Source organism: Kaistella sp. SH40-3, assembly GCF_030686865.1.
Taxonomy (GTDB): Bacteria; Bacteroidota; Bacteroidia; order Flavobacteriales; family Weeksellaceae; genus Kaistella.
On the sequence record NZ_JAQYUS010000011.1, the window covers coordinates 1 to 57671 of the forward strand.

At 36.2% G+C, this 57671-nt stretch carries 51 protein-coding genes (1 of these 51 running past the window's edge); 37 read left to right on the forward strand and 14 right to left on the reverse strand.

Going from position 1 to position 57671, the window contains the following annotated elements:
• Positions 1 to 161: 161 nt before the first annotated feature.
• The 3 genes from PUH65_RS13965 to PUH65_RS14955 all read right to left on the reverse strand — a co-directional run bounded on the left by PUH65_RS13965 (position 162) and on the right by PUH65_RS14955 (position 1947).
• A complete protein-coding gene (locus tag PUH65_RS13965; protein ID WP_305520645.1) occupies positions 162 to 1388 on the reverse strand; it encodes a site-specific integrase in 1227 nt (408 codons plus the stop codon).
• A 265-nt stretch (positions 1389 to 1653) separates the two neighbouring features.
• Entirely contained in the window at positions 1654 to 1794 is a 141-nt protein-coding gene (locus PUH65_RS14950; RefSeq protein ID WP_370692049.1) for a winged helix-turn-helix transcriptional regulator, read from the reverse strand.
• A gap of 9 nt (positions 1795 to 1803) precedes the next feature.
• Positions 1804 to 1947: a winged helix-turn-helix transcriptional regulator gene (locus tag PUH65_RS14955; RefSeq protein ID WP_370692050.1), complete on the reverse strand. Its 144-nt coding sequence runs from the start codon at positions 1945 to 1947 to the stop codon at positions 1804 to 1806.
• A gap of 166 nt (positions 1948 to 2113) precedes the next feature.
• Between PUH65_RS14955 and PUH65_RS14960 the strand changes: the two genes are divergently transcribed.
• From PUH65_RS14960 to PUH65_RS14020, 11 genes are all read left to right on the forward strand, one after another.
• Positions 2114 to 2299 (forward strand): hypothetical protein, encoded by a 186-nt coding sequence (locus tag PUH65_RS14960; protein ID WP_370692051.1) that lies wholly within the window; start codon positions 2114 to 2116, stop codon positions 2297 to 2299.
• Positions 2266 to 3039 carry a DsbA family protein gene (locus PUH65_RS13975; protein WP_370692052.1) on the forward strand — a complete coding sequence of 258 codons (774 nt, stop codon included), beginning with the start codon at positions 2266 to 2268 and terminating at the stop codon, positions 3037 to 3039. Before PUH65_RS14960 ends, PUH65_RS13975 begins: the two co-directional genes overlap by 34 nt.
• A 300-nt stretch (positions 3040 to 3339) precedes the next feature.
• Positions 3340 to 3924, forward strand: a complete 585-nt coding sequence (locus PUH65_RS13980) for an MliC family protein (RefSeq protein WP_305520646.1) — start codon at positions 3340 to 3342, stop codon at positions 3922 to 3924.
• A 331-nt stretch (positions 3925 to 4255) separates the two neighbouring features.
• Positions 4256 to 5098: a hypothetical protein gene (locus tag PUH65_RS13985; protein ID WP_305520647.1), complete on the forward strand. Its 843-nt coding sequence runs from the start codon at positions 4256 to 4258 to the stop codon at positions 5096 to 5098.
• Between the two features lie 54 nt (positions 5099 to 5152).
• Positions 5153 to 6583 carry a M17 family metallopeptidase gene (locus PUH65_RS13990; RefSeq protein ID WP_305520648.1) on the forward strand — a complete coding sequence of 477 codons (1431 nt, stop codon included), beginning with the start codon at positions 5153 to 5155 and terminating at the stop codon, positions 6581 to 6583.
• A gap of 302 nt (positions 6584 to 6885) precedes the next feature.
• Complete coding sequence (locus tag PUH65_RS13995; RefSeq protein ID WP_305520649.1) at positions 6886 to 7599, forward strand: 3-ketoacyl-ACP reductase; 714 nt, start codon at positions 6886 to 6888, stop codon at positions 7597 to 7599.
• Between the two features lie 96 nt (positions 7600 to 7695).
• Positions 7696 to 8394 carry a glycerophosphodiester phosphodiesterase family protein gene (locus PUH65_RS14000; protein ID WP_305520650.1) on the forward strand — a complete coding sequence of 233 codons (699 nt, stop codon included), beginning with the start codon at positions 7696 to 7698 and terminating at the stop codon, positions 8392 to 8394.
• A gap of 238 nt (positions 8395 to 8632) precedes the next feature.
• Positions 8633 to 9235: a TetR/AcrR family transcriptional regulator gene (locus PUH65_RS14005; protein ID WP_305520651.1), complete on the forward strand. Its 603-nt coding sequence runs from the start codon at positions 8633 to 8635 to the stop codon at positions 9233 to 9235.
• A 94-nt stretch (positions 9236 to 9329) separates the two neighbouring features.
• On the forward strand, positions 9330 to 10676 hold the full coding sequence (locus tag PUH65_RS14010; protein ID WP_370692053.1) for a TolC family protein: 1347 nt from the start codon (positions 9330 to 9332) through the stop codon (positions 10674 to 10676).
• Between the two features lie 144 nt (positions 10677 to 10820).
• Positions 10821 to 11882: an efflux RND transporter periplasmic adaptor subunit gene (locus PUH65_RS14015; RefSeq protein ID WP_125023157.1), complete on the forward strand. Its 1062-nt coding sequence runs from the start codon at positions 10821 to 10823 to the stop codon at positions 11880 to 11882.
• Positions 11883 to 11886: 4 nt separating this feature from the next.
• Positions 11887 to 15075 (forward strand): efflux RND transporter permease subunit, encoded by a 3189-nt coding sequence (locus PUH65_RS14020; protein WP_305520652.1) that lies wholly within the window; start codon positions 11887 to 11889, stop codon positions 15073 to 15075.
• A 407-nt stretch (positions 15076 to 15482) separates the two neighbouring features.
• Here the strand turns inward: PUH65_RS14020 and PUH65_RS14025 are convergent, their stop codons facing one another.
• The gene (locus PUH65_RS14025) at positions 15483 to 17606 is read right to left on the reverse strand and encodes a Tex family protein (RefSeq protein ID WP_305520653.1); all 2124 of its coding nucleotides are present in this window, start codon (positions 17604 to 17606) and stop codon (positions 15483 to 15485) included.
• A 201-nt stretch (positions 17607 to 17807) separates the two neighbouring features.
• Between PUH65_RS14025 and PUH65_RS14030 the strand changes: the two genes are divergently transcribed.
• From PUH65_RS14030 to PUH65_RS14050, 5 genes are all read left to right on the forward strand, one after another.
• Positions 17808 to 18197 carry a DoxX family protein gene (locus tag PUH65_RS14030; protein WP_305520654.1) on the forward strand — a complete coding sequence of 130 codons (390 nt, stop codon included), beginning with the start codon at positions 17808 to 17810 and terminating at the stop codon, positions 18195 to 18197.
• A gap of 2 nt (positions 18198 to 18199) precedes the next feature.
• On the forward strand, positions 18200 to 18778 hold the full coding sequence (locus tag PUH65_RS14035; RefSeq protein ID WP_305520655.1) for a TetR/AcrR family transcriptional regulator: 579 nt from the start codon (positions 18200 to 18202) through the stop codon (positions 18776 to 18778).
• A 74-nt stretch (positions 18779 to 18852) separates the two neighbouring features.
• Positions 18853 to 19848 (forward strand): NADP-dependent oxidoreductase, encoded by a 996-nt coding sequence (locus PUH65_RS14040; protein WP_305520656.1) that lies wholly within the window; start codon positions 18853 to 18855, stop codon positions 19846 to 19848.
• Between the two features lie 18 nt (positions 19849 to 19866).
• Complete coding sequence (locus PUH65_RS14045; RefSeq protein ID WP_305520657.1) at positions 19867 to 21027, forward strand: iron-containing alcohol dehydrogenase; 1161 nt, start codon at positions 19867 to 19869, stop codon at positions 21025 to 21027.
• A gap of 53 nt (positions 21028 to 21080) precedes the next feature.
• Positions 21081 to 21761 (forward strand): type 1 glutamine amidotransferase domain-containing protein, encoded by a 681-nt coding sequence (locus tag PUH65_RS14050; protein WP_305520658.1) that lies wholly within the window; start codon positions 21081 to 21083, stop codon positions 21759 to 21761.
• Between the two features lie 93 nt (positions 21762 to 21854).
• Here the strand turns inward: PUH65_RS14050 and PUH65_RS14055 are convergent, their stop codons facing one another.
• The 4 genes from PUH65_RS14055 to PUH65_RS14070 all read right to left on the reverse strand — a co-directional run bounded on the left by PUH65_RS14055 (position 21855) and on the right by PUH65_RS14070 (position 26755).
• A complete protein-coding gene (locus tag PUH65_RS14055) occupies positions 21855 to 22679 on the reverse strand; it encodes an alpha/beta hydrolase (protein WP_305520659.1) in 825 nt (274 codons plus the stop codon).
• Between the two features lie 130 nt (positions 22680 to 22809).
• A complete protein-coding gene (locus tag PUH65_RS14060) occupies positions 22810 to 23310 on the reverse strand; it encodes a peptidylprolyl isomerase (protein WP_305520660.1) in 501 nt (166 codons plus the stop codon).
• A gap of 209 nt (positions 23311 to 23519) precedes the next feature.
• Entirely contained in the window at positions 23520 to 25637 is a 2118-nt protein-coding gene (locus tag PUH65_RS14065) for a type IA DNA topoisomerase (protein ID WP_305520661.1), read from the reverse strand.
• Positions 25638 to 25864: 227 nt separating this feature from the next.
• Positions 25865 to 26755: a M23 family metallopeptidase gene (locus PUH65_RS14070; RefSeq protein ID WP_305520662.1), complete on the reverse strand. Its 891-nt coding sequence runs from the start codon at positions 26753 to 26755 to the stop codon at positions 25865 to 25867.
• Positions 26756 to 26987: 232 nt separating this feature from the next.
• Here PUH65_RS14070 and PUH65_RS14075 point away from each other — a divergent pair, with 232 nt between their 5' ends.
• From PUH65_RS14075 to PUH65_RS14110, 8 genes are all read left to right on the forward strand, one after another.
• A complete protein-coding gene (locus PUH65_RS14075) occupies positions 26988 to 28010 on the forward strand; it encodes an NAD(P)H-dependent glycerol-3-phosphate dehydrogenase (protein ID WP_305520663.1) in 1023 nt (340 codons plus the stop codon).
• Positions 28010 to 28678 carry a hemolysin III family protein gene (locus tag PUH65_RS14080; protein ID WP_305520664.1) on the forward strand — a complete coding sequence of 223 codons (669 nt, stop codon included), beginning with the start codon at positions 28010 to 28012 and terminating at the stop codon, positions 28676 to 28678. Before PUH65_RS14075 ends, PUH65_RS14080 begins: the two co-directional genes overlap by 1 nt.
• A 252-nt stretch (positions 28679 to 28930) precedes the next feature.
• Entirely contained in the window at positions 28931 to 30436 is a 1506-nt protein-coding gene (gene mqo / locus PUH65_RS14085; RefSeq protein ID WP_305520665.1) for a malate dehydrogenase (quinone), read from the forward strand.
• 31 nt (positions 30437 to 30467) lie between these two features.
• Positions 30468 to 30857: a hypothetical protein gene (locus tag PUH65_RS14090; protein WP_305520666.1), complete on the forward strand. Its 390-nt coding sequence runs from the start codon at positions 30468 to 30470 to the stop codon at positions 30855 to 30857.
• 1 nt (position 30858) lies between these two features.
• On the forward strand, positions 30859 to 31335 hold the full coding sequence (locus PUH65_RS14095; RefSeq protein WP_305520667.1) for a hypothetical protein: 477 nt from the start codon (positions 30859 to 30861) through the stop codon (positions 31333 to 31335).
• Positions 31332 to 31949, forward strand: a complete 618-nt coding sequence (locus PUH65_RS14100; RefSeq protein WP_305520668.1) for a DUF1684 domain-containing protein — start codon at positions 31332 to 31334, stop codon at positions 31947 to 31949. Before PUH65_RS14095 ends, PUH65_RS14100 begins: the two co-directional genes overlap by 4 nt.
• A gap of 68 nt (positions 31950 to 32017) precedes the next feature.
• Positions 32018 to 32827, forward strand: coding sequence for a glucose 1-dehydrogenase (locus PUH65_RS14105; RefSeq protein WP_305520669.1), 810 nt, complete (start codon positions 32018 to 32020; stop codon positions 32825 to 32827).
• A gap of 165 nt (positions 32828 to 32992) precedes the next feature.
• Positions 32993 to 35641 carry a glucosidase gene (locus PUH65_RS14110; RefSeq protein WP_305520670.1) on the forward strand — a complete coding sequence of 883 codons (2649 nt, stop codon included), beginning with the start codon at positions 32993 to 32995 and terminating at the stop codon, positions 35639 to 35641.
• Between the two features lie 148 nt (positions 35642 to 35789).
• Here the strand turns inward: PUH65_RS14110 and mtaB are convergent, their stop codons facing one another.
• The 3 genes from mtaB to PUH65_RS14125 form a co-directional block, all read right to left on the reverse strand.
• Entirely contained in the window at positions 35790 to 37139 is a 1350-nt protein-coding gene (gene mtaB / locus PUH65_RS14115; protein WP_305520671.1) for a tRNA (N(6)-L-threonylcarbamoyladenosine(37)-C(2))-methylthiotransferase MtaB, read from the reverse strand.
• Between the two features lie 126 nt (positions 37140 to 37265).
• Entirely contained in the window at positions 37266 to 37847 is a 582-nt protein-coding gene (locus PUH65_RS14120) for a hypothetical protein (protein WP_305520672.1), read from the reverse strand.
• A gap of 95 nt (positions 37848 to 37942) precedes the next feature.
• Positions 37943 to 38533: a DinB family protein gene (locus PUH65_RS14125; RefSeq protein WP_305520673.1), complete on the reverse strand. Its 591-nt coding sequence runs from the start codon at positions 38531 to 38533 to the stop codon at positions 37943 to 37945.
• 215 nt (positions 38534 to 38748) lie between these two features.
• On the opposite strand from PUH65_RS14125, the gene PUH65_RS14130 reads away from it, so the two are divergent.
• The 3 genes from PUH65_RS14130 to PUH65_RS14140 all read left to right on the forward strand — a co-directional run bounded on the left by PUH65_RS14130 (position 38749) and on the right by PUH65_RS14140 (position 42524).
• A complete protein-coding gene (locus PUH65_RS14130) occupies positions 38749 to 39582 on the forward strand; it encodes a DUF3667 domain-containing protein (protein WP_305520674.1) in 834 nt (277 codons plus the stop codon).
• A gap of 93 nt (positions 39583 to 39675) precedes the next feature.
• Complete coding sequence (glgP, locus tag PUH65_RS14135) at positions 39676 to 41334, forward strand: alpha-glucan family phosphorylase (RefSeq protein WP_305520703.1); 1659 nt, start codon at positions 39676 to 39678, stop codon at positions 41332 to 41334.
• 83 nt (positions 41335 to 41417) lie between these two features.
• The gene (locus PUH65_RS14140; protein WP_305520675.1) at positions 41418 to 42524 is read left to right on the forward strand and encodes an FAD-binding oxidoreductase; all 1107 of its coding nucleotides are present in this window, start codon (positions 41418 to 41420) and stop codon (positions 42522 to 42524) included.
• A gap of 60 nt (positions 42525 to 42584) precedes the next feature.
• Here PUH65_RS14140 and PUH65_RS14145 read toward each other — a convergent pair whose 3' ends face one another.
• Positions 42585 to 43607, reverse strand: coding sequence for a T9SS type A sorting domain-containing protein (locus PUH65_RS14145; RefSeq protein ID WP_305520676.1), 1023 nt, complete (start codon positions 43605 to 43607; stop codon positions 42585 to 42587).
• A gap of 231 nt (positions 43608 to 43838) precedes the next feature.
• Here PUH65_RS14145 and prfB point away from each other — a divergent pair, with 231 nt between their 5' ends.
• From prfB to PUH65_RS14160, 3 genes are all read left to right on the forward strand, one after another.
• Positions 43839 to 44951, forward strand: a complete 1113-nt coding sequence (gene prfB / locus PUH65_RS14150) for a peptide chain release factor 2 (protein ID WP_305520677.1) — start codon at positions 43839 to 43841, stop codon at positions 44949 to 44951.
• Positions 44952 to 44992: 41 nt separating this feature from the next.
• Positions 44993 to 45961: a sterol desaturase family protein gene (locus PUH65_RS14155; protein ID WP_305520678.1), complete on the forward strand. Its 969-nt coding sequence runs from the start codon at positions 44993 to 44995 to the stop codon at positions 45959 to 45961.
• A 74-nt stretch (positions 45962 to 46035) separates the two neighbouring features.
• Positions 46036 to 46731 (forward strand): DedA family protein, encoded by a 696-nt coding sequence (locus PUH65_RS14160; protein WP_305520679.1) that lies wholly within the window; start codon positions 46036 to 46038, stop codon positions 46729 to 46731.
• Between the two features lie 100 nt (positions 46732 to 46831).
• Here PUH65_RS14160 and PUH65_RS14165 read toward each other — a convergent pair whose 3' ends face one another.
• Complete coding sequence (locus tag PUH65_RS14165) at positions 46832 to 47200, reverse strand: glyoxalase (protein WP_305520680.1); 369 nt, start codon at positions 47198 to 47200, stop codon at positions 46832 to 46834.
• A gap of 166 nt (positions 47201 to 47366) precedes the next feature.
• Here PUH65_RS14165 and PUH65_RS14170 point away from each other — a divergent pair, with 166 nt between their 5' ends.
• Together PUH65_RS14170 and PUH65_RS14175 are read left to right on the forward strand one after the other, a co-directional pair.
• Positions 47367 to 47696, forward strand: coding sequence for a helix-turn-helix transcriptional regulator (locus PUH65_RS14170; RefSeq protein ID WP_305520681.1), 330 nt, complete (start codon positions 47367 to 47369; stop codon positions 47694 to 47696).
• A gap of 46 nt (positions 47697 to 47742) precedes the next feature.
• On the forward strand, positions 47743 to 48576 hold the full coding sequence (locus PUH65_RS14175; protein WP_305520682.1) for an arsenite methyltransferase: 834 nt from the start codon (positions 47743 to 47745) through the stop codon (positions 48574 to 48576).
• Positions 48577 to 48664: 88 nt separating this feature from the next.
• Here PUH65_RS14175 and PUH65_RS14180 read toward each other — a convergent pair whose 3' ends face one another.
• A complete protein-coding gene (locus PUH65_RS14180; protein WP_305520683.1) occupies positions 48665 to 49651 on the reverse strand; it encodes an SDR family oxidoreductase in 987 nt (328 codons plus the stop codon).
• 245 nt (positions 49652 to 49896) lie between these two features.
• On the opposite strand from PUH65_RS14180, the gene secD reads away from it, so the two are divergent.
• From secD to polA, 5 genes are all read left to right on the forward strand, one after another.
• A complete protein-coding gene (gene secD, locus PUH65_RS14185) occupies positions 49897 to 52824 on the forward strand; it encodes a protein translocase subunit SecD (protein ID WP_305520684.1) in 2928 nt (975 codons plus the stop codon).
• 669 nt (positions 52825 to 53493) lie between these two features.
• Positions 53494 to 54717 carry a TCR/Tet family MFS transporter gene (locus tag PUH65_RS14190; protein WP_305520685.1) on the forward strand — a complete coding sequence of 408 codons (1224 nt, stop codon included), beginning with the start codon at positions 53494 to 53496 and terminating at the stop codon, positions 54715 to 54717.
• A gap of 87 nt (positions 54718 to 54804) precedes the next feature.
• Positions 54805 to 55128: a twin-arginine translocase TatA/TatE family subunit gene (locus PUH65_RS14195; RefSeq protein ID WP_305520686.1), complete on the forward strand. Its 324-nt coding sequence runs from the start codon at positions 54805 to 54807 to the stop codon at positions 55126 to 55128.
• Between the two features lies 1 nt (position 55129).
• On the forward strand, positions 55130 to 55714 hold the full coding sequence (locus PUH65_RS14200; RefSeq protein ID WP_305520687.1) for a phosphatase PAP2 family protein: 585 nt from the start codon (positions 55130 to 55132) through the stop codon (positions 55712 to 55714).
• 148 nt (positions 55715 to 55862) lie between these two features.
• On the forward strand, positions 55863 to 57671 hold the 5' portion of the coding sequence (polA, locus tag PUH65_RS14205; RefSeq protein ID WP_305520688.1) for a DNA polymerase I. 1023 nt of this gene lie beyond the right edge of the window; 1809 of the gene's 2832 nt are visible here — the first part of the coding sequence; it begins with the start codon at positions 55863 to 55865; the stop codon falls past the right edge of the window.

The window sequence follows — 57671 nt, forward strand, 5'->3', positions numbered from 1 at the left end:
AGCATAAAACCCTAATTTTAACATATGAAACGAGAGAGAAAAATCTATGACCAACAATAAAAATAAAGGTATTAATTTAATAGAGTACAATTATTCTAATCTTATAACTGGATTACTTTTTGAAGAAACATATAAATTGGTATTAAAATTAGAAGAGTATCTTAAAACATATTCGTTATCACTTGATCCACTTCACTATCTAGAAAATCATCAAGATAACTTTCTGTCGTGCTAATTCTTTTATGACCAAGAGATTGTTTGATTATGTTAATATTTACATCCTTTCTCAGTGCAGTTGTAGCAAAAGTATGACGTGCAGTATAAAACGTTATATTCTTCTCAATACCACACGATTTAAGCATTTTTTTTAGTTGTATGTTGTAATAGCAACGAACGCTATCTTTACGAGCGATTAATTCTTCTGCAGTATATAAATCTAGATTTTTTTTAAGAATTGGGAAAATATAAGGAGTTTCAAAAGGTCGATAGAGCTTATAGAATTTTAATATCTCTTCAATGATTGGCAAATTTGGTAGTTTTATTTTTAAAAATACCTCTGTTTTATTTCTTACATAATTGAAATGATTGCTGTCTAAATCAGACCACTTTAATTCTGCTAAATCTGTAAAATTCATTCCTCTTGCGTAGAATGAAAAAATGTAAAGAAATCTTGCATTTTTCGCAGCTGGTATAGTACTAATGTCAAAGTCTAACAAACTTTTAAATTCTACTTCTGTCAAGGCTTTCCGTATATTTCTCTTTTTGAATTTGGAAATTTTAAATTCGCGAAAAGGATAAAATTGAGGTTGTACAATTTTGTAATTAATCGCCTTGTTGTAAATCGTTCTTATATTTCTCATATAAACCCCAATTCCTCCGTCGTTTGCTCCTCGCTTTCTTAAGAAATTTTCAAAATCTGTTAAAAATTGAAAATCAATGTTTTCAAAAGCATATTGATCTAAATCTGTTTTAAATTTCCTTAGTGCCGATATTGAATTGCCCATAGACGAGGCATAATTTACTTGATCATTATCTTTGAAAATTTGTATTTCCTTTTCGAAAAGTTCAATAAATGAAAATCCTTTTTTTTCTTTTAAGGAAAAATATTTATCAAAATGGATAAGGTTATACTGTCCGTATTTTTTTTCTAATAGATCGACAGTATCAGAAGCATCATCTTTTAATTTTCTTAAAGATTTATTAAAACTGAGATGATTTCTAAATTTTATTGTAAATTCACTTTGTGCACTGTTCCACTCGGATAATTTGCAAGAATATGGAGTAGAGTAGAACGTTGATTTACGGTCAATAGTTACACGGAGATAGATTGGAAATAATCCTGTTTTTAAAACTTTCTTTTTACATACAATTTTGATACTTGCGCTCATTTTTTTTGGTTTTAGGTACAACATAGGTACAACATGTGGTATCTTTTTGAGAAATTAGATGAAACCAAAAGTAAGAAGCAATATCCGTAACTGCAATATAATCAACGACTTTGAATGTAAATGAAAGCATATGAAAGGCTTCGGGTCGTTTCTCATAATCAGCAAGTCCCTGGTTCGAGCCCAGGTGGGGCCACAATATTGGAATAGAAGCACTTACAGCGATGTAGGTGCTTTTTTTGTGGCTAAAATCATTATTAATAAACCGCTATGACAACATTTCCAACTGGCGGAAAACCGGAATTAATGATTTACCCTTTTCAGATAAATTGTATTCGATATGCAAAGGTTTTAGTTGAACGGTAATTTTTTCTAATAAACCTTGCTCTTCCAGTTCTTTTAAAGCCACTGCAATCGACTATTTGTTAGAACCTTCAATATCGCGCAATAGCGAACTGAATCGGACAGAATCATCAAGTGCAAGTTTAAAAATTTGTGGTTTCCATTTACCGGAAAGTAATTTTAATAATCCTTCTGCAGGACAGGACTTTTCGTTTTCCATTCTTTTGAGTAGTCATATTTTTCTGACTTATTGTGAAGTCAGGTTAATTGGCAGACCTTTGCTTCAAAGTTAATCAATATATTAAGTACGACGAAAGCAATCCCTTTGTTTTGATTTATATATTTTATTAAAAAGTGATTGTGACAGTCAACAAAAAAATTCTGTTATGGAAAATACATTTAATAATCCACTCTTATGTAACCCTGAAACTGGGGTTTGTGAAATACCAACCGAAGAAAAATCCGCAGAAGCCGAATTCATTTCGAGCCAAACAAAACCTGTAAAAATCATTTACTTCACCGATCCTATTTGTTCTTCATGTGGGGAATTGAACCTCAACTGCGAAAATTAAAACTGGAATATGGCGATCAGATTGAAATCGATTACCGCATGGGCGGACTTTTACCGGACTGGAAGTACAATAGTGGCGGAATCAGCAAACCTTCCGATGTGGCGCATCACTGGGACGAAGTAAGCGAATATTACGATATGCCGATTGATGGCGATTTGTGGCTTGAAGATCCGTTGAATTCTTCCTATCCGCCTTCTATTGCATTTAAAGCAGCACAAATGCAGGATGATGACAAAGCGATTGCCTTTATGCGAACTTTAAAAGAAATGGTCTTTTTGGAAAAGAAAAATATCACGAAGTGGGAATATATGAGTCAGGCTGCGACGGAAAATGACCTAGATCCCGCAAAACTTAAAAAAGATTACGAAAGCCGGGCGAAAGATTTATTTCAGGCCGACTTAAGTTTGGCGCAGAACATGCGTGTGCGAGGTTTTCCTACGTTGTTTTTTATAGACGGTGAAAATAATCAGGAAATCGTTTACGGTTTCAGGCCTTATCAAGACTATGAAAATGCCGTTTTAAAAACTTTTCCTAAAGCAGTAAAAAAAGAATACGATCATTCATGGAGCGGCTTATTTGCAAAATATCCCACTTTGACGAAAACAGAATTTGCCGAATTATCAGGTTTATCAAAATCGGAAAGCGAAACGCTTTTAGAACAGTTAACCGATGAAGGAAAACTAATTAAAACGACGACTAAGAATGGAAATAGGTGGACTCTTAAAAATGCCACTAATTAATTACTTCTTTTCCGTCAAAATATGCAAAAGAGAATTTCCAAAATTAGGGAGTTCTCTTTTTTGTTGGGTCATAAAATCGATACATTGGGTGTAAATTAAAATGTTTGATATCGTGCAAATTTTTACTTTAAGAATATGTAATGAATTACACATTGAACTGCGATCAAAACGGTTTTTCTATTAAATTTTGAACCATTATATAATGTTTCTAATTATCTATTTTGGCAATGTTCTTGTATTGTATGGTCCTGAATTTTAAGTTTAAAATTTATAGGAACTTTAAAAAAAATAATATTACAAATGAACAAGACTATTTTAACACTTGCAATGACTTCTGCTTTATTTCTAACTTCTTGCAACGATACTGCAAAGAAGGAGAGTAAGGATGTTACAACCACTACAGAATCAGTAGATCAGACCAATTCAGATCAAATTATAAAAACAACTTCAACAGATAAAAACGGCAAAACACTCGAGTTGGCGGTGGATCCTATAAAAGGTCTTGCAACCGTTAATTTTAATGGCGAAACAATCGAATTGGTGCAGGAGAAATCGGCGTCAGGAGTATGGTTTAAAAATGATACGTACGAATTAACAGGAAAAGGCAACGATATTGAATTGAAAAAAGACGGTAAAGTAGTTTTTGAACATACCGATGATAAAGTTAATCTGGAAGCGAAAAATGATAAAGGCGATGTTTTGACCATGAATTTTAACAATTCAGACGGAACTGTAAAAGCCTATTTAAACGGCGGTGATCAAATCGATCTTAAAGAAGAAAAAGCAGCCTCAGGAATCTGGTACAAAAATGACCACTACGAATTACGTGGTAAAGGTGATCAGTATGAGTTGACTAAGGACGGAAAAACGGTATTTAAAAACTAAAAATTACATTTCTGCCATTAGCACAATACTAATTGAAATATCATAAAAAGTCCTGTTGAAAAACAGGACTTTTTTGGTTTCAAAAATGGTCGGTTTAATTTTTATAGCAAAGTCTAGTGCAGATAGATTTACTTTTCAGAAGTAATGCTAAATAAAGCAACCTCACAAATTCAAATTTTAAAAACTTAAGAGGTAAATGATTTCGATTAAACTTAAAAAAATCGTAAATTTCGGCGCCTTAGAGAGGGAGTTTTTGACCAGTCATGAAGAACATCTCTCAGTACTTTCAAATGGAATCTCTCATCAATTTAAATAAAAAAAACCGTTTACTATGATCGATAAAAATTTTTACCTTGAAAACCTTTCTGCTTTTGATATTCTGATAGAAGATGAAGACCGTAAAGAAGCGGAAAAAGTTATTTTCAGGGTTTTCAGTATGCTGCAACGGGATAAAATTTGGCTTCGGGACATTGCAACTGAAGAGGAAATCTTTGAAGAGGACGTAGAACTTTTGGAGGAGGTTGAAGAAGAGTTGAAAGAACTCGATGAAAAATATGAATTTCGCTTTGATGAATTTTACAAATTGGTTCAGCAGGAGATGAAGAAAATGCAATCGAAATCAAATATAAATCCTGCGGATGAAGAAATTTTCGATGGCGAAGAAGATACTTTTGAGGACGAAGACGGAGAAAAACTTGACGACCTTAACGAAGATTTTGAAATAGGAGATGAAGATTTTTTAGAGGAGGACGAAGACTTTTATGATGAAGACGAAGATGATGATAACGACGCCTTAAGTCATTTATCTGATGAAGAAATCGATTTGGTGCCCGAGTATATTTTGGAAAGCGCAAAAACAAGATTTAACTATCCTGAGTTTTTAGAATCATTTCCTGTGGCTGATGAAGAATTTGTAGAAGAGCAGTTTCTTTTTCCTGTCATTGTCGGAAAAGCATTCGGAGAAACCGATATTGAAATTGCTGAAAAAATGCACTCAAACTTCATGATGATCGGATATCAAATTGAAATGAACGACCTTATGAAAATGATTGAGCAGAAAGGAAAAGAACTCGGACTTGAGATTTTAGCCTTTAAAGTAGCCTCCGATTCTTTACATCAAGGTGCACATCCAACAGCGGTGGTTGAGCAGATTTCGCAATTATTAAAGCCATAATTGGTTCATAATAGCAATTTAGTAATAAATAAAATTTAAAATAAAGAATTAAAAATGATAGATAATTATTTAAACGCAGAGTTAATATTGAACTCTCAAAACGATAATAAGAATGGTAATGAATTAGAACTGCTTATCAATTCTGCAGATGAGGTTTCAAACCAATATCCAAAATCGGTTGTTGAATCGATTAAGGAAGCCTTTGAAAAAAAGAAGAACAAAGTAATCATCACCAATGGTGATATTCAGAAGTTTTTAATCGCTCTTCCAAAAACAGATCTAGAAAGTTTAAGACTTGCCGGTGCTTCGGTTTTTCAGGCTTTGAAAAATGAGAATTGTAAAGAGGTTAACATTAATGGCGTACAGGATTTAGATGAAAATCAAAGAATCGCTTTTCTTGAAGGTTTGCTTTTGAGCAGTTACAGTTTTTCTAGATATAAAAAAGAGAAATCAGGCGTTCAGATTAAAGTTTCTTGTACTTCAAATTTCATTGATGAAAAGTCTTTGACTGAATTAAAAAAACTTGCCGAAGCAGTCTCATTAACCAAAACCATGGTCAATGAACCGCCTCAATTTATGGATGCGCTGAAATTCGCAGAATACGCCGTAGATGCTGGAAAGAAATTCGGATTTGAAACTCAAATATTAGGTAAAGCACAAATTGAAGAATTGCGAATGGGCGGAATTCTTGCCGTCAACAGAGGATCTTCTATACCACCAACATTTAATATTTTCAATTATAAACCTGAAAATGCGGTCAATGAGAAACCTTTAGTTTTGGTTGGTAAAGGAGTTACGTTTGATACAGGCGGTTATTCAATAAAAGTAGGAGGGAATATGACTTCTATGAAATCCGATATGGCCGGTGGAGCCGCAGTTTTAGGAATTGTTTCCGCCGCTGCCGCAAATAAACTGCCCTACCATATTATCGGTTTGGTTTCAGCAACAGATAACAAAATTTCTTCTGATGCTTTGGTAGTCGATGATATCATTACCATGATGGATGGAACGACTGTAGAAGTTCAAAATACCGATGCCGAAGGACGTTTGGTTTTAGCTGATGCTTTGACTTATGCAGAACGTTTTAATCCTGAATTAGTGGTTGATATGGCAACATTGACAGGCGCTTCTGTAGCAATCACAGGATCGTTCGGAATTGCAATGGCCGGAAATGATCAAAGTGCTATGGACTTATTGAAGGTGTCTGGAGAAGAGACTTATGAAAGATTGATCCAACTGCCATTCTGGACAGAATTTGAAGATTTACTAAAATCTGATATTGCAGATTTAAAAAATATCGGTGGACCAATTGGTGGCGCAACAACCGCCGGAAAATTCCTGGAACATTTCACCGATTACCCATGGATCCATTTGGATATCGCCGGAGCCTCATTTGTAAATGATGCAAAAGGATACCGACAAAGTGGGGGTACCGGAGTTGCCGTCAGATTATTATATCAGTTTATTAAAACAAAATGTAAATGAAAATTTATTGAAAACATTATAAATTGCTAGTTAATTATCTGAATTTTTTAAACCACAAAAGGCACAAAAGTTTTGTTCTTTATAGTATTCCAAAAGTGCTAAAAAGGATAGCATCGTGTAGTGTAAACTTTATACTTTTTCCTCTTTGCTAAGTGAAACGCCTTTGCGCTCGTAATTTTAGGTAGCATTTTGGTAGAAACGTTTGCGTATTTGCGTTAAAAGAATGGGTTTAGAAAAATTAATCACGATCAGAGAGTAAGCAATATTGTATTCAGTAAATTTGTACTATAAAAATAAATCAAATGAATTTAAAAGGAAAAAACGCCATCGTTACAGGTGGAGGTAGAGGTCTTGGAAAAGCAGTGGCTTTAATTTTGGCTAAAGAAGGTGTCAATATCGGCATCACAGGACGTAATGAAGAAAACTTAAAAACAACCGTTGAAGAATTGAAGGGTTTAGGAGTTCAGGCTTCTTACGCCATTTTCAGTGTGGATGATGAATCTGCGGTTCAAAAAGGAATTTCAGATCTGGCAAAGGATTTAGGTGGAGTAGATATTCTCATCAACAACGCTGGAATTGGTGATTTTGGAAGTATTGAAGAAATGCCGTCTGAAACTTGGGAACAGGTAATTAAGACCAATTTGTTCGGCGTTTATTATGCTGCAAAGGCAGTCTATCCATTTTTAAAAGAAAAAGGAGCGGGCGATATCGTCAACGTTGCTTCAACAGCAGGTTTAAAAGGTGGGCCAAATATGTCGGCTTATGCTGCTTCGAAAGCGGCCGTAGTTTCGTTATCACAGTCGATGATGGCAGAATGGCGTAAACAGAATATCCGCGTCATTACTTTAACGCCAAGTACGATCGCTTCTGATTTGTCGATTCAAGGTGGTTTGACCGATGGAAATCCAGAAACTGTACTTCAACCTGAAGATTTTGCTGAATGGGTAAGAGATATTTTGAAAATGAACAGAAGAGCATTAATTGCTAATGGTTCTATTTTTTCAACCAATCCTTAATCGTCATTCTTTAAAAATTAATAAAGAGTTTAAATACTTATATCAAAAGCGGGTTTTTGCCCGCTTTTGTTTTTTTTAGTTTTAAATTTGTAAATCATGCAAACTCAAATTATTGCGCATCGCGGCTTTTGGAAAACGAATCCTGCAACTGCTGAAAATTCTATTCAAAGTTTAAAAAATGCTCAGAATTTAACTATTTATGGGACAGAGTTTGATGTTCGAATCTCAAAAGACGGTGTGCTGATTGTCTATCATGATGAGTATTACGGGAAATTGGAAATTTCAGAAACAAATTTTTCTGATTTGGAAAAACTGAAATTACAAAACGGGGAGAATATTCCAACTTTAAAGGATTATTTAGAAAAAGGAAAAGAGAATCAATCATTAAAACTGATGATTGAATTGAAACCCATTAATTCTAAAATTAAAGAAAATGACTTGGTTCAAAAAGCGATTCAATTGGTTGAAGAACTTCACCTGAAATCCCAAACCGAATTTATTTCCTTCAGCCTAAATATTTGTGAGCAAATTAAAAAAGCCGAATCTTCTTTCAAAGTCTATTATTTGAACGGAGATCTTTCGCCTTTAGAAATAAAAGAAAAAGGACTTGATGGAATTGATTATCATCATTCTGTTCTCCTGAAAAATCTTTCCTGGATTTCAGAAGCCAAAACTTTAGGTTTAACTACAAATTCCTGGACAGTCAATCATATTGAGATATTTCAACAGTTAAAAAAACAGGGAATTGATTTTGTCACCACCGATATTCCTAATGTATTAAGTGAGATTGAATAAGAGTTTTTTATTACGCTAAACCTGCTCTTTCAAATAAAAATGGTTTTTTCAAATCATTTTCGACACACGTGCAACCTTACTCATTTCCAGATTAATACGTTTGAAAAGCTTTTAAATAATTGAAAAGGTTACGCTTCTATCTATCATTATTACTTTTATCTATCGAACGTATTAACTCTGAAAACTTGGAAACTAATTTTGTTTTTTTAGTTTTCTTTTGTATCTTTGCCCCCGAATTATGGACGAAAAAACAATTTTTTTAAGTAAAGCCTCAGAACTTTTCATCAATAACGGCGCGAAATCCGTGACGATGGATGAGATTGCAAAAGAGTTTGGAATTTCTAAGAAAACCCTTTATCAGAAATATAAAAATAAAGAGGAATTATTGGAAGAAGTTTTGGAATACAAACTTCAAGAAGTGATCGACCGACTTCAGTATCTGGATGACAATGTTGAAAATGCCATTGAAAGAATGTTTTGTCGGGACGAAGAAATCGACAAGGTTTCGAACTCTAACAATAATATTCTGATTCGCCAACTGTTAAAATATTACCCTGCTATTTTTCACAAACACATGTTGAATTTCTCAACAAAATTCGCAGAAGTATTGGTTCACAATATTGAAAAAGGAAGACAGCAAGGGCTTTACCGAGAAGATTTCAACGCAGAACTTTATGCGAAGATTTTTTTTCAACTCGTAATGTCTTATGACAGTTCTCCATTTTTTGATACGGAAGCAATCGAACGTGAATTTTTTATGCAGGAGTCTTTGATGCTTTACATGAACGCGATTACGAACGAAAAGGGAAAAGAAGTACTAAAAAGTCTTCACCAAAAATAATATCTTGTAGTTCTCCTGTAAGTTTGATACCTAATATTTCAACTTAATGGAGGTGAACTTAATTATAATCTGTAATAAATAACAATAACATAAAATGACCAATTGGAGAAAAATGGCTTTCGTCGCCCTCTTTGCCGGCTCAATCACAGGATTGAAAGCGCAGCAGACGGTTACCTTAAAACAAGCCATAGAGTACGCGCTTCAAAATAAAGCAGAAGCGCTAAAAGCAAAACTGGATGTTCGGAATGCCGATTATCAAATTATGGAAGCGAAATCGAATGCATTGCCCCATCTTTCGGGTGTTGCGAATCTTACCTATAATCCGCTTTTGCAGAAATCTGCCTTAGATGTGGGTGCATTTAGTGGTGGGCCAAGCAATATACAGTTGATTTCTTTCGGACAGAAATGGAATGCCGGTGCAGGTTTGCAGTTGTCTCAGGCGATTTTTAACCAAAAAGTATTCATCGGACTGAAAGCGGCAAAATCAACCAAAGAATTTTATCAAATCAACGAACAGTTAACTGAAGAGCAGATTATAGAAAGAGTTTCAGATGCTTACTTTCAGGTCTTTACGATTCAGCAGAAAAAGGAAACTTTAGAAAGCAGTTATGCAAGTACTGAAAAAGCCAGAAATGTAATCAAAAGTTTGTTCGATAATGGGTTGGCGAAAAAAGTGGATTTGGATCGAACCAATGTAAATTTGACGAATATCAGCACCATTTTGAAGCAGCAGGAAAACGGCATTAACCAAGCGGAAAATGCGTTGAAGTTTTACATGGGAATGCCAATTGAAACAGAAATTGAATTGGTGAAAGCCGATATGGAAGTCACTCCACATTTGTTAGATGATGTTATAGAAACAGATAACAGAGCGGAAGTCCAACTTTTAGCCAAACAAAAAGAATTGTTACAGTATAATAAAAAAGCAGTTGAAGCGGATTACTATCCGACGGTGAACTTAAATGCGAATTACAGTTACCAAGGATTGGGAGATAAATTTCCTTTAACCCACGGCGAAAAAAGCGGCGTTTTCTGGTCAGATTATTCTGCGATTACTTTGGGCGTAAATATTCCTATTTTTAATGGTTTTGCCACGAAAGCGAGAGTAGCAATGGCGCAAATAGAACTGGAGAAATTGGAAGTTGATATTAAAGACACCAAACTTGGTTTAGATTTGTCGTATCAAAACGCGAAATCTCAAATTGAGAACAGTCTTGCTTCTTTAGAAAGTCAAAAAGCCAACGTAAGTCTTGCGGAAACCGTAGCGGCCAATACCAAAAGCAATTACCAATATGGTTTAGCAACGCTTACGGATTTGTTAGAGGCCGAAAATGCTCTGGTAGAAGCGAAAAACAATTACAGCAATGCGATCCTGGATTATAAAATTGCAGAAATTCAATATTATAAATCGAAAGGCGAACTTAAAACCTATTTAAAATAAACTAAAAATAAAATCGTGTTGAAAGTTTCCTTTTGACATTAAAAAAAATAATAATTAAGATGAAATCGCCAAGATTGATTAACCCAAATACCCTTAAAAATACAGCGATTGCATAAGTCCTTAAAAAAAAATAAATATATTCTTATGAAAAAAACTTTAATATATATTATCGTCGCAGTCGTACTCATCGGTTTAGGAGCGTACAAAATTGCCAGTAATAAAGCGAATCAAAAGAAAGAAGTGGCCGAAGTTGCCAAGCAAGTTGACAAAATCAATGTGAATGTTGTGACGGCAAGCAGAGAAAATATCAATACTGATTATTCTGCCAACGGAACATTTATCCCGAAACAGGAAACGAATCAGTCTTCAGAAATCTCCGGACGTATTGTGAATGTCTTGGTGAGAGAAGGTTCCAGAGTAGGAGCAGGTCAGGTTTTAGCAACTATCAAAAGAGATGCGATCGAAGTAGATCTAAGCCAGGCACAGAATAATTTACAAAACGCCATCATCGATAACCAGCGTTATGAGAACGCATATAAAACCGGCGGAGTTACGAAACAACAGTTGGATAATTCCAGATTACAGTTGAAAAATATGCAGTCTGCTGTTCGTGCACAAAGCGTAAGAGTAAATGATACCAGCGTAAGAGCCGGAATCAGCGGAATTATTAATAAAAAAATGGTTGAACCGGGAATGGTCGTTGCACCGGGAACTCCTTTGTTCGAAATCGTTAATATCAACAGTTTAAAATTATCTGTTTTGGTGGACGAAAGTCAGATTGGCAGAATTCAAATTGGACAAACTGTTCCAATTACTGTGAACGTTTTACCTGATGAATCTTTCGCCGGAAGAATTACCTTCATCGCTCCCAAAAGTGATGCCTCTTTAAATTTCCCGGTAGAAATTGAAGTGGCCAACAACGGAAGTTTAAAAGCCGGTATGTACGGAACCGCTTTATTCAAAACCAATTACGGTGCTGAAAATCAAAATATGTTAACCGTTCCAGCAGAAGCATTTGTAAATGGCGTAAGTTCAGGACAGTTATTCATCGTTGAAAACGGAACAGCGAAAATGATCAACGTGAAAACCGGAAAAGTGTATGGTAACAAAGTACAGATCGTGAGCGGATTAAATGGAGGAGAGCAGGTAATTACCAGCGGACAGATCAACCTGGACAACGGTTCAAAAATAAACATCGTAAAGTAGAAAGATGAAATTAGCAGAAATATCAATTAAAAGACCCTCGTTAGTCATCGTTTTATTTACGATACTTACTTTAGGTGGTTTACTGAGTTACTCTATGATGGGGTACGAACTGATCCCGAAATTTGAAACCAATGTGGTCACGATTTCTACGGTCTATCCGGGAGCCTCGCCAAGTGAGGTAGAAACTTCGGTGACCCGTAAAATTGAAGATGCCGTAGGATCTTTAGAAAACGTAAAAAAGGTAGAATCATCGTCTTACGAAAGTCTTTCCGTAATCATGGTTCAACTGAATACAGGTGCTGATGTTAATTACGCCCTGAATGATGCACAACGTAAGGTAAATGCAATTTTATCTCAACTTCCGGATGACATCGATGCTCCGTCATTAAATAAATTCTCCCTGGATGATTTACCAATTATGACGATGAGTATTTCCAGTAATAAGTTGAACAACAGAGAATTGTATGATCTTCTGGATAAGAAAATTGAACCAATTTTTTCCCGTGTAAGCGGTGTTGCCCAAGTTGACCTCGTAGGTGGACAGGAGCGTGAAATTCAGGTTAATATTGATGAAAAGAAATTGCAGGGTTATAATATTTCCATTGGAGAAGTACAACAGGCGATCCTTTCTTCCAACTTAGATTTCCCTACAGGAAGTTTAAAATCGAGAACGTCCAAATCAACCATTCGACTATCTGGAAAATACAAGTCGATTGAAGAGATGAGTAATCTCGTAATTTCAAATAGAAATGGAGCGCAAATCCGACTTTCAGATGTTGCCAACGTTTTTGATACCACGCAGGATGTAGAAAAAATTGCAAGATATAATCAGAATCCTACGATTTTGATGCAGGTAAAAAAACAGTCGGATGCCAATGCCGTTGCCGTGTCTGAAAACGTTCAGAAAACAATTGCTGAAGTTACCAAGAATTACGCAGTTCAGGGTCTTAACGTGAAAATTGTTGATGACAGTACAGACTTTACTTTAGCAGCAGCAGACCACGTGATTTTCGATTTGGTGATTGCGGTGATTCTTGTGGCGATCGTAATGTTGCTTTTCCTTCATAATATTAGAAATGCCTTCATCGTAATGGTTTCGATTCCATTATCGTTGATTGCGACGTTCATTGGAATGTATTTAATGGGGTATACCTTAAACTTAATGAGTTTATTAGGACTCTCACTGGTAGTTGGTATTTTGGTGGATGATGCCATTGTGGTCCTCGAAAACGTTTACCGACATATGGAAATGGGCAAGAGCAGAATTCGTGCAGCGTATGATGGTGCTTCAGAAATTGGATTTACCGTAACAGCAATTACCTTGGTTATTGTGGTGGTGTTCTTACCAATTGCGATGAGTTCAGGTTTGGTATCTGATATTTTAGCGCAATTCTGTGTAACCGTGGTTATGGCGACTTTGTTCTCCTTATTAGCGTCCTTTACTATTATTCCATGGTTGTCTTCAAGATTTGGAAAAGTCGTACATCTTACGGGTAAAAATCCATTTGAAAAATTCATCCTTTGGTTTGAAGGACAACTGGATAAATTCACGCACTTCATTACAGGAATTCTCGAGTGGTGTTTGAAAACAGGACTGAGAAGAATAATGACGGTTGTTATCACTTTTATTATTTTAATTTCCTCATTTGCGTTGGTCGGTTTCGGTTTCATTGGGGGAGAATTTTTCCCAAAGATGGATCGTGGTCAATTCTTGGTACAGATAGAATTACCAAAAGATGCAACCGTTGAAAAAACCAATCAGGTCACTTTAAATGTTGAGAAATATTTGCGTTCTAACAAAGATGTGGTTGATTTAATTACCACGGTGGGTCAGCAATCTACAGGTTTTGGAGCATCACAGGCAACCGTTTATCAGGCGGAAGTTCAGGTGAACTTGGTTGACAAATCGGAACGTGCCCAAAGCACCGACATCTTAGCGGCCAAATTCAAGAGAGATCTTGAAGAAAAATTTACCGGTGTCGAATTTAAAACCGCACCAATCGGATTGATGGGAGCAGATAATGCCCCAATCGAAATGGTGGTAACCGCTGCAGATAATGAAACGGCAAACAAAGAAGCCAACAGAATCTTAGAATTATTGAAAAAAGTTCCGGGCGCAGTAGATGCAGAATTGTCCACCGATACCGGAAGTCCGGAGGTTCGGGTGAATATCGACCGTGATAAAATGGCGACTCTAGGTCTTAACCTTTCAAGTGTTGGTCAAGCAATGCAGACTGCCTTTAATGGTAACACCGATGGGAAATACCGCGCAGGAGAGTATGAATATGACATCAACATCCGTTTTGCAGATGCGAACCGACAATCCATTGATGACGTTAGAAACTTAATGTTTACAAACAATAATGGGGAACAGATCAGATTGAGCCAGTTTGCGAATGTAGACATGAGTTCAGGACCGAGTTTGCTGCAACGAAGAGACAAATCGCCATCTGTAAAAGTAATGTCAAAAGTAGTAGGTCGTCCTGCCGGTGATGTTGCAAACGAATGGGCAGCCATGTTTATGGACAATGAAAAAACAAAACCAGCCGGAGTAAATTACATCTGGAGTGGTGATATGGAAAACCAGACCGAAGGTTTCGGTACTTTAGGACTCGCTTTATTGGCGGCTGTTGTATTGGTATATTTGGTAATGGTTTCGCTGTATGACAGTTTCGTTTATCCATTTGTGGTCTTGTTCTCAATTCCTTTGGCCTTGATCGGAGTAATGGTAATTTTGGCTTTGACCAATAATTCCATTAACATTTTTACCATGTTGGGGATGATTATGTTGATTGGTTTGGTGGCGAAGAATGCGATTATGATTGTCGATTTCACCAATATGCGTAAAGCGGCAGGTGAAAATACCCACGATGCTTTAATACAGGCAAATCACGCCAGACTTCGTCCGATTTTGATGACGACGATTGCGATGATTTTCGGGATGCTTCCAATCGCCTTAGCAAAAGGAGCCGGCGCCGAAATGAACAACGGTTTGGCTTGGGTAGTAATCGGTGGTTTAACATCGTCGCTATTCCTTACCTTAATTATTGTTCCTGTGGTATATTCACTTTTCGACTCTATGCTCAGAAGAATGGGTAAAGATGAAAAGGTAGATTACGAAAGTGAAATGGTAGCCGATTATGAACACAAAGAACTAAGTGAAGACGGATTTACTCCGAAACATCAGTTATAATTATAGTTATTTTATTTATGAAAAAGCCGTTTCAGTAATTGAAACGGCTTTTTTGTTGGTAAAAATTAAAGTTATCAAATTTTAATTTAGAAGCACAAAAACAATCGCTACTTACAAAACCCGTCCCGCTGTCCACTATATCCTCCCGGTCCGAAAATCGGAAACGGGAGGGATGCCGCTCCCATCGGGGCTATAACTTCAGGCATTTCTTCTTACCACCGGAAAATCAAAATGTTTGTCTCCTCGTTATACGAACAGAATAAATCACAAAATCATACTTAATAAACTTCCCACAATATTTTGCCGAATATTTTAGAATAATCCTTTTGCTGAGCGGAGCGCCTTTGCGTCCGTAATTTATAAGCAGTCATTTTGTTAAAAACTTTGCGCCTTTGCGTTTAAAGAAATCACAAAATCATACTCAACTGAATCCTCTTCCGCGCCTCATCAACTTCAGTCACTTTCACCTGAACATGCTGATGCAGTTTCACCACTTCATTCACATCACTCACAAAACCTTCTTTCAACTGGGAAATATGAACCAGTCCGCTCTCCTTAATTCCAACATCTACGAAACACCCAAATGCCGTGATATTATTCACAATTCCGGGAAGAATCATTCCCGTTTTTAAATCTTTTATTGATTTAACTGTGGGATCAAACTCAAAAACTTTCGCCGCTTTTCGCGGATCCAATCCTGGTTTTTCCAGTTCTTTTAAGATATCTTTAATTCCTAAAATACCAACTGTTTCCGTGATATAATTTTCCGGATTAATGGCTTGAATTTTTTCTTTATTCGCGATGAGGTCGTTTGTTTTAATTCCTAAATCTTTTGCCATTTTTTCGACAATCGAATACGCTTCCGGGTGAACGGCTGAATTATCCAAAGGGTTTTTACCATTCGAAATCCGAATAAATGCTGCCGCCTGTTGAAAGGCTTTTTCTCCTAATCTCGGAACTTTCTTTAATTGTTTCCGGTCTTCAAAAGCACCATTTTCTGCACGGTAATTCACAATGTTTTCAGCCATCTTTTCCCCAATTCCGGAAACATAACTGAGCAAAGATTTACTCGCCGTATTCAGATTAATTCCAACTGAATTCACACATTTCATCACGGTAGAATCCAGTTCGTTTTTCAATTGCGTTTGATCTACGTCATGTTGATATTGTCCGACTCCAATTGATTTTGCATCAATTTTTACCAATTCAGCCAACGGATCAGAAAGTCGTCTTCCAATAGAAATTGCACCACGAACCGTCACATCATAACTCGGAAATTCATCCCGCGCAATTTTACTCGCCGAATAAACCGACGCACCGGCTTCTGAAACAATGAAAACCAATGGCGGTTTATCAAACGCAATTTTCTTAATAAAAAACTCCGTTTCCCGACTCGCCGTTCCGTTTCCAATGGAGATTGCTTCAATGTTAAATGAATTCATGAGCGACCGAATTTTCTTCATCGCCATTCCCGTTTCATTCTGCGGCGCGTGTGGATAAATAGTTTCGTTGTGTAATAAATCGCCTTTTTCATCAAGGCAAACGATTTTACAACCACTTTTAAATCCGGGATCAATTGCCAGAATTCTTTTCTCGCCTAATGGCGGAGCGAGTAGAAGTTGTCTGAGGTTTTCAGAAAATATTTCAATGGCTTTCTGATCTGCTTTTTCCTTGGCTTCCTGTAAAGTTTCATTAGAAATCGCGGGTTCCAGCAATCTTTTATAAGAATCTTTGATGGCCAAAGCAATCTGATTTGCACACTCATTATTTGATTTAATGATAGCGTTTTCAATGAATTCCAGCGCTTCCTTCTTATCAATTCCAATATTGGTCTTTACAAAGCCTTCCGTTTCTGCGCGCAACATCGCCAATAATCGGTGCGATGGAATTCTGTTCAGACTTTCTTCCCAATCAAAATATTGCGAAAATTTCTGGGCGGCTTCTTCCTCTTTTTTTGCCTTAATGACTTTGGAAGCAATGACTGCTTTTCTTTGAAACAATCGGCGCAAATTTTTCCGAACGTACATGTTTTCGTTGATCCATTCCGCCATAATATCTCGTGCACCTTGCAGCGCTTCCTCTTCCGTCGGAACCTGATCGTTCAAATATTTAGAGACTAAACTTTCCAGATTGTTAGCGTTCTGACTCATGATCATTCTTGCCAAAGGTTCTACACCTTTCTCTTTTGCAGAATCTGCTTTTGTTTTTCGCTTTTTTTTGAAAGGCAAATACAAATCTTCCAGTTCCTGCAGATCGAAAGTTTCTTCAATTCTTTGTTTGAATTCCGGCGTTAATGCATTTTGTTCTTCAATTGATTTTAGAATGCTTTCCTTCCTTTTAACTAGTTCTTCAAACTGTTTATTCAGTTTTGAAATTCCTTCAATCTGAACTTCATCTAAATTTCCCGTCGCATCTTTTCGATAACGGGAAATAAATGGAATCGTACAATCTTCCGCTAACAGTTTCAGCGTTGCTATAATATTGTTTTCGGATATGGAAAGGGATTTTTTAATATAATCAATGGAATTCATGCGGCATTTTTAGAAGTGCTAAAATAAGAGTTTAGGAGGAATTGAGAGGATTGTTTTGAAGAAATTAAAAGTCTTTGATTTAATTTAATGGTCTTCAATTTCTCTCAAAAATGATTTTAAATTTCCTTCATAGAAGAAATAAATGAACGTTCATTCATTAATTTTGTATCTTTGTGCTGTTAAAAAATTAAAAAACTAAGCATGAGAGTAATATTTTGGGTAATCACAAGCATCCTTTTAGCAGTTTTAATGATGGTTTCCGGATTTTATCATTTAATAAAACCTGAATTTTATGTTCCAATCGTTCCGTCATTTTTACCTTTTCCTTTGGGAATCGTTTATCTGTCCGGAATTGTAGAGTTGTTGCTGGGAATAGTGACCTTATTCTTAAATCAAAAATACACGAAGTATGGACTGTTCGGAATTTTCATTTTAATGGTGATGTTTCTGCCGATTCATATTTTCGATGCTATGAAAGATCAACCTGTTATCGGAAGTTCAACCGCAGCGTATGTTAGATTGGCATTTCAAATCGTGTTGATTTGGCTGTCTTGGAAATCCTATAAATTTACTTCGCTTGCAAGAATTTAATCATGATTAAAAAAGAAAAAATATCTGACAAGAGAACTGCGCTTTTAAACGCAACGCTGACTTTGGTGAATAATCATGGTTTCCACAATACACCGATGTCCAATATCGCGAAATTAGCAGGTGTCGCTCCCGCAACGATTTATCTTTATTTTGAAAATAAGCAGGATCTCATTAACAAGTTGTATTTAGAGGTTAAGGAAGATTTTAGTAATTGTGCTTTTGAAGGTTACAGTGAAGATTTATCGGTGAAAAAAGGATTTGAACTGATTTGGTTTAATATCGCGAATTACAAATTATCTCAAATTAAAGAAACCAATTTTTTAACGCAATGCGACAACAGTCCGATGATTGAGGAAGAGATTAGGGTAGAAGGTTTAAAACATTTGCAACCTTTACTCAATTTGTGGCAGAGAGGAAAAAACGAAGGAATTATAAAACCCCTTTCCGATTATGTTTTATATGCATTTACGATTTATCCTCTGTCTTTTTTATTGGGAATGCAGGAAAGATATCTTCACACTTTAAGTGAAACTGAGAAAGAAGAAACGTTCAAAGCAGCGTGGGATGCGATAAGGATTTAATTTTTTCATTAAATAAAGAATGAACGTTCATTAATAATAGTAGTAAAGAATTTTAAATTAAAAAAATCAAAATAATGAATAAAACAATCATATTAAACAGCCGACCAGTTGGGAAACCTCAACTTTCAGATTTTAAATTTGTGGAGGAAGAAATGCCTGCTTTAAAGGAAGGCGAAATTCTTTTAAAAACAAAATTTGTTTCCGTAGATCCTTATTTAAGAGGAAGAATGAGTGATGCAAAATCGTACGTTCCGCCTTTTGAACTTCAAAAAGCAATGAGTTCCGGAGTTGTGGCAGAAGTGCTAGAATCTCAAAATGAGAAATTCAAAAAAGGAGATTTTGTTTCAGGAATGTTGAACTGGAAAGAATTTCAAACTTCAACCGGAGAAAACCTTTTAAAAATAGATGATAAAATTGCGCCACTTTCCAACTATCTCGGTGTTTTGGGAATGACCGGATTAACCGCTTATTTCGGATTAACAGAAATTGGTAAACCGCAAAAAGGAGAAACCCTTGTTGTTTCCGGAGCCGCTGGAGCCGTTGGAAGTATTGTTGGTCAAATTGGAAAGATTTTAGGTTGTCGCGTTATCGGAATCGCCGGAACTGATGAAAAAGTAGAAATGCTAAAATCTAAATTTGGTTTTGATGAAGCCATCAATTATAAAACAACGGAGAACATGACCAAAGCGATTGCAGAAGTTTGTCCCGATGGAGTTGATGTTTATTTTGACAATGTTGGTGGAACGATTTCCGACAGCGTTCATGCGAATATCAACAGATTAGGAAGAATTATTGTGTGTGGCGCCATTTCGGCTTACAACGATACTTCAGTTCCTCAAGGTCCAAGAGTTGAACATTTTTTAATTCGTAAAAGTGCCTTAATGCAAGGTTTCATCGTAGGGAATTATGCAGACAAGTTTCCGGAAGGAATGAAACATTTATCGCAATGGTTGAGCGAAGGAAAACTTATTTATTCAGAAACCATCGTGGAAGGTTTTGAAAATATTCCACAGGCTTTTATCGACCTTTTTGAGGGTAAGAATAAAGGAAAAATGATCGTAAAAATATAAACAGTAAAAAACAAAAATATGAACAATTTTAAATACAGAAATCCAACAAAAATATTGTTTGGTAAAGGACAAATCGAAAATCTATCAACAGAAATTCCAGCAAATTCAAAAATTCTTATGCTTTATGGAGGCGGAAGTATTATGAAAAATGGAGTTTATGACCAAGTGCAAAAAGCACTTTCAGGATATGAAGTCGTAGAATTCGGTGGAATTCCGGCAAACCCGGAATACAGCGTTTTGTTAGATGCGTTGAAAGTCATTAAAGAAGAAAACATCACGTACCTTTTAGCAGTTGGTGGCGGTTCTGTAATCGACGGAACGAAATTTTTATCAGCCGCTGCTTTATATGAAGGCGAAACACCGTGGGATTTATTAACGAACAAAAAACCAGTGACGGAAGGAATGCCTTTCGCAACTGTTTTAACACTTCCTGCAACCGGATCAGAAATGAATTCAGGTTCCGTAATTACGAGAGCAGAAACTCAGGAAAAATTAGCATTTGGTGGACCTGGAATGTTCCCACAATTTTCTATCCTTGATCCGGAAGTGATTAAATCAATTCCACAACGTCAATTGGCGAACGGAATTGCAGATGCTTTCACGCATGTGATGGAACAATATATGACGTATCCAATCGGTGCAAAACTGCAGGATCGATTCGCGGAGAGTATTATGCAGACTTTAATTGAAGTGGCTCCGGAAATTATGAAAGATCCAACCAATTATGAAGCGGCATCTAATTTTATGTGGAGTTGTACCATGGCTTTGAACGGATTGATCCAACAAGGAGTTCCAGGAGATTGGGCAATTCACTCCATGGGTCACGAATTAACAGCAATGTACGGAATCGATCATGCCAGAACTTTGGCCATTTTAGCCGGAAATCATTACCGTTATAATTTCGAAACCAAGAAAAAAAAATTAGCACAATATGCAGAACGTGTTTGGAATATTACCGACGGAACTTTAGAAGAAAAAGCCCACGCTGGAATTGACAAAACCGATGAGTTTTTCAAATCTTTAGGAATTGATATTAAATTATCAGACTACACGAAAGATTATTCAGAAACCGGAAGCACAGTTGCAAAACGTTTCACTGAAAGAGGTTGGGAAGGACTTGGAGAACATAAATCTTTGAAACCATCTGACGCTCAGAAAATCATTGAAATGAGTTACTAAATATATAAGAGCCAAGAGCCAAGAATAAAGAATCAAAAATTAAAAATATAAATATGAAAATATTATTTGTCTTAACATCACACGATCAATTAGGAAATACCGGCGAGAAAACTGGATTCTGGATCGAAGAATTCGCAAGTCCTTATTACTATTTAGTAGATAAAGGAGTTGAGGTGACGTTGGCTTCTCCAAATGGAGGTCAACCACCAATTGATCCAACCAGCGACAAACCTGAAAATCAAACAGAATCAACCATCAGATTCAAAGCGGATAAAGAATTACAGGAAAAATTAAGCAAAACGCACAAACTTTCCGAGGTTTCATCTGAAGATTACGACGCTGTATTTTATCCGGGCGGTCACGGACCGTTATGGGATTTGGCAGAAAGCGAAACTTCCGCAAGATTGATTGAGAGTTTTTACAATTCCAACAAACCTGTATCTTTCGTTTGTCATGCTCCGGCTGCTTTGAAACATGTGAAAAATTCGGATGGAGAACCATTGGTAAAAGGTAAAAAAGTAACTGGATTTACCAATACCGAAGAAGCATTAGTACAATTGACCGATGTTGTTCCATTTTTAGTTGAAGATATGTTGAAGGAAAATGGCGGAATCTACAGCAAAAAAGGAGATTTCGAAGAATATGCAATCGAAGACGGACTGTTGATCACGGGACAAAACCCGGCTTCATCAGAAAAAGTGGCTGAATTGTTATTGGCTCAACTTCAAAAATAAAATCGATTCGTTTCGATTATTAATTTAAATGTTCCAAAGTGAGTTTTCGCTTTGGAACATTTTTTTATTAATGGGCTTTTTAAAATCAAACAGTTATTTCCTGTTCTTTTTCATAAAATTTACAATTTCTGTCGAGCGATTATTCCACGGAAAGAAATATTGCAGCACCATTGGAATATGTTTTTTATTAATGATAATCGGTTTTATATCAGGTTGAAATTGATTTAATTTTTTCAGAAAATGTTCATTCGCAGTCGTAATGGACGGATAAGTTTTGGCGCCAACATAAATTAAAAATGGTGGCGATTTTTCGTTTAAAAAATTAATCGGTGAAGCCTCATACCAATTCTTCGGATCATTGCTCCAGGTTGCGAGATAATCATCTTCGTAGGTGGGCGGATATTTTTGCAGATAATCTTTCATATCGATTCCAGCGCCATCATTTAAAATAATTCTAGAAATCGAATTTTCGTCAACTCCAAATTTTGGATTTAAAACCGCAGAAGCAACCAACTGTGCACCTGCAGAATGTCCGGTCACAAACAGTTGCGATGAATCGCCATGGTATTTTGAAATATTTTTCTGCACCCATTTTATAACTTCTGCAATTTCAGTGGTCATTTGATCCACATTCGCTTTTGGACTTAAAGTATAATCCGGAATAATAGTAATCACATCTTTCTTCGCAAAGTTCCGACCGAAAAATCCATACTGATTTTTATTTCCGCTGTTCCAGTTTCCACCGTGAACAAAGATTAAAACCGGCAGTTTATTATTTTCAGAATGATTGGGAACGAAGACATTTAATTTTAAATTTTCTTTAGCCGACGATTGTCCATAAACCACATCTTTATATTTTCTGGACTGACAGTTCATGAAGAGTAAAGATCCAAGCATGAGATAAATAATTTTTCGCATAATTAAAATTACGAGTTTCTCATCGAATTGGTTTTAAAAAATGTTTTTTTATTTCTGAAAATAGGGTAGAACTAGAGCGCAAAAAAAACTGCGACAAAATCGCAGTTTTCATATTTAGAAAAAATTCTAATTAGTGTTCTTCATGTCCATCAACGCCATGCGCGTGACCATGCGATAATTCTTCTTCAGTTGCCGGTCTGGTTGCTGCAACTTCAATATCGAAATGCAAAGTTTTTCCAGCCATTGGGTGGTTAAGATCAACCGTTACTGCTTCATCAGATACTTCTAAAACAACTCCGCTTGCAGGATTTCCCTGTGCATCTTGCAAAGGCAACATTGCACCAATTGGTGGCAAACCTGATTGTTCAAACATAGCAATTGGTAACTGTGCAATTGCATTTTCTATTTTGTCACCATATCCTTCTTCTGGAGTAATGGTAAAAGATTTTTGATCTCCTACTGCTAAACCGTGAATGTTTTCTTCAAACTTTGGCAACATCATACCTACACCATATAAAAAAGCGAAAGGATTTTCAACGTCAGTTTTTTCGATGAACGTTTTTTCACCATTTTCTTCAATGGCGTTAAGCGTGTAATGTAGTTCTACTACATGATTTTTGTCTATTGTCATAATTGGTCTGTTATCAAGGAGTTCTAAATCCTATTATTAAAATTGTGTGTTTTAATGGGTAACTTTTAGGGTAATCCTAATTTTCGGTAAAGGTAGTATTTTCAATTAAACTGATATAAAGAATAATTAATGGCCCCAAATTCAATTATTAAAGAAGCATCTGTCTGTCCTTTAGAGGAGATAAAAACATTGCGTCTTTGCAGGAAATCTTAATCGGATTTTAATTCTATTTTAAAATCATCCGTTAAATGTAAAGTTCCTTCAATAAAACTTTCCGGATGTTCTGTGAACCCTTTTAATTTACTCGATTTCCCTTTATTAATGAGGTCTTGAATTTGTTTCTCAGTCAGTTTTTTTCCGAATACCATAAAAGGAACTTTAAAACCGCATCCTTTGTAATTCGAACAACCGATGGCCGTTTTGCCTTTCATCAGTTTGTTTTCTTTGCATTTCGGACAATCTGTTTCTTCCCAAATAATGGCCACGATTTTTCTTGGCGTTGGTTCTTTCTTTTCTTTCGGCTTTACTTCTTCCTGAAAAGAAATAACTTTCGCTTTTTCGTTGATGACGCTTCGGGTTAAATTGGTGACCATTTCGATCAACTCATCTTTGAACAGAGAAGCATCATATTCACCACGCTCAATTTTCCTCAATTTAGATTCCCATTCTCCCGTTAATTCGGGACTTTTCAATAATTCATCCTGAATGGTATCTATCAATTCAACACCCGTAGAAGTCGCAAAAATATTTTTCTTTTTCCTTTCGATGTATTTTCGTCTGAAAAGCGTTTCGATAATATTGGCTCGTGTTGAAGGTCTTCCGATTCCATTATTCTTCAACATTTCGCGCAGTTCTTCATCATCAACCTGTTTCCCGGCAGTTTCCATTGCCCGCAGTAAAGTTGCTTCCGTATACGCTTTTGGCGGACTGGTTTTTCCCTGATGAATTAAAGGTTTATGAGGGCCTTTTTCGCCAACTTTAAATTCAGGAATGGTTTGCTCTTCCTCTTTTTCCTTCTTTTCGGTTTCTTCTTTTTTATCTTTAATATAAACTTCTCGCCAACCCAATTCCAGGATTTGTCTTCCGGTAGTTTTAAAAGGAATTGTTCCTACCTGACCTTCCACCAAAGTATTTGATATTTTACATTCCGGATAGAAAACGGCGATGAACCTTTTCGCTACCAAATCATAAATCAGTTTTTCGTCTCTGCTTAAACTGGAAGATGGTGGAATTTCTGTCGGAATAATCGCGTGGTGATCCGTCACTTTAGTATCATCAAAAACAGTTTTAGATTTTGGAATCGGTTCTGCTAAAAGTGGCGCTGTCAATTCCTGGTAAAAGTTCATGCTCTGTAAAATTCCCGGAATCTGCGGATGTAAACTCTCCGACAAATAAGTGGTATCAACACGCGGATAAGTCGTGTGTTTCTTTTCGTATAAACTTTGAATATGCTTCAGCGTATTTTCGGCGGAGTAACCAAACTTCCTGTTGGCTTCAACTTGTAAAGCAGTTAAGTCAAAGAGTCGCGGATTTTTTTCTTTACCTTCTTTAATTTCAAAAGAGACGATTTCGAACTCATTTTGCTTTAAATATTCTAAACCTTTTTCGGCTTTTTCTTTCGTTTTTAAACGGTCGATGGCTGCACTGAAAATAACATCCCGATACTTTGTTTTCAGTTCCCAATATTCTTCGGTGCTAAAAGCATCGATCTCTTTTTGTCGCTGAACAATCATTGCCAAAGTTGGCGTTTGAACCCGACCAATTGAAAGTACACTTTTGTTCCCACCAAATTTTCGAGTGAATAAACGCGTCGCATTAATTCCTAAAAGCCAGTCGCCAATTGCTCTCGCGTTTCCGGCCTGATAAAGATTGTTATAATCTTCTGCTGGTTTTAATTTGGCAAAACCTTCTTTAATGGCAACTTCAGTCAATGAAGAAATCCACAATCTTTTCATAGGTTTTTTACATTTTGCTTTGTGCAAAACCCACCTTTGAATGACTTCTCCCTCTTGCCCGGCATCACCACAATTAATTACTTCTTCACAATCGGTAACCAGTTTTTCAATGATTTTAAATTGCCTTTCAACTCCGGAGTTTTCGATTAGTTTAATTCCAAAAGGTTCCGGAATAATGGGAAGCGTAAATAGATTCCACGCTTTGAGATGTGGACTGTAATCATGCGGTTCTTTCAATGTGCACAGATGCCCAAACGTCCAGGTTACCCAATAGCCGTTGCCTTCGAAATAGCCTTGCTTAGGTACATCTGCTCCTAAAACTTTGGCAATATCTCTGGCAACACTGGGCTTTTCAGCAATACATAATATCATAATTCAACTTCATTTTTGGACGAGGTGCAAATTTGAGTAAATTTTTCTGAACAGACGGTTTAAATAAAATGAAAAAAATATTCTTTAATTCAATTATTACTTTTAGGGAACTTGCGCTTATTAACCCTGTCAAGGTTTTAACCCTTGACAGGGTTAATAGAAATGTTTTTAAATAAAAAAACGCTCCCAATAAATTAGAAGCGTCCCTATTTTAAAAATTGAGTTGATTACAAATTCATAAATAATTTCGGATTAACCGGCGTATTGTTTTTATGAACTTCATAATGAAGATGAGGTCCGGTTGAACGACCTGTGTTTCCTGATTTTGCAATCACATCATTCACCTTTACCACATCGTTTGCTTTTACAGAAATACTCGATAAATGTCCGTACAAAGTATCCAAACCGTTTCCGTGAGAAATGATAACGCAATTTCCGTAACCGCCTTTAACACCTGCGAAAATTACTTTTCCGGCTGCAGCACTTCGAACATCGGTGCCATAAGCAACCGCAATGTCTAAACCTTTGTGAAACTGAATCTGATCCTTTTCCGCCGGCGAATTGTTCTGACTGGCAATTACTGGAGCCGCCTTTTTAATAACATTCCCTAAACTGTCTTTTTCTTCCACAATTTTCGGTTCTGCTTTTGGAGATTTCATAGAAGCCAACATAACCGTTTTGGTCGGAATAGGATTAATTCGCTTTCCAAACTGAGAAGAAATATAACCATCAGTCGGAATTCCCAAAGGAACTTGCTGTAATTTATTCTGTAAATCAACCAGATGTTGGCTGTAACGGTTGGTTTGTTTTGCCAGATAAACGGCATTGGAAATGCTGTCTTTTGCGAGCATTTCTATTTTTCCGTCAGATAGATTTTTTGAGGCTAAAAAAGAATTCAGTTCGCGAACGGTATTATCAACTAAGGTGAGATTGTTTTTCATCTCCATATAATCGATGCTGTCTTTTTCAGTTTTAATCGGAACCAAATTTACTTGATACGATTTATCATCTTTTTCAGAATACAGTTTAGCAATAAACAAAGATTGTCCGAAAATGACTGCTGCTAAAATTCCTAATATTAAATTTAGGTTTTTCTTACTGCTTAAAAAGTTCTTCATTTTTAAAGTTGTGGTTATCAAAAAATTGAGACTGCAAATTTATAAAATATTTTTAAAAGCGATTTTTAAGATAAAATGGGATTTCTGCAAAACATGATTTTTATACAGATCCACGGTTTCATATGCTTTTTTACTAGTTTATTGTGTGTAATAATCCATAAACCTTTAATATATTTGTAGTAAAGATATTCACCGGTTCAGAAAGTTTCAAACCGCACCTCAATTTTTAATTATGACAAAAAAGAAAGATTCAAAATCGCAAACTCAAAATACATCTGTCGGTGTAGTTGGAAGTGGAAGTTTTGCCACCGCTATTGTAAAAATGCTGGTGGAAAATAGTCAAATGGTGCATTGGTGTGTAAGAAATGAATATGTAAAAGGAGCTATTGAGCAACGTGGTCATAATCCTAATTACTTAACTTCGGTTTCATTCGATAAGAAAAATCTGCAAGTTACTACCGATATCAACGAGTTGGTGTCGGCGTGTGAAGTGGTGGTATTGGCAACACCTTCCATCTATCTTTCAGATGCTATGGATAAAATGACCTGTAATTACGAAAATAAAATTTTTGTTTCCGCCATTAAAGGGATTGTTCCAAAAGTGAATGATGTGGTGGCGCACTATCTTCGTGACGAATTTAAAATCGGTTTTCGAAATCAAGCCGTTATTGCTGGTCCTTGTCACGCAGAAGAAGTTGCCATGGAACGTTTGTCCTATTTAACAATTGCCGTTGCAGCAGATGAGGTTGCGAAAAAATTGAAAGATTTATTTTCTTCTGATTTTATTAATGTGCATTGCAGCAGAGATATTTTGGGAAATGAATACAGTGCAATTTTGAAAAATATTTATGCAGTCGGCGCTGGAATTTCCAGCGGGTTAGGCTACGGAGATAACTTTACCGCAGTTTTTGTTTCTAATGCCGTTCGCGAAATGGAAATCTTTTTGGAAGCAGTTTACGAAGTTCCGCGTGATGTAAATGAAAGTGCCTACCTCGGCGATTTGCTCGTTACCGCATATTCGTTATTTTCTCGAAACCGAAATCTGGGTAATCTCATCGGAAAAGGGTATACCGTAAAATCTGCCATTCAGTCGATGAATATGATTGCCGAAGGATATTACGCCGCCGATTCTGTGTACCATACGGCGAAAAGTAAAAAACTGAAAACGCCAATTATCGATACGATTTATGGAATTCTGTACAAAGAAAAAAACGCTGAAACTGAATTTAAAAAATTAACCTTACTTCTCAACTAGTGAAAACCAGGACTAAATATACTGCCCAAACCTATTCGGTTTTAGAAGAGCAGCTCAATGTTTGGTCTCATTTTATCGGTTTGCTTTTAAGTATTGGAGGTTTGGTTTTACTGGTTCTTCGCGCCCTTGAGTTAGGAAGTAATCTCGCCCTTCTTAGTTTTTCCATTTTTGGGGTGAGTATGATCGTTCTTTATCTCGCGTCCACTTTATATCACTCTTCGAAAGATCCATTATTAAGATACCGACTTAATATCTTCGATCACGCTGCGATTTATGTTTTGATCGCAGGAACTTATTCGCCCTTTGCATTGGTTTCTTTGAGTGGGAGAGAAGGATATACTATTTTCGTGGTCGTTTGGGGAATTGCTTTGGTCGGAATTGTTTTTAAACTTTTCTTTATTGGTAGATTTAATTTAATGTCGACCATTTTGTATGTCGGAATGGGCTGGTTAATTATTTTCAGTTTTGAAAGTTTGATGTATAATCTGGATTTCCATGGTTTGGTTTGGTTAATCGCGGGCGGGATTTCCTACACGCTGGGCGCAGTTTTGTACAGTATTCATAAAATAAAATTTAATCATTTTATCTTTCATCTTTTTGTTTTATTAGGAACATTCTGTCATTTTGTTTCCATCTATTTCTATGTAATTCCTATTTCTAAAGTTTAAGGATTTTTCTATTCGTCGATGATTAGAATTACGCTTATAATTTTTAATAATTTTCGTCATAAAAAATGTGAGCCGTTTTCTGAAATCTTCTCATTAAAATGAACCTTAGGATTAAAAAGGATTTGGATAAATGTTTTACATTTTTAATGATTTGATCCTGTTTTTAAAATATGGTTTAAGTTTATTTTAACAATTATTTTACTCTTTTAAACAAAATTTTTCCCGAAATTCGTAATCCTAAAACATTATTTTATGCCTTTAACAGCCAATTATAAACCGATTAAACCTTATTATGATGTCGTCCTCATCGGTGGCGGGATCATGAGTGCTACGTTAGGAACACTTTTGCACGAATTAGATCCTACACTTAATATTATTATTTTCGAAAGACTCGGGCGTTTTGCACGTGAAAGTTCTGCCGCCTGGAATAATGCGGGAACGGGACATTCCGCTTTCTGTGAATTAAATTATACGCCGCAAAAAAAAGATGGTTCCATTGATATTTCCAAAGCGGAGAATATTGCCGAACAGTTTGAAATTTCAAAGCAATTTTGGTCTTATCTAGTATCCAAGAATTATATCGACAAGCCCAAAGATTTTATCAATTCTTGTCCGCACATGAGTTTGGTTTTTGGGAAGGACGATGCAGCGTTTTTGAAAAAACGACATGAAAAAATGACGCAGTCTCAACTGTTTAAAGGAATGGAATTTACGATGGATCACGATAAACTTCGCGAGTGGATTCCTTTAATAATGAGCAAAAGAAAAGACACTGAAATACTCGCTGCCACTAAAATGGATATGGGAACCGATGTTAATTTCGGTTCATTGACGCGAAAAATGGGCAGATTCTTAGCCGAAGATTCTAATGTTGATGTTTACTTATACCACGACGTGAAAGATATTGATCCTAGAGAAGATGGTAAGTGGAACCTTAAAGTAAAAGACCGCTTGCACAGCAGATTATACGATATCACTGCAGGTTTCGTATTTATTGGCGCAGGTGGTTATGCGTTGCCCTTACTGGATAGTTCAGATATTCCCGAAAGTGAAGGATATGGTGGTTTTCCCGTTTCTGGGCAATGGTTGGTTTCTCACAATCCCGACCTCATTGCAAAACACCAGGCGAAAGTTTATACACAGGCGACTGTAGATGCGCCGCCAATGAGTGTTCCTCATTTGGATTTAAGAATTATCGATGGTAAAAAAGCGTTGTTATTCGGGCCATTTGCCGGCTTTTCTACTAAGTTTTTAAAAGAAGGTTCTTACCTTGATTTACCCGAAAGTGTTAATTTGAAAAACATTCGATCACTGTTTGGTGCGTGGTGGCATAATTTGCCTTTAACGCAATATCTGGTAAGACAAGTTGCAATGACCAAAGTTCAGAGAATGCAGCATTTAAGAGAGTTCGTAAAAGATGCGAAAGAAGAAGACTGGGAATTAAAAGTGGCTGGACAAAGAGTTCAAATCATTAAAAAAAATGATAAAGAAGGCGGCAAATTAGAATTCGGGACAGAGGTTGTAGTGAATAAAAATGGAACGATTGCGTCGTTATTAGGCGCTTCGCCAGGTGCTTCTACCGCTGCGTTTGCAATGCTTCAGGTTCTGGAAAAATGTTTTCCGGACAAAGTTGCAAATGAATGGAAAGAAAAACTAATTGAAATCATTCCAACCTATGGTCAAAAGTTGGCGGAAAATCCCGAACTTACGGAAAGTATTAGAAAAGTAACCAAGGAAAAACTCGAACTTAATTATTAGCAATTACTCATTACCCATTGCTTATTTAAATATGACGACCATTGCAAAACCCATCATTTCGCAGGATCTTCTGGAAGCACTTCAGCCAAAGGTAGCGGTTGAAAAGCAGGTCATCGTGCATTGTTGTTTTCCCGCAACTGCATCTTCGGATATGTTGATTCGGATTTGGCCTTCTACTTTTTTAGTTGATGAAAGTTTAGGTCATAAAAGTACGCTCATTCATCATGAGAATATTTCGCTTTTCCCTTACTGGACGGAAGTTCCACCCATGAAGGATTATTGGTTCACCTTGATTTTTTCTGGTTTGCCGAAAGAGTGTACAAGTTTTGACCTAAAAGAAGTAATTCCGCAAGAAGGTGGCTTTTGGATAAAAGACATTAAACGAAATGGCACCGATGTTTATAAAGTTAAAATTGAATAAAATGAAGAAAATTTATTTGCTGTTAATGATTTCTGTTTTGCTAGGGAGTTGTAGTTCCCGTTATACCACGGTTTCTTTAAATAAAATAGATAATGAAAGAAAAAATATTGCCCAAAAATTTGTAGAAACCTATTTCGCAAAATGTGAAAATAAGGATTATTCCGAGTTTGAAGGTTTTAATATTTCGAAAAAATTTCAGGCGAAACTGGCTTCTGACTCCCTCAAAAAAAGTTGCAATTACTTTAATTATAAAAATGGAAAAGTGAAACTTGAAAAATTGGTTTCTGTTCATTCAGGCACTTTCCCAAAAGATTTTCTGGATATTTTCAATTTTAAATTAAAGACTGAAAAAAGTTCGGAACCAGTTTATCTTCATCTGGGCATGTATCGCGACCAGAATTATATCGAAATCCCTTTTTACTTTTCAGCAGATGAAAATTATTTCGAAACCATCAGAAAGAAATATTACAAAAAATGAAAAACATCCTCATTTTATTAATTTCTTTCTTGGCAATATCGTGTGTGTCACAACCAGCCGAAAAAGAAACTGCGGATATCAAAAAGTTTCAAAATCAACTCAATGCCGAGTATAGAAATCCGAAAAAAACTCCATTGCGTGGAAGTAATTTTAGCGATTTCAAAGAACATCCGTTCTTTCCTATTAATTTAAAATATAAGATTGCGGCAAAATTTACAAAGACCGAAAATACCCAGTCTTTTGAACTCCCAACCTCTTCTGGAAAAACCAGAACCTACCGTGAATTTGGTAAAGCAACCTTTGTTTTAGAAGGTCAGGAACTCACTTTAACGCTTTATCAAAATTTAGCATTAATCAAAAAGAATAAATATAAAGACCATCTTTTTCTCCCTTTTCGAGATGCAACCAAATCGATCGAAACCTATGGCGGTGGAAAATATATGGATTTAAAAATTCCAACTGGAGAGGTCATTGTTTTAGATTTCAACAAATCTTATCATCCATATTGTGCCTATAATGCGTTCGATTACAACTGTCCTATTGTGCCGGCGGAAAATATTCTACCGATAAGAATCGAAGCAGGAGTAATGTATGAAGATGTTTATCATCATTAAAAATAGATTTTAAAAATTTGGCTCGATACTTTCTCTATCAGTATGCATCAAAAAAATAACGTGATACTATGGAAGTTTCTCTCAAAAATCAAGTCGCTATTATTACAGGTTCTTCAAGTGGGATCGGAGCAGGAATCGCCAAATCTATGGCAGAATCCGGTGCAGAAGTCGTTATTAATTATCCTTTCGAAGGAGCATTGGATCAGGCAAATGCAGTCTTGAAAGAGATTACCGACAAGGGCGGAAAAGGAATCACTTACCAATGCGATGTTTCCAAAGAACACGAGGTAATTAAAATGTTTCAGGATGTTGTAAAACAATTCGGAACCGTAGATATTTTAGTCAATAACGCCGGAATTCAAAAAGATGCAAAGTTTACAGAAATGACTTTGGATGAATGGAATGCTGTGATTGGAATTAATTTAACCGGTCAGTTTTTATGTGCCCGGGAAGCCATCAAGGAATTTCTCCGCAGAGGAATCGACTCTTCTCGCTCCGTGGCTTGCGGAAAAATTATTCATATTTCCTCCGTTCACGAAATTATTCCCTGGTCCGGACATGCCAATTACGCCTCGAGTAAAGGGGCAATCAGAATGTTGATGCAGACTTTAGCGCAGGAATATGGTGCAGATAAAATCCGGGTGAACTCAATTTGTCCTGGTGCCATTCAAACTCCGATCAATAAAAATGCGTGGCAAACTCCTGAGGAATTGAATTCTTTACTTACTTTAGTTCCCTATAACAGAATTGGACAACCTGAAGATATTGGGAATCTTGCGGTTTTTCTAGCGAGCGACAAGTCCGATTATATAACGGGAGCCAGTATTTTTATCGATGGTGGAATGACTACTTTCGAGAGTTTCTCGGAAAACGGGTAATTTTTTTTGGGCGCCTTTTTCCGTCTTCCATTCCCGCTTTTTTGTTCCTCGTTCCTCGTCGCAAAAAGAGCTCCACTCAAGCCGGGGCGCAGTTTCGCTAGATTATCAAGTGGTTTTTCAATTATAAATTTCTATAATAATAAATGTCTTTAAATTTCAAATACGATGACTGAAGAAAACAAAAGATTACCAGATCTCGCTTGGAAAAAATGGGGTCCATACGTCGGTAATCGCGAGTGGGGTTTGGTTCGCGAGGATTATAGTGCCAATGGTGACGCCTGGAATTATACCGACCACGATACCGCCGAAGCAAAAACCTACCGCTGGGGCGAAGAGGGAATTTGCGGTATATGTGATGACAAACAAATTGTAGTTTTTTCTTTAGGTCTTTGGAATAAAAAAGATAAAATGGTTAAAGAACGGTTTTTCGGTTTGACCAACGAACAGGGGAATCATGGTGAAGATGTAAAAGAATATTATTATTATTTAGACAATACGCCGACACATTCTTACATGAAGATGCTTTATAAATACCCCCAAAATGCCTTTCCTTATGAAGAGCTAATTAATAGAAATGCAATTGCTGGAAAACAAAATCCTGAATATGAACTCATTGATACTGGGGTTTTTGACCAAAATGAATACTTCGATATCTTCATTGAATATACCAAATCTTCTCCCGAAGATATTTTAATCAGAGTTACAGTAACCAACAAGTCCGTGAATAATGCTCCATTGCTATTGTTACCAACCATTTGGTTTCGCAATTCCTGGAGTTGGGGTTATGATGATTATCGACCGCAATTGAGTGCAACCGATTCTCATCGAATCACCATTAATCATAAAGATTTATCGATGAAAAATCTTTATGCAAACCAATCATCAGAAGTTCTATTTTGCGATAACGAAACCAATAATCAAAGATTATACAAGGTGCCAAATGCAGGTCAGTTTTGCAAAGATGGCATCAACGATTTTATTATTAATGGAAATAAAAATGCAGTTAATCCAGCAAATAATGGGACAAAAGCAACATTTGTTATTGACGAAATCATCGATGCAAATGCGACGAAAATTTTTGAATTCAGATTATGCGATAAAGATTTAGAAAATCCTTTTTTAGATTTTGATTCCATTTTTGCACAACGAAAATTAGAGTCCGATGATTTTTATAAAGATTTGCAAAAGGGAATTCAAACAGATGACGAAAAATTAGTTCAAAGACAAGCCTTTGCCGGAATGCTGTGGAGCAAACAATTCTATCATTACAATATTGAAAAGTGGTTAGAAGGTGATCCTGCTGAAATTCGACCCCCAAAATCTCGAAAGCATATCAGGAACGAAGAATGGGGAAACTTCAATTCTATGAATATAATTTCCATGCCCGATAAATGGGAATATCCGTGGTTTGCAACTTGGGATTTGGCCTTTCATACCTTAAGTTTTGCCGTTATCGATGCCGATTTTGCTAAGCAACAATTAAAACTTTTAACGCTTGAATGGTTTATGCATCCCAACGGCCAACTTCCGGCATACGAATGGAATTTTAGCGATGTCAATCCGCCAGTTCATGCCTGGGCGGCTTTTAGGGTTTTTAAAATTGATGAGGTAGAAAAAGGAAAACCTGATTTGGAATTTTTGGAAGGTGTTTTTCAAAAATTATTAATGAACTTCACTTGGTGGGTCAACAAAAAAGATAAAAACGGAAATAATATTTTCGAAGGCGGATTTTTGGGCTTAGACAATATTGGGATTTTTGATCGCAGTGAAAGTTTACCGCACGGAGAGAATTTAGAACAAGCCGATGGAACAAGTTGGATGGCCATGTTTTCTTTGAATATGATGAGGATTGCGATGGAACTCTCGCTCTACAATAAAGTTTATGAAGATTTGGCGACCAAATTTTTCGAACATTTCTTGAGTATCGCAAATGCGCTTGATAATATGGGCGAGAATGATTTTTCACTTTGGGATGATCAGGACGAATTTTTCTATGATGCTTTGCAGTTGAAAGATTGCACCAATATGTTTTTGCGAATCCGAACCATCGTAGGGTTAATCCCCATGTTTGCGGTGGAAGTTATCGATGAGGAAATGCTCGACAAATTACCGGCTTTTAAAGAAAGAATGGATTGGGTTCTGAAAAATAAACCAAAATTAGCCTCGCTCGTTTCCCACTGGGAAGTAAAAGGCGATGATTCTAAACACTTATTATCTTTGTTAAGAGGTCACCGTTTGAAAAAATTATTGGAGCGAATGTTGAATGAAAAAGAATTTTTGAGTGATTATGGAGTCCGGGCTTTATCAAAAGAATACGAAGAAAATCCGTTCCATATTAAATTAGACGAAATAGATTATACGGTGAAATATCTGCCGGCAGAAAGTGATAGTGATATGTTTGGCGGCAACAGCAACTGGCGCGGACCCATTTGGTTTCCGGTGAATTTTCTAATTATAGAAAGTTTGCAGCGATTCTTCTTCTATTACAGCCCAGATTTTAAAGTTGAGTGTCCCACGGGAAGTGGTAACTATCTCAATTTAGATGAGATTGCTGATTTTCTGCGCAAACGTTTATCGAATATTTTCTTAGAAAATGAGAATGGTAAACGCCCTTTCAATGCGCAATATCCAAGATTTCAAGAGGATAAAGATTTTAAAGATTATATCTTATTCTATGAATATTTCCATGGAGATAATGGCCGTGGAGTAGGAGCATCTCATCAAACCGGCTGGACGGGGTTAATTGCTAAAATGCTGCAACCACGCTTTACTCAACTGAAAATGGCAAAAGCGCAAACCGAAACTCCGACATAATTTTATTTTTGGAAATTCAACAAATTATTTAAACCCAGCATTTTCTAAAACAGCCTTAATTTCCTTCATTTCTTAACTGAAAATTTGAGGTTTAAATTCTCGTATTAAAAAAGGTCTATTTAGCAAAAATTAAGGATATTGGCTTAGATTATACTTTACTCAAAAACTCTTCAAATGCTGGAAAAACAGAAACAGTTCCATCGCTTAGAATTTTATTTAGTTTTAAAAATTCGATTTGATTAATAGAGTTTTCATCAAATGGTTTTTGAACACGCACATAATTTTCGGTAAATCCGAACATTAATCCGTTTTTGTTTTCATGTTCCCAAAGAACCGGAAGCGTTTTCCCTAACTGCGTTTGATAGAAAGCCATTTTCTTTTTCTCCGACAGAATTCGAAGCATTTTGTTTCTTCGTTTTCTTTCCGGAATTGGAATAACACCGTCCATTTCTGCAGCTTCTGTATTTTCTCTTTCAGAGTAAGTGAAAACGTGAAGATAAGAAATCGGCAATTCATTAATGAAATTATAAGTTTCTAAAAATTTCTCTTCGGTCTCGCCCGGAAATCCTACAATCACATCAACACCGATACAGGAATCTGGCATCACTTCGCGGATTTTTGCAACGCGGTTTGTGTAGATATTCGTTAGGTAACGGCGTTTCATTTTTTTTAATAAATCGTCGCTTCCACTTTGTAACGGAATATGGAAATGCGGCACAAAACGTTTGCTTTTCGCAACCAGTTCTATGCTTTCATCTTTCAATAAATTTGGTTCAATCGATGAAATCCGAATTCTTTCAATTCCTTCAACTTGATCTAATTCTGAAATTAAATCCAGGAAAGTATGTTCGTGTTTTTTATTACCAAATTCACCTTTACCGTAATCACCAATATTTACTCCAGTTAAAACGATTTCCCGAATTCCTTTTTGGGCGATTTCTGTTGCATTTTTAACCACACTTTCTATGGTGTCAGAACGGGAAATCCCTCTGGCTAATGGAATCGTACAATACGTACATTTATAATCACAGCCATCTTGCACTTTCAAAAACGCACGCGTTCGGTCGCCAATTGAATAACTTCCGATAAAGAAATCTGCTTCATCAATCTCACAAGAATGAATGATTCCGTGGCTTTCTGATTTCTGTAAATCATCAAGATAACTTAAAATATTAAATTTTTCTTTCGCCCCCAAAACCAAATCAACGCCTTCGATTGCCGAAATTTCTTCCGGTTTTAATTGGGCATAACAACCTAGGATTACAACCAAACCGTCGGGATTGGCTTTCATTGCACGCTTTACATGAAACTTGCATTCCCGATCTGCATTCTCTGTAACCGAACAGGTATTGATGATATAAACATTTGCCGGTTCATCGAAACTAACTTTTTCATAACCAGCACCCGTTAACTGACGGGCAATAGTAGAAGTTTCGGCAAAATTAAGTTTGCAACCTAAAGTATGAAATGCGGCCCTTTTTATTTGTAAATGTTCCATAATTGAATGGTGCAAATTTAAAGATTATTTTTTTTGCAGAAGTGGAAATCATTTTGCAAAAAAAATCACACCGTAATTTGATTTTCTTTAACAAACTAAAATTAAATTTAAAATGAATAAGTTCACCTAAATTTGGATAATATTTTTATAACTATTCTCGGGAAGTTTCCAGGAACAGGCTTTGGCTTCTTCAGACAGATAAGCGATTCTGCGTGTTTCTGTATCGAAAATACGAACACCTTCTAACCTTAATTTTGGAGTTCGGTAAACGTGAATACTTACAGAAATTCCTTCAGAATTATTGATGATGGAATTAATGTCGGTTTGTTCCTCCATTAATAAATCGCCCATTCTGGCAGTTGCTTTGGAGTCATATTCGATAAAGTTTGAATTCTCCCGATAACTCACTTCGGTCAAACTACCTTTTAAAACTTTGATTTTTGCTTCGTAATTAGAATGATCGCGGATTGCAGAATAATGATTAACTCCCCAAATCTTCAAGGCGGCCACAAATTCACCATGATAAACTGGGATTCGCATAAAGGTTTCATCTGGAACTTCTAGAGGAGTAATTTGAAAAAGTTCATCGAAATCCTTAAACTGAAAAGTGAAAAGCAAGTCGCAAACATCGTCGAAACTTAAGTTCTTCTTCGTCTTTAAATCCAGTAAAATTTTTTCTAAATTTTGTATTTCACCATTTGTTTTCATGCCATTGAGTTTAATGATGTAAATTTAAGCGCAACTTGTAAAATTTGATAAAAATTCCTGCTGACTTATATCAGATGTGATTTATATCAGAATTCTTAAATTTTATAATCATCGCGCACTTCATCACTTTTTGCAAAACAAACAGGGGACGAGTTTTCTTGAATCACCGATGATTCCTGATTTTTTAACATTTCAATAGTAGACTTTTCGGATTTGTTTTTAGCAATCGATAAGGATTTCCACTCCTCGTTTTTGAGCATTTTTCCTATATAAACGATTTGTCCAACGTGATATGGATAATGAGCAATTTGCCTAATCACCGCATCTAAAACAGTGATTTTTTCGTCACGAATGGAGATAAATTGATTCCAGTTTTCATCTTGAATTTGGTTTAAAGCCTCAAATAAAATCGACCAGGCTTTGTGCCAAATCTCCAGCATTTCTGTTTTAGATTTAAGATCATTTTCAAATTCTGAATCTCTGTTGCGCCAAATTTTTTCGCCGTCTTCGGTTAGAAAATTTGTCCATCGTGATTGCATATTTCCAGCGAGGTGTTTAACGATCGTTGCGATGGAATTACTTTCTTCATTATACTTCCAAAATAGGTTTTCCTCAGAGATTTGGTCAAAAGTTTTTTCCGCAAGTTCTTTATAATATTGGAACCGTTTGATAAATAGATTTTTCATTTTAATAAATTTAATGAAAATTGAGTCTATCAAATTTAGTGAAAGTAATTTGTGTAAAATTATTTTTCTAAGATCATTTATTCGTAATTTCTTTTTTTTTATTTTATTATAAAGTTTTGTTAATTAATAAATTAAGTGCTTTTAATGATGATTATTTTCTTTTAAAATCATTAAAAATGTTCTTTTGAATTTGTAATTTTGATAAAAATAATGTCATGATTGGGCTTGAAAACCGATGCAAAAATTGCAATCAGCATTTACATCTTGATCAGAAGTATTGTCACGCTTGTGGTCAAAAAACAGATACGCATCGTATTAATTTTCATTTTCTTCTTCATGAAATTCAGCACGGCATTTTTCATGTAGATGGCGGAATTGTTTTTACCCTGAAAGAACTTTTTACCCGACCTGGCCACACGTTACGTGAGTATCTGGAAGGAAAACGGAAACCGCATTTTCCACCCATACTTTTTGTTTTAATTATGGGATCTGTCTGTGCACTGATTCAATTTTTTTTAAATCATAAAGTAGAAAAAAAAGAAGATTCTATTCTTGAAACCAATTTATCAAAAAATGATATTGGACAATACATCGATTTTAAAGGGTTTGTTGCCTATTTTACCCATATTTTCGAATGGCTGGAAGAACATCTTGCTTTTACGATTTTACTAATGCTTCCTATTTGTGGTCTGGCTTTCTTTCTAGGATTTAGAAAATATAAATATAATTATTCAGAATGGTTAGTAATTCTTCTTTTTCTGGCAGGACAGTGTTTAACGGTTTATGTTTTCTTTATTTTTATCAATCATTTTTTAGGAGATTTTAATTTGATTTTCTACCTGATTTGTTTCGCACTTGTTACTTTTTGTCTTATTCAATTATTTAATAAGCGCGGAAAATGGTACGTTATATTAAGAGTATTCTGGTCGGTCTTTCTAAGTTATTTCTTTTCCGTCATCTATATTGTTTTTGCGATTCTTATCATGATTGCAGTAGGGTTGGTTTTATATGGCTACGACAATATTATTCCCAGGCTTTTGAATAAATAATGATAAGTGACAGCAATTCAAAAATCAGGGGTGCATCTATTACAAACAAAAGTTTTAATCAATACATTTGTACTTCAATTTTAATTAAAGATGATGGATTTTAAAAACTTTACGATGCCCTTTAGCATCAACCCCAATTACTCAAAAAAAGTCGCTTATTTTTCTATGGAATTTGCTATTGATCAGGCCTTAAAGATATATTCTGGAGGGCTCGGATTCTTAGCAGGTTCTCACATGAGAAGTGCTTACAATCTTAAACAGGATTTAGTTGGAATTGGTATTTTGTGGAAGTTTGGTTACTACGACCAATCCCGAAATCATGATCAAACGTTACAGCCAACTTGGACCAGAAAAATGTATTCTTTCTTACACGATACGGGAATTAAATTTCAAATCGAAATTCATTCTGCACCAGTTTGGGTAAAAGTTTATTATCTGGATCCAGAAATTTTCCACACGGCACCGATGTTCTTGCTGTCAACCGACGTTCCGGAAAATGATCATATTTCGAAAACCATTTGTCACCGTTTATACGATGCCAATGAATCTACCAAAATCGCCCAATACATTTTACTCGGAAAAGGAGGTGCGAAATTATTAGATATGATGAATTTTGAGAGAGAAGTTTATCATTTAAACGAAGCACACGGACTTCCAGCAGCATTTTATCTGTTGAAGAAATTCGGTGGAGATCTGGAGAAAGTAAAAGAGAAATTAGTTTTCACAACGCACACCCCAGAAGAAGCAGGAAACGAAAAGCACAATATTTTCATGTGTCACGATATGTCCTACTTTTCTGGTTTATCCATTGATGAAGTAAAAAGTATTGAGGGAGTGGAAGATGACCGTTTCAACCATTCTCTTTGTGCATTGCGAATGGCGAGAATTGCGAACGGAGTTTCTCAACTGCACGGTGTAGTCTCTAATCAAATGTGGAATAAGTATTCTAAAATTTGCGAAATCAAAGCGATTACCAACGCACAGGAATATAAATACTGGGCAGACAAACCTTTGTATCAGTCCAAAGATGAAGATGATGCAACCTTATTTGATTTCCGAAAAAAACATTTGAAGAAAAGGTTCTTTAAAATTGTAGCGGATCAAACCGGAAATTTATTTGATTCAAATGTATTTACCATTGTTTGGGCAAGAAGATTTGCGGGCTATAAAAGAGCAGATTTATTGCTTCATGACAAAGAGCGATTTGAACGATTATTAAACAATCCCAAATATCCGGTTCAAATTGTCTGGGCAGGAAAACCATATCCAATGGATTATTCCGCGATTTCTACTTTCAATGGTTTGGTAGAAGCGAGTAAAAATTATAAAAATGTTGCTGTCCTTACAGGTTATGAACTGGCATTGAGTAAATCGATGAAGCAAGGATCAGATTTGTGGTTAAATAATCCTCGAGTTCCGAGAGAAGCTTCTGGAACTTCTGGTATGAGTGCTGCGATGAACGGTTCTGTAAACTTATCAACCGACGATGGTTGGATTCCAGAATTTGCGAAACATGGCGAAAACTCTTTCGTAGTTCCAAAAGCAGATTACGACAATATGAGCGTTTATGATCAGGATAATTATGACCTCAATAAATTGTACGAAATTTTAGAAAACGAAATTATTCCAATGTACTACGACCGTCCGGATGAATGGCGTAAAGTTCAGCAAAACGCGATGGATGATGTTAAAGTTGCCTTTAATTCTGACCGTTTGGCAGATGAATATTACAAACAGATTTATACAAATTAATTTTTTTTCATTAATAGAAATCCGTCTCGCTATTTAGCGAGACGGATTTTTTTGTTTATTTTTAAGGTGAAATAAAAACACTTATGAATCCAAGTATTTGGGAACTCGAAACTTTTTACAGAAAAAGAGACATCATCATTATTGGTGCAGGATTCACTGGATTATGGACTGCGATTTCCATTAAAGAAAAGTTTCCCAAAAAATCAGTTCTGGTTTTAGAAAGAAGTGCGATCCCGATTGGTGCTTCCAGTAGGAATGCGGGTTTTGCCTGCTTTGGCAGTTTAACAGAAGTTATTGCTGATTCCGAAAAAATGGGCTGGCAAAAAACAGTAGAATTAGTGAAAATGCGTGTTGATGGTTTGCAGAAAATTAAAACCTATTTTAAACCCGAAACGATTGATTTTGAATTATGTGGCGGTTACGAAATTTTGAATAATGATTCTGCTTTATCTCAGCTAGATGAAGTTAACGAGCGATTAAAAAACATTACAGGAATTTCCGAAACATATTTTCTGAGCAATTCGAAAATCGCAGAATTTGGTTTAGGGAAAACGAATACTTTAATCGAAAACCCAATAGAAGGAAGTTTGCATTCTGGGAAACTACTATACCAACTTTTGCAGAAATGTCATAATTTAAAAATTGAATTTCTTTTTGGAACAGAGGTTTTAGCGATTAATGAAACTTTTACTTCTGTTAAATTAAGTACTGAAAGTATCGAATTAGAAACTGAGAAATTAGTGATTGCAACCAACGCCTTTACCAAAAAATTATTTCCAGACATCAATTTAGTTCCCGCCCGCGGTCAGATTTTAGTCAGCGAAACAATTCCTGATTTGAAGTTGAAAGGGACTTTTCATTATGATGAAGGTTTTTATTATTTCAGAAATTTGGGCAATCGTATTTTATTAGGTGGTGGTCGAAATCAGGATTTCAAAAATGAAGAAACAACTGAATTTTCTACGACCGAATTTTTGCAAAATCATTTAGAACAATTTTTAAAAGAGGTGATTTTACCCAATCAAAATTTTAAAATCGCACACCGCTGGTCCGGAATTATGGCGATGGGAATTGAAAAATCTCCCATCATCGAAAAGATTTCAGATCGTCAAATTGCTGCAGTTCGCCTTTCAGGAATGGGGGTTGCTCTTGCTCCAAAAGTGGGAGAACTCGTTGCAAAGTTGATTTAAAAAATAAAAAAACCGCCTCATTATTTGAGGCGGTTTGCTTAGTAAATTATTCTATTAAAATTAATTCTTAATTAATTTGGTTACTTTAATGGTAGAGCCATCTTTTACTTTCACCATATACGCTCCTTTGGCTAAAGACGAAATATCGTATTGATCAGCAACTTTAAATTCTTTCACCATTTTACCACTCATATCGTAAAGCGAAACTGTAGTTTTTGCTTTTTCAGTTTCAGCAGGCAAAGCCAATTTAAAATAATCAGACGTTGGGTTCGGATAAACTCTTACTCGGTTATCCATTTGTCTTGTTTCTGTAGTACCTAAAGCTTCTGCAGTGTAAGTGATTATAAATGGCATATCTTGTGCGAAATCTGGTGCAGGGTCTGGATTTCCTGTATCAACAAGTGGCATCCACCCAGCCGCAGGACCTTGGTATTGCAATCCATTAAAAGTCGGCAAACCTCTTGTTCCAGGGATGGTTACACCTGGTGCAAACCCGGCATTTTTACCTGCATCTTCAAATTGATATTTTACCCAATATGTTCCTTGATTTAAGGTGACAGGAGTGCTGGCTTTCGTATTCCAAATTTTACGAGTTTGTCCTACAGCACTTCCTGGAGGCGGCACTGTAGAATTAAAGATACGATACATTTTGGAATCGGTCCCAGATACGAAGCGGTTGGTAGTATCATCACCAAAAACACTTGCACTGCTAGGAAGTTGAGGACTTCCATCTAATATATTTACATGAATTATTGGATAGGGTGCTGTTGTACCAGTGTAACCTGTTCTGTAAATAAAGAATTCCATTTCCGTAATATTCCACTTTTCACCGGCAGGAACTGTAAAATCATCTGCAAGGAAAAAAGCAGTTGTCGTTGTTACAACTGCCGCAAAACCTGAATTGGTATTAGACTCTGTTATGTTTCCGGTTTCGTTCTGAACTTCCGCCCAAGTGTATCCTGCTGGAGCAGCGACGCCACTGTTAGAGGTCGCTCCCGTGCTTAAGCCACCATTGTTGTACACTTGCGATTGTGCAGTAGTAGAAACTGCCAAGCCAATCGCCAAAAATAAAAGTTTTTTCATTATAAAATATTTAATTGGTTTGTTTTTTAAATATACAAATAATTTTGCTAAATAATAAAAATTACATAAATTTTTACCTTTAATTATGAATTATTGTTAAGGAGTTGTCCGTAAAAATTGCTAATATCGTTATTATGTAGATTGCTGTTCTGATTTTATTTTTAAGAAAAGGAAATCTAAATTATTTTGCTAATTTATTTTAAAACATTTTTAATTATTTTTGCATCACTTATGATCAACACCGACCAAATAAAAGACGTTCAAGCCAGAATAAAAGAACTGTACAAATACCTTCAAATCGATAGAAAGAAAATCGAAATTTCTAACGACGAAGAAAAAACCGTATCGCCTGAATTTTGGGACAATCCGAAACAGGCTGAAATTTTCATGAAACAACTTCGCTCCAAGAAAAAATGGGTGAACGATTATGAAGAAATTTTTGCCCGTTTCGAAGATATTCAGGTATTGATGGAATTTGCAAAAGAAGATCCGGATTCCGAAAAAGAACTCACTGAATCTTTTCCCGTATTGGTAAAAAAAATTGAAGATCTAGAATTTAAAAATATGCTTTCTAACGAAGGCGATGAACTTTCTGCTGTGCTACAAATTACGGCTGGTGCGGGTGGTACAGAATCTTGTGACTGGGCTTCTATGCTCATGAGAATGTACACCATGTGGGCAGAAAATCAAGGCTATAAAATTCGCGAACTGAATTATCAAGATGGGGAGGTTGCCGGTATAAAAACGGTGAGTTTGGAAATTGATGGTGAATTTGCATTCGGCTATTTGCGTGGCGAAAATGGTGTTCACCGTTTAGTCAGGATTTCGCCTTTCGATTCAAATGCGAAACGACATACCAGTTTTGTGTCGGTTTACGTATATCCTTTGGTAGATGATACCATTGAAATTAATATTAATCCTGCAGATATTTCCTTTGAAACCATGCGTTCCAGTGGTGCAGGTGGACAAAATGTAAATAAAGTAGAAACCGCAGTTCGTTTGCGTCACGCTCCGACCGGAATTATTATTGAAAACTCAGAATCCCGTTCTCAACTTCAAAATAAAGAAAAAGCCATGCAATTGTTACGTTCCCGTTTATATGAAATGGAATTGGAAGAGCGTATGAAAGCACGAACGGAAATTGAAGCTGGCAAAATGAAAATCGAGTGGGGAAGCCAGATTCGGAACTATGTGATGCATCCTTACAAATTGGTAAAAGATGTTCGTTCTGGTTACGAAACCTCTGATGTTGATGGCGTTATGAATGGTGATTTAACTCCATTTCTAAAAGCATTTTTAATGGCGGATGGAACCGCAGTTGAAGATGATGATTTTACACTATAAATTTATATTGATAGTTTTAAAATTAAAAGAATATCAAAATTTTGAAAGAAACAGTCACTCAATTTTTCAATAACCTTGGTTTGTTCAGTCCGTTGGATTTTACAGATCCGGTGACTTATTTTGTTCCCGGATTTATTCTTTTGATTTTAGGGGAAACATTTTTATATCAAATTCCTCAAAAATTATTTACTAAGAAGTTGGTCAAAGATGAACTTTCCAGTGTTGGATTGGGTTTGGGCGCAATGTTTTTGGATTTTGGGATGAAAGCTATTTCGCTTTCCTATTTTTTCTGGATTTACAACCATCTCAGATTAACCAATTTTTTTGGAATTGAGAATTTTTCGGAATTTTTCACTTTAAAATGGCAACTCGAACATTGGTGGTTATGGATTTTGGTTTTGATCGTTCAGGATTTTGGGTTTTACTGGCATCATCGTTTGAGCCATAAAATTCGGCTGCTTTGGACGGGACATGTTAATCATCATTCTGCGACGCACCTTAGTTTTGCGATTGCTTTGCGACAAGGTTGGTTCGAAATTATATACCGCGATATCTGGTATATTCCTTTTGTTTTGGTGGGTTTTCACCCAATTATGATTGCGATGATGCATCAAATTAATTTAATTTATCAGTTTTGGCCCCATACCAATGCAATCGGAAAACTCGGGTGGTTCGATAAAATTTTTAATTCACCGTCCAATCATCGCGTGCATCATTCCCGAAATATTTCAGATTTAGACAAAAATTATGGTGGAATATTGATGATTTGGGATCATCTTTTTGGAACTTATAAAGCTGAAAATAAAAAAATCGAAGAATACGGAATTCTACATAACATTCAAACTCACAATGTTTTCCATATCGTTTTCGATGAATTGGGTAATCTAATAAAGGATGTGAAATCTGCTCCGAATTTTAAAGCGAAACTGAACTATATTTTCAATGCGCCCGGTTGGAGACATAGTGGAAAAGATGAACGGATTGCCACCTTGCAAAAGAATTCAAATTAATTATTTGTTAAATAAACTTAAATAATTTTCATTACCGATTTTAATAAAGTATTTTTGTTTTTTTTAGAAAATATATGGGAAATTTCGAAAGTTGGAAGGATCTTTTAAATCCTGAATTTTATATACAAATGGGCGGTTTCTGGCTCATTTTATTTATCATTTTTGCTGAAACAGGTTTGTTCGTTGGGTTTTTTCTACCTGGCGACAGTTTACTTTTTGTATCTGGAATCTACGCGGTAGAAATTATTAAAGAAACTTTTGGTTCTACCGGAAGTGATTTATTGGATACCACAATCTTAGCGACCTCGGTTGCAATCGCTGCCGTTATTGGTAACGAAATCGGTTACTGGTTTGGGTTAAAAGCGGGCCCCGCTTTATATAAAAGAGAAGATTCATTCCTTTTCAAAAAGAAATACCTTTTCCAGGCACATGATTTTTTTGAAGAACATGGCGCACTGGCTGTGATTATGGCGAGATTCTTACCAATCGTAAGAACCTTCACTCCAATTGTTGCGGGAATTGTGAAGATGGATAAAACCCGATTTTTAATTGATAATATTATTGGTGCGTTTTTGTGGTCGTTCTCTTTAATTTTTGCTGGACATTATTTGGATGCCTTATTTAAAAACCAGTTCGATATTGATTTGAAATCGCATTTAGAAATGATCATCATCATTATCGTATTGATTACAACCGTTCCAATTGTCGCGAAATTTTTCTTCGGAAAAAAGAAAGAAGAAGTGAAGAATGATATCGATACTGACGGATAACATGATCTTATAAAAATATAAAACAGCATTCTTCTGAATGCTGTTTTTTTGTGATATTTAGAAATCTTTCAGAATTTAAAATGTGTAGAAGAATTGAGAATTATTTTGTTTCGCTCTTTAATCTCTCGATCAGCATGGTGATTATTCTTCTGTTATATTCTTTGCTTTCTAAATTGTAGGTTTGTAATTCTTCAAAGGTAAACATACCTATCGTTATTCCGATAAAGGTGTTTTTTAGAACCATATCTTTCTGAAGACTGAGTTCAATAAAGGTTCTTTTTTTTGCTCCAGTTAACGAGTCATAATTTGATTTTTGTCGAGTAGCATACGCTGCAAATAAGGAGGAGTAAATTTCGTGTTGTAGTTTTAGAATAGGTCTTAAAGTTTGGTTTTGAAACAGTTCTTTCGGTGTACTTGTCTCTATAATTGGGAGTTCTAAAGTCGGTCTTATATCTAATTTACTGATCATCGTAATCTATTTTGGTAAGGTATTATTTGCCTCTTGGTTTCGAGCAAAAATAGGCTTTATTTTCATTGCATTCTTTTTTACTTCTATAAAAAAATAAAAATTTTCATTAAAATAAAGTTGAAATTTAAAAGTCATTATCGTAATATTGCAATATTAAAATAAGATAATGGGAGCGAGTAAAACAGAACACTTTTCGGAGCAGCAAAATGAAATGGCAAAGATTGCAAAAGCCTTGGCGCATCCGGCTCGGATTGCGATTCTGGAACATCTTTTAAAAGTGAATGAATGCATTTGCGGAGATATTGTTTCTGAACTTCCACTAGCACAACCAACTGTTTCTCAACATTTAAAAGAAATGAAAAATGCCGGACTCATCAAGGGAACGATTGAAGGCAATTCTGTCTGTTATTGTCTTAATGAAAAAACCATCGAAAAACTCCATCTCTATTTTAAAGAAATTTCAATCAACTTATCCGAAAGAAATACGTGTTGTTAAATATTTAATAACATCATCAATCATCTAACACCCAATACCTAAAATCATGAATACCAACGAAGAAATCAAAGAAATGGTAAAGCAAAAATACAGTGAAATTGCTTTACAAGATCAGGAAACCAACGCCTCATCTTGCTGCGGAAGTGGAGGATGCAGCACCGAAGTGTACAATATCATGAGCGATGAATACGAACATTTGGAAGGATATAGCGCCGAAGCAGATTTGAAATTAGGTTGCGGTTTGCCCACAGAGTTTGCTAAGATTAAACCTGGACATACCGTGGTTGATTTAGGAAGTGGCGCTGGAAATGATTGTTTCGTTGCGAGACATGAAACGGGAGAATCCGGAAAAGTTATAGGAATAGATTTTACGCCCGAGATGATTGATAAGGCGAGACTCAATGCTGATAAATTGAAATTCAATAATGTTGAATTCAGATTAGGTGATATTGAAAATATCCCGACCATGAGTAATATCGCTGATGTCGTGGTGAGCAATTGCGTGATGAATTTGGTGCCCAACAAACCTAAAGCGTTTAGCGAAGTGCATCGGATTTTGAAAGTGGGCGGCCACTTCAGTATTTCAGATATTGTTTTAACTGGCGATCTTCCAGAAAGAATTAAAAACGCTGCCGAAATGTACGCAGGTTGTGTGGCAAGTGCGATTCAGAAAGAGGACTATTTAGAAATTATTAAAAATTCCGGATTCAAAAACATCACGATTCAAAAAGAAAAACCGATCATCATTCCGAATGATATTTTGAAAAATTATTTGAGTGAAGAGGAAATCGAAACTTACAATTCTAATAAAAATATTATTTTCAGCATCACCGTTTACGCCGAAAAACTGAATGAATGTTGTGGCCCGACTTGCTGTTAAAAACAAGTTAGGTTCAAATATGGAGTCTTTAATAAAATACAAAAGCAAGATTAATTTCTTGCTTTTGTATTTTAAGGAAGTAGAAAAATTATTTCTTTTTCGATTTAATGTATAGAAATCCAAGTGCAATTCCTGCTGCCATCATAATTACCGTCTTTTGTTTTCTCGACGGGACGGGAATTGCCAATTCTCCATAGATTCTCATTGGATCTTTTGACGGATAATTTACGTTTCCACTGGTGTTGGTGTCTGCGTTTGGTTTCATACCTAATCGTAAAATAGCAGAGGCGGTATTGATAATCGCTTTTGGAAATAAGCCGTACAGAATTTTACTCACTTGCGCATAAACATCAGTGATGATGCTTTTTTTTGGGTTTTTTGCAGTTTCAACCATTTGTGCTGCCAATTCACGTGGATCAACAGAAAATGGTGGGATCTTGAAATCCAATCCAGAATATTTAGCGGAATGCATGTTGCCTGTTGATCTTTGAATTCCGGGATATAATCCGACAATATGAATATTGGGTTCATTGGAAACTTCCCCCTGTAAGCCTTCTACCATACCGCGGATCCCAAATTTTGTACTGGAATAAGCCGTAGAATAGGGTGCAGGCATCCATCCTCCAATCGAAACATTATTGATTAAAATTCCTTCTTTCTGTTTTTTAAATATTGGAAGAACGGTGTGAGCGCCATGTAAAAATCCCAGTAAATTTGTTTTTACAACTTGATCCATTGTTTCGACGGGGATTTCTTCAAATTTTCCACTGGCCATAACGCCGGCATTATTCACCCAAATATCGATGCGTCCATTAAACTGTAAGGCTTGTTCTGCTAGATTCTGAACTTGCTGTGCATCGGAAACATCGGTTTGAACTCCTAAGGCAACTACTTCTAAATCATGGCATAATGCTACGGTTTCATCTAACCCTTCCTGACCTCTGGCGGCAACAACGACGTTGCAGCCTTCCAAGGCAAATGCTTCTGCCGCGGCTCTTCCGACACCACTTGTTCCACCAGTTATAACAACTGTTTTACCGCGTAATTCTCCATATTTTATTTCTTGATTTTCCATAAGTTTAAATTGTAATGTTGTATTGATGTTTATTGGGTATCAATTATTATGCAATTAGCATTATTCAGTCTTCTAAACCTTGGTTATTGTAAATTAAAGGGGTGCGTTTAGCTATTTTCTAATGCGTAAACGCCTTATAGAGGTATTATTATGAAATTTTCAAAATGAATTGTTAAATAATTCTTAATTATATTGAAAATCGTTATATTTGCCGACTATAATTTTAATATTGTAAACTATTAACAATGCAAGGAAAAGGACTTATTACGCTGGTTGCAATTATTCTGGGACTTATTTGTCTTAATGAATTGTTACCTACATGGTATGCTGGTAAGGTTGAAAGACAGGCCACTGCTATTGCGGGAAACAACCCCGAAAAATACAACAAGGAAATGGCTCGTCTTTCAAAAGACACTTTGAATCTTGGTTTTACAAAATTGTATTATTCCAGAGCGAAAGAAAGAGAAATGAAGTTGGGACTGGATTTAAAAGGAGGGATTAACGTTCTTTTAGAAATCAACCAAAGAGATTTGGTAAACGATTTAACCCAGTATTCTACCAACCCAATTCTTTTGGAAGCGCTGGATAAAACCGATCAAGCTCAAAAAAATTCTACCAGAAACTATATTGAGAATTTCTTTATTGAATTTGAAGCGGTAAACAAAGAGAAAGGAACAAACCTTAAACTTGCTGATCCGGAAATTTTCGGGAATACCAATCTTACAGAAATTAAATACAACTCATCGGATGATGAAGTTAAAAATATCGTCAGAAGAAAAATTAGTGCTTCTGAAGGATCTGCTTACGAAGTAATCAGAACCCGTATTGATAAAATGGGAGTTACCCAGCCAAACGTTCAGCGTGTTCCAGGAACAGGAAGAATTTCGGTAGAAATGCCCGGAAGTAAAGATATCGACCGTGTAAAGAAAATGTTGGCGACTTCTGCAAAACTACAGTTCTGGGAAGTACAAACTATTCAGGAAGCAATTCCTTATTTGGAGCAATTGTCAACAGTAGTTCCTTTAAAAGCAGACTCAATTGGTGTTCCTAAAAACACGAATTTAATGAACATGCTTCAGTTGAACTCTTTGAAATCAAGTGGAGTTGGTAACATTAAACTTTCTGATACGGCTGTAGTTAATAAAATATTAAACTCAAAAATTGCGAAAGAACTTCGTCCGGCGAACATCAAATACACTCAGTTTATGTGGGGGTATAAACCGGAATCTACTGATCCAACTAATTTAGTACTTTATGCAATTCGTGGTAATATTAACCAAAAAGCACCGGTTGATGGCGCTGTAGAATCTGCAAGAGTTAACTATGACGAACTTGGGAGAGTAGTTGTGGATATGCAGATGGATTCTAAAGGTTCGAAAGAATGGAAAGCCATGACTGCCAAAAACGTGAACAAATCAGTAGCAGTTACTTTAGATAATGTAGTGTATACAGCACCAAATGTTGTAAATGAAATCCCGAACGGAAGAACGCAAATCTCTGGTAACTTCTCTCAGGAAGAAGCGCAGGATTTAGTAAATGTTTTGGGCGCAGGTAAACTTCCTGCAAGTGCTAAAATTGTACAGGCAGATGTTGTTGGGCCATCATTGGGCCAACAGTCAATCGATGCGGGAATGCTTTCTTTCTTAATCGCATTTTTAGTAATCGTTTGTTACATCATTTTCTACTACGGTGGTGCTGGAGTTTATGCAGTTATCGCGATGGTGATTAACTTATTCTACATCTTTGGAATCATGGATTCTGTAGATGCGACATTAACCTTGCCTGGTATCGCAGGGATCGTCCTCTCCATGGCCATGGCGGTGGATACCAACGTAATTATTTATGAAAGAACCAAAGAAGAACTCTTCGCTGGTAAAAATATTCTGGAAGCGTACAAAGACGGTTTCAAACATGCACTTTCTGCGATTATCGATGGTCACTCAACGACGATTCTAACCGCAATTGTTTTGTATATCTTCGGAACAGGTCCAATTAAAGGATTTGCAGTAACATTGATCATCGGTATTCTGATGACCTTCTTTACTTCGGTATTGTTATCAAGAGTAATGATTTTTGCAAGACTGAACAAAGGAAAAGGATTGTCAGTTTGGACTCCTTTAACCAAAAACTTGTTCAGAAATGTTTGGATCGACTTTATTGGAAAAAGAAAATACGCTTATATCATTTCAGGAATTCTTACTGTTGGAAGTTTAGTTTCCATCTATGTAAACGGCTTTAAATATGGGATCGACTTTACAGGTGGTCGTAACTACGTAGTGAAATTCGATAAACCGGTTGATGCTACAAAAACAGAAGATGCTTTAATCAAACTATTTGCTACTGAAGACGGAAAACTTTCTGCTGTAGAAGCAAAAACTTTCGGAAACGGTAACCAGTTAAAAATCTCTACGGATTATTTAATTGATGATGAATCTTTGAAAGCAGACCAGACCATTGAACAAAAATTATACGAAGGATTAAAAGCAGATCTTCCGGCAGGACTTACTTTAGAAGAATTCAAAGCAGCAGATACCTCGCACACCGGAATCGTTTCTTCTACCAAAGTAGGACCAACCGTGGCAGATGATATCAAGACTGGCGGAATGTTCGCAGTAATCGCAGCATTAGCAGGAATCTTCCTCTATATTCTTGTTCGGTTTACCAAATGGCAGTTCTCTTTAGGAGCGGTAGCAGGACTTGCACATGATGCCATTGTTATTCTGGGGGTGTATTCATTACTTCACAGATACATGCCATTTAATATGGAGATCAACCAGGATTTCATTGCGGCAATTTTGACCGTTCTTGGATATTCTATCAATGATACAGTGATTGTATTTGACAGAATCCGGGAATATTTAAGAGAGAAAAAATCAGTTACATTGGCAGGATTATTTGATGACTCCATCTCAAGCACTTTGGGAAGAACGTTCAATACCTCATTTACCACCTTGTTGGTAATCTTGGCCATCTTCATTTTCGGTGGAGAAAACCTAAGAGGATTCATGTTCGCCTTGTTATTGGGTATCGGTTTCGGTACCTATTCATCCATCTTTATCTCCTCAGCAATCGCTTATGATTTCTTAAAAGGGAAAGGAAAAGGACCAGAAGAAAAACTACACGGCAGAACTTCAGTCGACGTAGAAGTTGTTGACAACAGAACAAGAAAATAGATTTTCTATTTAGATCATAAATGTCCTTCGAAAGAGGGACATTTTTTGTTTCAAACCTTTCGTAATTCCTTCTTTTATTTGGGCAGACATTTCCGCCTTCCACTCCCGCTTTTATAATTGGTAGCTTCGACAGGCTCAGCCACCAATTATAAAGAGCTCCGTTCAAGTCGGGCTGCAAACCCCGATTTAGTCAATTGTCCTTTATTAATTTAAAAATCCTGCAATCCTCAAAAACCAACATTTCAATTTCGCTGAGAGATTTGATTTAGCATTCGACATTAAATATTTCAAATAATTCTTTTATTATTATACTTTACCCCTTGCTAAACGAAGTGCCTTTGCGCCCGTAATTTTCGCAGTAAATTATATTAACACTTTGCGTCTTTGCGTTAAAAATTTCCATTTTCAAAAACTTACTTTTTTATACAATAATCCATTACTAAACTTAAAAAAAATTCGCTTGCAAACCTTGCTGAGTGAAACGCCTTTGCGCCCGTAATTTTCACAGTAAATTATATAACACTTTGCGTCTTTGCGTTAAAAATAATATTGTCTTTTGTTTCTCCTTCTGGAGTTATCGATATTCTCATCTATCAGCGAAGCGGTCTATTATCTTTTATCTTTATTCTATTAAAAAAAACCTGACAAAAAACTATCTTTACACCCGCAATGAAAAAAAATCAAAAATCCGCAGCCATAGGTTTCATTTTCATCACCTTACTAATTGATATTACAGGGTGGGGAATCGTGATTCCTGTCGTTCCGAAACTGATTCAGGAATTAGTTGGGACTACCGATTTAAGCGTCGCCTCCCGTTATGGAGGCTGGCTCAGTTTTGCGTATGCCGGAATGCAATTTATCTTCGCTTCCGTTTTAGGCGGAATGAGTGATAAGTTTGGCAGACGACCGATCATTCTTTTTTCTTTATTAGGATTCTCCATGAATTTTTTCATTCAGGCCATTGCGCCAACCATCTTCTGGCTATTTGTCGGAAGAATTTTATCTGGCGTAACTGGAGCGAGTATTACAACAGCCAGTGCTTATATCGCCGATATCTCCAATGATGAAGACCGCGCCAAAAACTTCGGAATGATTGGTGCCGCTTTTGGATTAGGATTTATAATAGGTCCTGTAATAGGTGGCTTTTTAGGACAGTACGGAGCAAGAGTCCCGTTTTATGCTGCCTCTGGTTTATGTTTAATCAACTTCCTTTACGGTTGGTTCATCCTTCCCGAAAGTCTCGACAAAGAACATCGGCGACCGTTCAATTGGAAACGTGCAAATCCCATTGGTTCCCTACTTCAACTAAAAAAACATCCCGAAATATTAGGATTAATTTCAACCTTAGTTCTCGTTTATATTGCCGGACATGCCGTGCAAACCAACTGGACATTCTTTACCATGTACAAATTTGGCTGGAGTGAAAAAGTAGTTGGACTTTCATTAGGAGTCGTCGGCTTAATGGCGGCTTTAGTGCAGGGTTATTTAATCCGATTAATACAACCCAAACTCGGTAACGAAAGAACCATTGTTTATGGCTTGGCGCTTTATGCGGTCGGTCTAATTCTCTTCGCTTTTGCCAGCGAAAGTTGGATGATGTTTGCCTTTTTAGTTCCTTACGGTTTAGGTGGAATTGCGGGACCTGCTTTGCAATCTGTGATTTCTTCTCAAGTTCCCAAAAATGAGCAGGGAGAATTGCAGGGCGCTTTGGCAAGTTTAATTAGTTTCACGGCGATTATTGGTCCACCTTTAATGACGAATACTTTTTATTATTTTACGCACGATTCGGCACCCTTTAAATTTCCGGGCGCACCGTTTTTCCTGGGATTCATATTAATGGCAATCAGTGTCATTTTGGTCAATCGACTCTTCCCCCGAAAAAAAAATCTTTAATAGCGCTCTTAATTTTCAAGTAAATTTTAAGAATAATTTAATTTTAAAAATGAAAAACGATAACATAATCTTTTGTAATTTTACGCCATGGAATTAAGTATAGGTGAAATGCTCATGATTGCTTTGGCAATCGTAGTTTTGTTCGGTCCAAATAAATTGCCGCAAATTGCGCGTGACTTAGGACAGGGAGTACGCAAAATGCGTGGCGCCATGGAAGACGTAAAAACTGAAATCCTGAAGGAGACTGATAATCCAGTCTCGGAAATCAAAAGAGAAATCGACAAAGTAAAGCAGGCCGCAATGGATTTTAATCCAATGGCTGAAATCGAGAAAGAGGCGCGTGCAAAAAGAGACGAACCCAAAGTCAACCTTGCCGATAACGATACCCACGAAGGACCTGTAAGCCGCTGAGATGCAAGAAATTATTCACGAAGATAAGTCCCTTTTTCTTTTTCTCAATAATTTGGGAAGCAGTTCTTTTGATCAACTTTGGATCATGATTTCTGCCACTTGGATTTGGGTTCCATTGTATGTTATTTTCCTTTACCTTTTATTTAAAAACTACCAACTTCGAAATTTAGTTTTCATTCTAATATTTATCGCTTTGGGAGTGACCTTCTCCGACCAGTTAGCCGGTATTTTTAAAACTGGAGTTGCTCGTTTACGGCCGTGTCATGATCCAACTTTAACAGGCTTAATGCGGGATGTAAAATGTGGCGGACAGTTTGGATTCTATTCAAGTCACGCGGCAAATACCTTTTTCATTGCCACATTCATGACTTTACTTCTCTACAAAAAATATCGATTCTTACCTTATATTTTATTTATCTGGGCAATCATTGTTTCTTACAGCCGAATTTATCTCGGTGTCCACTTTCCTCTTGATATTTTAATGGGATCACTGATGGGCTTTTTCACCGGCGGTTTCTTCGCCACGCTCGCCTTAAAGGTAATCCACAAGCAGAACAACTCAATTTCGACAACTACTAAATCATAGGAGATTCGCAGACTTATATTTCTGTAGGAAATTTTATTCTATTAACTCCTCAACCAAATCTTAATAGTTAAATTTTATACTTTCTCATATTCATCAAAACTTCCTTTGAAGATATAACTCCTCCTATCTTTTTTATATCTTTGCTTCTATGTCAGAAAACAACGATAAACGTCTTTTCCTCATCGATGCATATGCGATGATTTTCCGTGGATATTATGCTTTAATCAGAAGTCCGCGTATTACAAGCACCGGAATTGATACCTCCGCAATTTTTGGTTTCACCAACTCTTTAATTGAATTAATCCGTCGTGAAAAACCGACGCATCTTGCTGTCGTTTTTGATGTTGGTCAGGCCAGTGTCCGTACCGAAGATTTCGCTGATTATAAAGCGAACCGAAGCGAAACACCCGAAGCGATTAAATTAGCCATTCCTTATATTCATCGAATTTTAGAAGCCATGCACGTTCCTATTTTAGGTTTAGAAGGCTATGAAGCCGATGACCTGATCGGAACCCTTTCTGTAAAAGCAGAAAAAGAAGGGTACGAGGTTTTTATGGTAACGCCCGATAAAGATTTTGCACAATTGGTTACTGATAGAGTGAAAATTTATAAACCTGGTTTGAAAGGGGCCGAATTTGAAATTTTAGGCGTTGAAGAAGTCAAAGCGAAATATGAAATCGAAGATCCAAAACAGGTCATTGATTTCCTGGCGATGATGGGCGACGCCGTTGATAATATTCCAGGCTTGGAAGGCGTGGGAGAAAAAACAGCCAAGAAGTTTCTGAAGGAATACGGGAGCATTGAAAATCTTTTGGCAAACACAGCAGATTTAAAAGGAAAGTTGAAAGAAAAAGTAGAAAACTCTGCAGAACGCGGAATCCTTTCCAAAAAATTAGCGACGATTATTTGCGATGCACCGATTGAGTTTCATCAGGAACAATATGATCTAGATACGCCTGATTTCGAGAAAGTAAAAGAGGTTTTCGATGAAATTGAATTCCGTCGTCTCTATGAAAACCTATATCGTGCCTTTGCGCCGTCAAGTGAAATTGGAAGTTCCAGCAGTAAACCGTCCCTTTCAAATCCTCAACCTGCAAAAGGTGGTGATCAATCCATGCAACTGGATTTATTTGCCAATTTTGAAGAATTAGATCAGGCAACTTCAACCAAAGAAACCGCTTTTGATAATGATCATTTGTATCAATATATCGATTCGCCCAAAGCACAATATATGTTGGTTCGAAACTTAATGGCTCAAAAGGCAGTTTCTTTCGATACCGAAACCACGTCTTTAGATGAAATGGAAGCCGAATTAATTGGACTGAGTTTCTCCTACAAAAATGGATTAGCCTATTATATTCCGTTATCAGAAAAGCGCGAGGAAGTTTTAGAAACCTTAGAAATTTTCCGTCCCTTTTTTGAGAAAGAGGAAGTTTTAAAAATTGGTCACAATATAAAATTTGATTTCAAAGTTTTAAAACATTACGGAATTACCGTTGAAGGATTGCTTTTCGACACGATGATTGCGCATTATTTACTCAATCCGGATGGTCGTCACGTAATGGAATATCTTTCCGAAATGTATTTAAATTACAAACCGATTTCTTTAGAATCTTTGGTTGGTAAGAAAGGAAAAAATCAAGGGAATTTGCGTTCAGTTTCTTTACAGGAGCAAACAGAATATGCGAGCGAAGATGCCGACTTGGCTTTCCGTCTTTATCAGGTTTTTGCGCCACATTTAAAAAAGGAAAACCTGGAAGATTTATTTTTTAAAGTTGAAATGCCTTTAATGAAAGTTCTTGCTAAAATGGAACTTGAAGGAATTGCGCTTGATAAAAAATGGCTCGAACAGGAAAGTATCGATTTAGAAAACGATCTTCGTCAATTGGAGAAAACGATTTTTGAATTGTCGGGTGAAGAATTTAATATGAATTCTCCGAAACAATTGGGTGAAGTT

Bases quoted from the DNA above. Each gene is read 5' to 3' on its own strand.
- PUH65_RS13965 (WP_305520645.1), bottom strand. From the start codon at position 1,388: ATGAGCGCAAGTATCAAAATTGTATGTAAAAAGAAAGTTTTAAAAACA.
- PUH65_RS14955 (WP_370692050.1), bottom strand. From the start codon at position 1,947: ATGGAAAACGAAAAGTCCTGTCCTGCAGAAGGATTATTAAAATTACTT.
- PUH65_RS14960 (WP_370692051.1), top strand. From the start codon at position 2,114: ATGGAAAATACATTTAATAATCCACTCTTATGTAACCCTGAAACTGGG.
- PUH65_RS13975 (WP_370692052.1), top strand. From the start codon at position 2,266: ATGTGGGGAATTGAACCTCAACTGCGAAAATTAAAACTGGAATATGGC.
- PUH65_RS13980 (WP_305520646.1), top strand. From the start codon at position 3,340: ATGAACAAGACTATTTTAACACTTGCAATGACTTCTGCTTTATTTCTA.
- PUH65_RS13985 (WP_305520647.1), top strand. From the start codon at position 4,256: ATGATCGATAAAAATTTTTACCTTGAAAACCTTTCTGCTTTTGATATT.
- PUH65_RS13990 (WP_305520648.1), top strand. From the start codon at position 5,153: ATGATAGATAATTATTTAAACGCAGAGTTAATATTGAACTCTCAAAAC.
- PUH65_RS13995 (WP_305520649.1), top strand. From the start codon at position 6,886: ATGAATTTAAAAGGAAAAAACGCCATCGTTACAGGTGGAGGTAGAGGT.
- PUH65_RS14000 (WP_305520650.1), top strand. From the start codon at position 7,696: ATGCAAACTCAAATTATTGCGCATCGCGGCTTTTGGAAAACGAATCCT.
- PUH65_RS14005 (WP_305520651.1), top strand. From the start codon at position 8,633: ATGGACGAAAAAACAATTTTTTTAAGTAAAGCCTCAGAACTTTTCATC.
- PUH65_RS14010 (WP_370692053.1), top strand. From the start codon at position 9,330: ATGACCAATTGGAGAAAAATGGCTTTCGTCGCCCTCTTTGCCGGCTCA.
- PUH65_RS14015 (WP_125023157.1), top strand. From the start codon at position 10,821: ATGAAAAAAACTTTAATATATATTATCGTCGCAGTCGTACTCATCGGT.
- PUH65_RS14020 (WP_305520652.1), top strand. From the start codon at position 11,887: ATGAAATTAGCAGAAATATCAATTAAAAGACCCTCGTTAGTCATCGTT.
- PUH65_RS14025 (WP_305520653.1), bottom strand. From the start codon at position 17,606: ATGAATTCCATTGATTATATTAAAAAATCCCTTTCCATATCCGAAAAC.
- PUH65_RS14030 (WP_305520654.1), top strand. From the start codon at position 17,808: ATGAGAGTAATATTTTGGGTAATCACAAGCATCCTTTTAGCAGTTTTA.
- PUH65_RS14035 (WP_305520655.1), top strand. From the start codon at position 18,200: ATGATTAAAAAAGAAAAAATATCTGACAAGAGAACTGCGCTTTTAAAC.
- PUH65_RS14040 (WP_305520656.1), top strand. From the start codon at position 18,853: ATGAATAAAACAATCATATTAAACAGCCGACCAGTTGGGAAACCTCAA.
- PUH65_RS14045 (WP_305520657.1), top strand. From the start codon at position 19,867: ATGAACAATTTTAAATACAGAAATCCAACAAAAATATTGTTTGGTAAA.
- PUH65_RS14050 (WP_305520658.1), top strand. From the start codon at position 21,081: ATGAAAATATTATTTGTCTTAACATCACACGATCAATTAGGAAATACC.
- PUH65_RS14055 (WP_305520659.1), bottom strand. From the start codon at position 22,679: ATGCGAAAAATTATTTATCTCATGCTTGGATCTTTACTCTTCATGAAC.
- PUH65_RS14060 (WP_305520660.1), bottom strand. From the start codon at position 23,310: ATGACAATAGACAAAAATCATGTAGTAGAACTACATTACACGCTTAAC.
- PUH65_RS14065 (WP_305520661.1), bottom strand. From the start codon at position 25,637: ATGATATTATGTATTGCTGAAAAGCCCAGTGTTGCCAGAGATATTGCC.
- PUH65_RS14070 (WP_305520662.1), bottom strand. From the start codon at position 26,755: ATGAAGAACTTTTTAAGCAGTAAGAAAAACCTAAATTTAATATTAGGA.
- PUH65_RS14075 (WP_305520663.1), top strand. From the start codon at position 26,988: ATGACAAAAAAGAAAGATTCAAAATCGCAAACTCAAAATACATCTGTC.
- mqo (WP_305520665.1), top strand. From the start codon at position 28,931: ATGCCTTTAACAGCCAATTATAAACCGATTAAACCTTATTATGATGTC.
- PUH65_RS14090 (WP_305520666.1), top strand. From the start codon at position 30,468: ATGACGACCATTGCAAAACCCATCATTTCGCAGGATCTTCTGGAAGCA.
- PUH65_RS14095 (WP_305520667.1), top strand. From the start codon at position 30,859: ATGAAGAAAATTTATTTGCTGTTAATGATTTCTGTTTTGCTAGGGAGT.
- PUH65_RS14100 (WP_305520668.1), top strand. From the start codon at position 31,332: ATGAAAAACATCCTCATTTTATTAATTTCTTTCTTGGCAATATCGTGT.
- PUH65_RS14105 (WP_305520669.1), top strand. From the start codon at position 32,018: ATGGAAGTTTCTCTCAAAAATCAAGTCGCTATTATTACAGGTTCTTCA.
- PUH65_RS14110 (WP_305520670.1), top strand. From the start codon at position 32,993: ATGACTGAAGAAAACAAAAGATTACCAGATCTCGCTTGGAAAAAATGG.
- mtaB (WP_305520671.1), bottom strand. From the start codon at position 37,139: ATGGAACATTTACAAATAAAAAGGGCCGCATTTCATACTTTAGGTTGC.
- PUH65_RS14120 (WP_305520672.1), bottom strand. From the start codon at position 37,847: ATGAAAACAAATGGTGAAATACAAAATTTAGAAAAAATTTTACTGGAT.
- PUH65_RS14125 (WP_305520673.1), bottom strand. From the start codon at position 38,533: ATGAAAAATCTATTTATCAAACGGTTCCAATATTATAAAGAACTTGCG.
- PUH65_RS14130 (WP_305520674.1), top strand. From the start codon at position 38,749: ATGATTGGGCTTGAAAACCGATGCAAAAATTGCAATCAGCATTTACAT.
- glgP (WP_305520703.1), top strand. From the start codon at position 39,676: ATGGATTTTAAAAACTTTACGATGCCCTTTAGCATCAACCCCAATTAC.
- PUH65_RS14140 (WP_305520675.1), top strand. From the start codon at position 41,418: ATGAATCCAAGTATTTGGGAACTCGAAACTTTTTACAGAAAAAGAGAC.
- PUH65_RS14145 (WP_305520676.1), bottom strand. From the start codon at position 43,607: ATGAAAAAACTTTTATTTTTGGCGATTGGCTTGGCAGTTTCTACTACT.
- prfB (WP_305520677.1), top strand. From the start codon at position 43,839: ATGATCAACACCGACCAAATAAAAGACGTTCAAGCCAGAATAAAAGAA.
- PUH65_RS14160 (WP_305520679.1), top strand. From the start codon at position 46,036: ATGGGAAATTTCGAAAGTTGGAAGGATCTTTTAAATCCTGAATTTTAT.
- PUH65_RS14165 (WP_305520680.1), bottom strand. From the start codon at position 47,200: ATGATCAGTAAATTAGATATAAGACCGACTTTAGAACTCCCAATTATA.
- PUH65_RS14170 (WP_305520681.1), top strand. From the start codon at position 47,367: ATGGGAGCGAGTAAAACAGAACACTTTTCGGAGCAGCAAAATGAAATG.
- PUH65_RS14175 (WP_305520682.1), top strand. From the start codon at position 47,743: ATGAATACCAACGAAGAAATCAAAGAAATGGTAAAGCAAAAATACAGT.
- PUH65_RS14180 (WP_305520683.1), bottom strand. From the start codon at position 49,651: ATGGAAAATCAAGAAATAAAATATGGAGAATTACGCGGTAAAACAGTT.
- secD (WP_305520684.1), top strand. From the start codon at position 49,897: ATGCAAGGAAAAGGACTTATTACGCTGGTTGCAATTATTCTGGGACTT.
- PUH65_RS14190 (WP_305520685.1), top strand. From the start codon at position 53,494: ATGAAAAAAAATCAAAAATCCGCAGCCATAGGTTTCATTTTCATCACC.
- PUH65_RS14195 (WP_305520686.1), top strand. From the start codon at position 54,805: ATGGAATTAAGTATAGGTGAAATGCTCATGATTGCTTTGGCAATCGTA.
- PUH65_RS14200 (WP_305520687.1), top strand. From the start codon at position 55,130: ATGCAAGAAATTATTCACGAAGATAAGTCCCTTTTTCTTTTTCTCAAT.